The sequence below is a fragment of the Tepidibacillus sp. HK-1 genome (assembly GCF_001748485.2).
Lineage (GTDB): Bacteria > Bacillota > Bacilli > Tepidibacillales > Tepidibacillaceae > Tepidibacillus_B > Tepidibacillus_B infernus.
Map to the genome: position 1 here is coordinate 1 of NZ_BDGM02000017.1, position 57,671 is coordinate 57,671.

Here is a 57,671-nt window from a genome sequence, read left to right on the forward strand (position 1 = left end):
TAAGACCCCTTAAAGATGATAAGGTTGATAGGTCCGGTGTGGAAGTACCGTAAGGTATGGAGCTGACGGATACTAATCGGTCGAGGGCTTAACCTAATTGCTTTTCTTGCTGCTAGTTTTGAAGGTACAAAGATTCCTTCAAAATCTTAATATAAAGTAGGCATGTTTAAAGAAGTTCGACTAAAATCCGTCACGTCCATGTGACAACGTCGAACGACTTGCATCCTGCAAGCCTGGTGATGACGGCGGAGGGGATACACTCGTTCCCATCCCGAACACGACCGTTAAGCCCTCCAGCGCCGATGGTACTTGGACCGAAGGGTCCTGGGAGAGTAGGACGTTGCCAGGCATAATGTTCCTCGTTAGCTCAGTTGGTAGAGCACTCGGCTGTTAACCGAGTTGTCGCAGGTTCGAGTCCTGCACGAGGAGCCATGCTCCCATAGCTCAGTAGGTAGAGTGCTTCCATGGTAAGGAAGAGGTCACCAGTTCGATCCTGGTTGGGAGCTCCATTTTGATTAAAAGTGGCCCGTTGGTCAAGTGGTTAAGACACCGCCCTTTCACGGCGGTAACAGGGGTTCGAATCCCCTACGGGTCACCACAAAAAGAAGACAGAGGTAAGAGATCAGAGGTCAGAGAGAAAGAAAGGACTTCGAAGAAAAACATTAAATCTGACATCCGACTTCCGGCATCTGAAATCTGTATTTGGACGATTAGCTCAGCTGGGAGAGCACCTGCCTTACAAGCAGGGGGTCGGCGGTTCGATCCCGTCATCGTCCACCATTTAAAGTCAGAGTACCATTTTGAATTATCATCTGTATTCGATGAAAATCGTTGTACTCAAAGAGTGCACCATAGAATTTTGCCGGTGTAGCTCAATTGGTAGAGCAACTGACTTGTAATCAGTAGGTTGGGGGTTCAAGTCCTCTCGCCGGCACCATATAATATTTGAGAACAATCTCGAATTAACTTTGTTACTCGAAGGGTGCACCATTTGAATTTCCCCATTTAGCTTGGAGGGGTACCAAAGTGGCCAAATGGGGCGGACTGTAAATCCGTTGCGGAAGCTTCGTAGGTTCGAATCCTACCCCCTCCACCATTATAAAATATTGGGCTGTAGCCAAGCGGTAAGGCAACGGACTTTGACTCCGTCATTCGCAGGTTCGAACCCTGCCAGCCCAGCCATTTTATTTCTTTCTATGAGCCATTAGCTCAGCAGGTAGAGCACCTGACTTTTAATCAGGGTGTCACAGGTTCGAATCCTGTATGGCTCACCATTCAAATATGCGGGTGTGGCGGAATTGGCAGACGCACTAGACTTAGGATCTAGCGCCTATGGCGTGGGGGTTCGACTCCCTTCACCCGCACCATTATAATTTCGAGCAATACAGTGATATACATTTTTCTCGAGAAAAAACGTTGCACTCGAAGAGTGCACCATTTAATAAAGTTATTATGCGGACGTGGCTCAGTGGTAGAGCATCGCCTTGCCAAGGCGAGGGTCGCGAGTTCGAATCTCGTCGTCCGCTCCATATATTTAAGCACTGCTACGTCGAATATACTGCAGAATAAACAAAGAGTAATTCAAAATTTTTTATGTGCCCTTAGCTCAGCTGGATAGAGTGTCTGACTACGAATCAGAAGGTCGGGAGTTCGAATCTCTCAGGGCACGCCATTTACGGGGTGTGGCTCAGCTTGGTAGAGCACCTGGTTTGGGACCAGGGGGTCGCAGGTTCAAATCCTGTCACCCCGACCATATAAATTATAAAATATGCGGATGTAGTTCAATGGTAGAACTCCAGCCTTCCAAGCTGGTAGCGTGGGTTCGATTCCCATCATCCGCTCCATATTAATTCTGAGTACAACGTCGAGTTAACTTCTTTGCACGAAGAAAATCATTGTGCCCGTAGGGTACTCCATACATAGTTATATTCAAAGCGTTAGCTCCTTTTTTTAAAAAAGATAAGAAGTATAACTTTCTTCCACTTGTCATTTAAAGGTTTGTATATTCCATAAACTGCGACTTTCAGAAGTGCCCTTCTCTCTGTAATCTTTATTCATAGAAAGGCATGGATGACGGAGCGCGATGGAATATACAAACCTTTTCTTATAAGGATGGCGCTTTTTTTCATTTCACATAATGATTGTGTAAAGTTGGAATGCTATTGAATATAAATGAACTCATGGAGCGTGAATGTAATTGGAAACAATTCCATTGGGGTCTATAGCCTTATTAACGCTTTTATTGTTGTTATCAGCTTTTTTCTCTGGCTCTGAAACGGCATATTCAAGCTTAAATAAAATAAGAGTAAAAAATTATGCAGAAGAAAACCGTAAAGGTGCTAAAAACGCTTTATATATCTCAGATCATTTTGATAAAACCTTATCAACGATTTTAGTAGGAAATAATATCGTAAATATCGCTGCAGCAACGATTACAACAAAAATAACAACAGATTTATTTAAAGGGAATACAGCTTTAGTGATAAGTACTATTGTAATAACCGTTTTAATTTTAATATTTGGAGAAATTTTACCCAAATCGTTTGCAAAAGAATATGCGGAATCTTTTGCTTTAGCTGTTTCAGGGTTATTAAAGTTTCTTATTCTTTTATTCACTCCTGTCACTTGGTTATTCCTTCAATTAAAAAAAGGAATTTCACGAATGATGGGAGAAAAAGAAACCATTCCATCTGTAACAGAAGACGAAATAAAAACGATGATCGATATTGGAGAAGAAGAAGGAACCATTGACAAAAGTGAAAAAGAACTGGTTCATAGTGCTTTGGATTTTAATGATATTTTAGTAAGAGAAATCTTAAAGCCCCGAATAGATATTGTGGCTGTAGAAGTGAACAGCCCGATAGAAGTGATTAAACAAACATTTATGACAGAAAGATATTCAAGAATCCCTGTATATGATGGGAATATTGATCATGTTATTGGAATTTTGTCGGAACGGGACTTTTATTCTGCCTTATTGCAAGAAAAAAAGGTGAACATTCGAAGTTTATTAAGAAAACCCACTTTTGTTGTAGGAACGATGAAAATCTCTTCTCTACTCTCTGAACTTCAACGTAGTAAAACACATATGGCAATTGTTGTCGATGAATATGGGGGAACAGATGGACTCATTACAATGGAAGATATCCTAGAAGAAATTGTGGGTGAGATTTGGGATGAGCATGATGAAAAAGAAAGCATTATGGATAGATTAGATAACCATACCTATATCTTCTCAGCAGATTTTCCTATTGATGATTTTAGTCAAATCGTTAATATTCGTAAACCGGACACTATTGCACACTCTATTGGTGGCTGGATGGTAGAACAGTTACAACATATGCCAAAAGTAGGGGAAAAAATTGTTTATGAACATGTAGAGATCGTTATTGAAGAGATGGAACGTTTACGAATAAAAAAAGTAAAAGTTGATGTGAAAGAACATGTTAAAAACCATTAGAAGATGATATTCTAGTGGTTCTTTTTATTATCCAAACAAAAACTTTTTTTCTTAGCATTTTTCAGAATTGAATGTAAAATAGAAATATATAACTAATCTAAATGATGGAATATAAAAGGGGGTCGGTATCTCATGAATAAAGATATTACCATTATTGGAGTGCCTCTTGATTTAGGAGCTGGCCGAAGAGGGGTAGATATGGGACCCAGTGCTATAAGATATGCTAATGTCAAAGACCGTTTAGAAAAATCAGGTTACCATGTTCTAGATTTAGGTAATTTAAATGTTCCCACCCCTGAAACATACAAAATAGAAAACCAAAAATTAAAATATTTAAAAGAAGTAACTGCAATAAATAAAATCTTAGCTGAACAAGTATCCAAAATCATGCAAAAAGGTAGATTTCCTCTAGTCCTTGGTGGTGACCACAGTATTGCTATTGGAACGATAGCGGGGGTTTCAAAACATAAGAAAAATCTAGGTGTGATTTGGTTTGATGCTCATGGGGATATTAACACCCCAGAAACATCCCCATCTGGGAATATTCATGGGATGCCTTTGGCTGTTAGTCTAGGTGAAGGACATCCAGATTTAACACAGATATTAAATTTCTCCCCCAAGATTAAGTCAGAAAATATTGTTTTGATTGGTGCAAGAGATTTAGATAAAGGTGAACGGAACTTCATTAAAGAACGAGGGATTAGAGTATATACAATGCATGAAATCGATCGACTTGGAATGGCCCAAGTCGTAGAGGAAGCCATTTATTACGTGACTAAGAATACAGATGGAGTACATCTAAGTCTTGATTTAGATGGATTAGATCCTAATGATGCCCCTGGAGTGGGGACACCTGTCACAGGAGGTATTACCTATAGAGAAGGCCATTTAGCGATGGAAATGATTGCTGAAGCTAATATCTTAATCTCTGCAGAATTTGTTGAAGTGAATCCCATCCTAGATGAAAGGAATAAAACGGCTCATATCGCAGTAGGATTGATGGCATCCGCTTTAGGCGAGAAATTATTATAGTTTATAAGTTGACTTATAGTGAATTAGTGCTATCATAGGTTTAGATAAATAGGGAAAAATGGGGAGCTAGATGAGTCTGGCTGAGAGGGTATTCCGATCATAATACCGACCCACAACCTGATCTGGGTAATGCCAGCGGAGGGAGATATTTGTTATTCTTACGCATGTAAGCTGGCCTTTTGGGCTAGCTTCTTTGATTTTTAGCATAAGGTATTTGATAGGTCAAAATGTGGCAATTTAATAGAAAAGGGAGGGAAGAATATGCCAACCATCAATGTCAGTTTTCAAGTGATTCCAAAGGTTCCAGACCAAGATACATATCGTGTTGTTGATTTAGCCATCGATGTGGTGAAAAAGGCGGGAGTGAAATATGAAGTTGGACCAATGGAGACGACAATGGAAGGAGAGTTGGATCAACTTCTTGAGATCGTAAAAGAAGCTCAACAAGTCTGTGTCGAAGCAGGCGCTGAAAGGGTGATGACCATTATAAAGATCGATTATCATCCTCAAGGTGTGACAATGGAAGAAAAAGTAAGGAAATATCGGAGTTGATCAGATGGGTTTTATCAAAAAACATTATCCAGCCATTTTATTGATGTCCTTTTTAGTTGGTGTCTGGGAAGTGGCTGTAAAAGTTTCAAAGATTGAACCATGGATTTTGCCTCCCCCATCGCAAATAATCATGACCCTTTTTCGCGAAAGGGAAGTGATTATCGATCATACATGGGTTACTTTATATGAAGCATTAGTCGGTTTTCTATTTGCTATCGTCATCGCTTTCATATTAGCAATGATCATTGATCGGTTTCCTTTTTTCAGTAGGGGCTTTTATCCAATATTAGTGACTTCACAGACGATTCCGATTATCTCTATTGCTCCTTTACTATTTATCTGGTTTGGTTTTGGACTATTGCCTAAAATTGTAGTTGTTATTTTAGTAGGTTTTTTCCCTATTGTAATCAGTACCGTAGATGGCTTGAATAGTGCGGATCGAGACTTAATTTCCCTTTTACAAACCATGAAAGCGTCCAAATGGCAAATTTTTACCAAGGTGAAGTTCCCATCTGCATTGCCTTCTATTTTTTCAGGATTAAAAATTGCTGCTACTTACAGTGTAATGGGAGCGGTAATCGGTGAATGGTTAGGGGCTAGTAAAGGGCTTGGTCTTTATATGAGAACTACCTCCCATTCATTTTTAACGGATCAAGTTTTTGCAGCAATTATTGTCATTGTACTTACTAGTATTTTGTTATATGGTACGATATTGGCCTTGGAATATCTATTGATTCCTTGGAATCGTCAATATAAGCAAGAAGAATCCTTTTAATTCTATAAATGAGGTGAAAAGTAGTGAAAAAAGGAAAATTGTCTATCATTTTAATCTTTATATTTATCATTATGAGTTTAGTTATAGGGTGTACTAATGGGAATCAAGAACAATCTCAACCAAAAGAAGAACCGCAAAAACTGGAACCGATCAAAGTGATGTTAGACTGGGTTCCAAACACGAACCATACAGGATTATATGTTGCAAAAGAAAAGGGTTGGTACAAGGAACAGGGGCTAGATGTTGAAATCGTTCAACCCCCTGAAGGAGGTACTGCTCAATTGATCGGAGCTGGGCAAGCTCAGTTTGGTATAAGTTATCAAGAGGAAGTTACGTATGCTCGCTCAGAACCGAAGGAAAAACAACTTCCTGTCGTATCCATTGCAGCTATTATTCAGCATAATACTTCTGGATTTGCTTCACCAAAGGAAAAAAACATTACTACGCCTAAAGATTTTGAAGGGAAGAAATATGGTGGTTGGGGCTCCCCATCTGAAAAAGCGATTATTGAATCGATCATGGCGAAAGAAAACGCAGATGTAAATAAAGTCGAGTTTGTCAATGTGGGGGCCGCTGACTTTTTCACGGTCACAAAACGTGATGTAGACTTTGAATGGATTTATTATGGTTGGACAGGTGTAGAAGCAGAATTAAGAAATTTTCCAATCAACTATATTGAATTGCGGAAACTTGCACCAGAGCTAGACTTTTATACCCCTGTAATCATTACAAACGAAAAATATATCAAAGACCATCCAGATACGATTAAGAAGTTTATGGAAGCAACTACTAAGGGGTATGAATTTGCGATTCAAAACCCAGATGAAGCAGCAAATATCTTACTAAACCAAGTGTCTGGACTTAATGCCGATCTTGTAACGAAAAGTCAAGAATGGTTAAGTAAAAAATATCAGGAAGATGCTGAAAAATGGGGGATTCAAAAAGAATCCGTTTGGAATAATTATTCTAAATGGATGGTTGACCATCAATTAATTCCTGAGATGATTGAGGTTAATAAAGTATATACAAATGAATTTTTGCCAAAAAGATAGGAGTATTGCTGTTGAGTGAAATTCTTAAGTTGCTTATAGAACAGGTCTATAAAGAATATCCAATGAAAGATGGAGCATTTGAAACGCTTCGCGATGTTTCAATGGCGATTAGAAAGGGTGAATTTATTTCCATTATTGGACCAAGTGGTAGTGGAAAAAGTACCCTTTTTAAGCTGATTAGTGGGCTAGAAGTGCCGACTAGCGGCAAAATCTTATTAGATGGAGATCCAGTAGTAAGAGGAAATGTAGGCTACATGCCACAAAAAGATCACTTATTACCTTGGCGTACCGTATTAGATAATGTCATTTTGGGACTTGAAGTAAAAGGAATCCCAAAAAGAGAGGCACGTCAAAAAGCGATTCCATACCTTAAACTTTTTGGTTTGGAGTCCTTTGAAAATGAATTTCCTTCCTCTTTATCTGGGGGGATGAAACAAAGGGCAGCCCTCCTACGAACCATCCTTTTAGAAAAAGATGTATTATTATTAGATGAACCCTTTGGTGCATTAGATGAAATTACACGATTACAAATGCAGAATTGGCTGTTGTCGATCTGGGAAAAGTTAAATCACACGATTCTTTTTGTTACCCATAGTATTGATGAGGCGATTTTCCTTTCTGATCGAATCTATGTTTTCTCTCCAAGACCTGCAACAGTGAAGCATGTGGTAGAAATACCACTACCACGGCCAAGAAAACCAGTCATGATGACAGACGAAACCTTTATTCAATTAAAAAAGGAATTATTAAAACAATTAAGTGATATAAGTCAGGAATAGCCTGACTTTCTTTTTTTACAAAATTTTCATAATTTGCTAATGTTCTTATATTTTTTATGTGATACAATTGTGATAATGTAAGATTACGAATGTAAAAGAATCAAACGAAAATGTCAATGAATTTGAGCAAACGAGTAATACAACTTTCTAATTGTTTGGAGTTTGGCACCTCTTTTGGTGCCTTTTTAAATGAAACCTAATTTATTTTGAATCGTATGAAATTAAGCCCCCATGTGGAGGTATGTTATGAACTTTGTAGATAAAAGATTAGTCACTAAAGCAAAGGAAGGAGACACACAGGCCTTTGCAGAGCTTATCACTCAATATAAGGATAAGATTTTTAATTTAGCTTATCGAATGTTAGGCAATATTCAAGAAGCAGAGGATGTTAGTCAGGATACTTTCATTAGAGTCTATACCAATCTTGGTCGTTATGATGATCAACACAAATTTTCAACATGGATTTTCCGTATTGCCACCAACCTAGCAATCGATCGGATGCGAAAGAAGAAGGCAGATTTTTCTTTAGATGCCAACTGGGATCAGGAAGAAGGTACTGACTGGCATTCTAAATTAGCGGACCCAAAAAATGGGCCGGAAGAAGAGGTTGTCGCAAAGGAGATGGAAGATACCATTCAACAGGCGATTATGAGCTTGCCGCCAAAATACCGATCAATTATGGTTTTGCGTTATTTAGAAGATTTATCCATACAAGAAATTAGTCAAATTGTCCATTTATCAGAGTCTACGGTGAAAACGAGGTTGCACCGGGGTAGAGAAGCGTTACGTAAACAATTGATAGAAAAAGGAAGGAGTGGCCAAAATGAGATGTCGTGATGCCATCCCTTTGATGCACGCTTTTATTGATGATGATATCGATGAGTATTCGCATCAAGAATTATTCGAACACATTCAATCATGCTCAACTTGTGAACAACATTTTGCTGAACTAAAAGCAACAGACCAAGCACTAAGAAGGATAGCTAAATTAAAGACCTCACCCTCTTTTACAAGAGAAGTGTTAGCACATATCCCAGAAAAGAAAACAAACAAGATAAGTAAATCGCTTAGAAAATATCCTTTACTTGTTGCAGCGACCGTTTTCCTTCTATTATTTGCCACGAGTATGATCCCATATATGAACCAAAGTGATGAGTTATTGAAAATTGTTTCTGTTGATCAAACTGATTTGATTGTAGAAGGAAATCGAGTGATTGTTCCAGAGGGTAAAGAAGTTCAGGGCGACTTGGTTGTAGAAAATGGAACGTTAGAAATTAAAGGGGAAGTAAAAGGGAATGTAACGGTCGTAAACGGGAATTTACTTATGGCAAGTGCGAGCCAAGTAGATGGTCATACACAACAAATTGATCAGTTTTTCGAGTTGATTTGGTATCAGCTTAAAAAATGGATGAAGTAACAGGGTTTGTATATTCCATAAACTGCGACATAGCGTGACTAGCAGCTTTAGCTGTGTAGCACGACTTGTACACTTTGTGTGCCTTCAGAAGTTATTTATAGAAGGGCACGGATGACGGAGCGCGATGGAATATACAAACCTTTTCTTAATGGAAAGAAAGTAAAACTTCTTTGTATAAATAAAGCAGGAATGAACTTGTGAATTGCCGAAGAGAGGTTATACTAATAGTATTGAGTCATAATGGAGGAAAAACCATGGATATATTCGTTAATATGATTGATGATCTCGTTGATATATTATTGGTTGGTTTTGTCATATATCGACTACTTTTATTAGTAAGGGGAACTAGAGCGATCCAATTACTAAAAGGAATTATGATTATTGTATTCGCTTGGTTATTAAGCTCTTATTTTGAATTAAGAACCTTTCAATGGTTGATGAATCAAGCTTTCACATATGGAATTTTAGCAATTATTATCATTTTTCAACCAGAATTACGCCGAGCTTTAGAACAATTAGGTAGAGGAAGTTTTTTCTCGCGAACAGCTCATCCTGAGGAACAGGCCATTTCCCATACAATCGCTGAGATTGTAAAGGCAGCTAATTACTTATCAAAAAGAAGAATTGGTGCCCTTATCGTTCTTGAAAGAGATACTGGTTTGACAGATTATATTGAGACAGGTATTTCCCTAAATGCATCAATTAGTTCAGAGTTATTGATCAATATTTTTATTCCCAATACCCCTTTGCATGATGGTGCCGTTATTATCCGTAAAGAGCAAATCATGGCTGCGGGTTGCTATTTACCTTTATCAGAAAATCCATTTATTAGTAAAGAATTGGGAACTCGTCATCGGGCAGCGATTGGTATGGCTGAAATTTCTGATGCTGTATCTGTGGTTGTATCTGAGGAAACAGGGCAGATTTCAATTTCTATAAACGGTCAAATAGAAAGAGGATTAACAGAAGAAAAATTAATGAATCAGCTATTTACTGCACTACATCCTCCAGTCAAAAATTCAGGATCATTTTGGTCAAAAAGGGGGAATAAAGATGGACAACTGGCTAAAAAACAATAACGTCGTAAAAATTTTATCGATTATTCTAGCAGTGATGTTATGGAAAGTTGTAAGCTTGGATGCCCCTACAGCACCTAATGTAAGTATTCCTATCGATCAGATTCAAAATGCTTACTTTTATGAGGCAAAAGTAACTCCTAAATATAATGAGAATCTATTTGCTGTCAGGTTATTTTCTGAACAAGTTGATGTAACTTTAAGGGGAAATACTAATCTTATCAATCAAATTCGTTCCGGGCAAAACATTGACAAGGGGCAATTCTATATTGATTTAACAGAATATAAAGCTGGAACCTATGAAGTTCCTGTTAAATATACAGGTTTTTCCGAACAAATCGATGTCGAAATCAATCCTAGTACGATAAAAGTAACAATAGAAGACAAGAAGAGAAAAGAAATGGAGATTATTGTTGATAAGCTTGGCAAAGAAAAAGAAGGCTACCAAGCGGGAGAAGCGATTATAAAGCCAAGAAAAGTTCACATTTCTGGGACAAAGGAACAAATCGACCAAGTGGCTTTTGTAAAAGCATCGATAAGTATTGACCAAGCAACAAACATGATCACTCAAGAAGTTCCTCTTCGAGCTCTAGATAAAAACGGTAATCCTATCGAAGTTGAAATTAGTCCGCATACGGCTGAAGTACAGATTCCAGTGACAAGTCCATTTCATATTGTTCCATTAACCTATAAGATTGACCAATATCCTGGAGCAGGATATGCGATTAAATCTATCGTACAAAAGACAGAAGAGGTTACTTTATACGGTCCGAAAAATATTGTGAATACCTTTATGGTTTATCCTGGCCCTGCACTAAATTTGGCTAATATCGTAGGCAAAACGACGATTCAAGTAAAAGTTCCTTTAGTAGAAGGTCTAGCAAAAGTTGAACCTAGCATGATCGAATTTGAAGTACAAGTGGTTAAGGCTGAAACCAAAACCTTTAACCAAGTTCCAATCAAGATCAATGGAATAGGGGAAGGCCTAACTGCCACGATCAATTCCCCTGAATCGGGTATAAGCATAACACTAGAAGGTGCACCTGATGTATTAAAGGCAGTTCAGAAGGATGATCTTGAAGCATTTGTTGATCTTACAAATCTACCTCCTGGTGAACACGAGGTACCTGTTCAATTTAACGTTCCATTATTAACAGAACGAATCAATGCAGAACAAACAGTGATCGTTACCATTGAGAAGGAGTAAATTTATGGCAATTCGAATAAACAACATCAAGTTAAATATCGATCATAGTGAGGCAGACCTAATTGTAGCAATTGAGAAAAAGTTACGTCTACCTTTCAAAAAAGTAAAAGATTTTGAAATTCTAAAACGGTCTTTAGATGCTAGAAAAAAAGATAAAGTGATTTTTGTTTACCAGATTGAATTAAAACTTACAGTTGACGAGAAAAAAATCGTTGAAAGAATCAATCATCCAGATGTGCAAATGGCAAAACCCAAAAAGCCAGTACTAAAGCTATTACCTGGAAATCAGGGTTTACAATATCCCCCCATTATTATCGGGGCTGGGCCTTCAGGACTTTTTGCCGCTTTAGAACTAGCAAAGCATGGTTACAAACCGATTATTTTGGAACGTGGACGGGATGTAGAACGAAGAAATAAAGATATCCTCCATTTTTGGCGGACAGGTGAATTAAATACTAATTCTAATGTGCAATTTGGTGAAGGTGGAGCTGGTACTTTTTCCGATGGTAAATTGACTACACGGATTAGTGACTCCCGAATTGATCAGGTTTTTCATATCTTTGTGGAAGCAGGAGCTCCAAAGGAAATCCTATATGAGCATAAACCACATATTGGAACTGATAACTTAAAAAAAATCGTTTATAATTTACGAAGGAAACTAATTGAAATGGGAGCTGTGATTAAATTTGACTCCCTTGTTACCAAATTAGTCATAGAGCAAGGGAAAATTACTGCCGTAGAAGTGAATCATCAAGTACAAATCCCTGCACAAGTTGTAGTGATTGCCATTGGACATAGTTCAAGAGATACTTATGAAATGTTATATGAACAGGGAGTAAAAATTCAAGGTAAACCCTTAGCAATAGGTGCGAGAATTGAACATCCCCAACAACTAATCAATGAAGCACAATATGGTAAGTTTGCAAAAGCCCCTCAATTGGGAGCAGCTGACTATACCTTGGTCAAAAAAGCAGGTGAAGGAAACGATGACAGAGCAAGCTATTCATTCTGCATGTGTCCTGGTGGAGTGGTTGTTGCAGCTGCATCAGAAAAAGGAATGGTGGTAACAAACGGGATGAGCTATTTTAGTCGTGCTTCACGCGTTGCCAATAGTGCTCTCGTTGCAACCATATCAACCCAAGATTTTAAAGGAGAAGACCCACTAGCAGGAGTCAGATATTTAAGAAAATATGAAAAGAAAGCTTATCAACTGGGAGGTGGGGGATATAAAGCCCCTGCGCAAAAGGTTGGCGATTTTCTTGATGGGGTTGCTTCAAATGACCTTGAGAATATCCCCTTTCGTCCTACATATCGACCAGGGATCACTCCTACAGATTTGCATTTAACATTACCTGATTTTGTTAGTGAGTCTTTAGAAAAGGCAATCGTTGAATTTGGCAAAAAGCTCAAAGGATATGATACGAGAAATGCCTTGTTAACAGGGATTGAAACAAGAACATCTGCACCTGTAAGGATACCTAGGAAAGAAGATTTTCAATCAGAAAATATTGAAGGACTTTATCCAGCTGGAGAAGGTGCAGGTTATGCTGGGGGAATTGTCAGTGCAGCAGTTGACGGGATTCGCGTTGCTGAACATTTGATACAAACTTATCAACGTCCAAGAGAAGAAGTAGAGGAGGAACTCTTTAAATGGGAAAATATTTCGGAACAGACGGAGTAAGGGGTGTGGCTAATCAGGAGTTAACGCCTGAGTTTGCTTTTAAATTAGGGCGTACAGGAGCATATGTCCTAACAAAAGAGACTAAACAACCTACAATTGTTGTGGGAAGGGATACAAGAATATCTGGAGAAATGTTAGAAAGTGCTTTGGTTTCTGGAATGCTCTCCATTGGAGCCAATGTGATCCGTCTTGGTGTGATTACTACCCCAGGGGTTGCTTATTTAACAAGAAAGCTAAAGGCGGATGCAGGCGTGATGATCTCTGCCTCCCATAACCCTGTCGAAGATAATGGAATTAAGTTTTTTGGAGCTGATGGTTTTAAGTTGTTAGATGAAACAGAGTTGGAAATTGAAGCATTGCTTGATCAAAAAATAGACCAATTACCAAGACCCATCGGTGGCGATATCGGCAAAGTTGTAACGAATATTGAAGCGAAGAAGCAATATATGGAATATCTTAAAACAACGATCAACCACAGGTTTGATGGTCTTAAAATCGTACTAGATACAGCAAATGGTGCTGCTTATGAAATTGCCCCAACCCTTTTTCGAGAACTTGGAGCAGACGTCATTTCTTTATATTCTGAACCAAATGGGGTTAATATCAATAGACATTGTGGCTCCACTCATCCTGAATCCGTAGCAAAAGCAGTACTTGAACATCAGGCTGATCTAGGCCTTGCTTTCGATGGAGATGCAGACCGCTTAATTGCTGTTGATGAAAAAGGGAATATCATTGATGGCGATTTTATCATGATGATTTGTGGCCTTGCTTTCTCAGAAAATGGGAAATTAAAAGAAAAAACCGTCGTTAGTACAGTGATGAGTAACATTGGCTTTTATAAAGCGATTGAAAAGCATGGATTAAAAAGCATTCAAACCAAAGTTGGCGATCGCTATGTAATGGAAGAAATGAGAAAAGGCGGCTATAATCTTGGTGGTGAACAATCCGGTCATATTATCTTTTTAGACTATAATACAACAGGTGATGGTGTTTTAACTGCCTTACAATTAGTCAATGTGATGAAAGAAAGAGACTTACCATTATCTCGATTAGCTGGTCAAATGAAGAAATACCCACAAATCCTAGAAAACGTTCGTGTGGAAGACAAAAGTAACTATGAAAATAACCCAGCCATTGTAGAAGTGATTAAGCATATAGAAGCAAAGCTAGGAAATGATGGTCGTGTCCTTGTCCGTCCTTCTGGTACCGAACCTCTGATTCGTGTGATGGCAGAAGGACCGGATGAAGAATTACTTAAAGCATATGTAAAGGAAATAATAGATGTAGTCAAAAAAGAATTATCATGATATGATAAAATATGTTTTGTGGGGAGCAAAATGCTCCCTACAAAAATAAGATATATCAATCTTACTTTGTAAAGGAGGGTAGAGGTTTACAAGGAAATAAAAGCGCCTGAACTACTACTGAGTAAGTAGTTGACGAGGAGAAGGTTTATCGAGCTTTCGGCGGGTACCTTCCGGTAGACATGAATACCGTTAATATAAGTGTTGAAAAAGAAGGGGTGACCCTTCTGACAAAGCCTTATAGTCATGTTTATCTTGTAAGGAAAGACTTCTATAGAAGTGTGTTTTACAATCATGTATATGTAGTAATACGAAGGAATTACAATGGAATGTCGGGGGCAAATCCCCTGATATCAGTGTGTTTTGCCTCCGAACAACGAAGGAGGACTCAACAATGTGTGGTATTGTAGGATATATTGGAAATAGAGATGCACAACCTATTTTAATAAATGGTTTAAAAAAATTAGAGTATCGTGGTTATGATTCCGCTGGAATTGCGGTCTATGAAAATGGCGTGATTGATCTAAAGAAAACGGTTGGACGTCTAAGCAATTTAGAAGAACAAATAGAAAAAAGTCCACTTCATGGCCACTTAGGTATTGGCCATACAAGATGGGCTACACATGGCCGTCCATCAGATCTTAATTCCCATCCACATATGGATGAGAAGCATCAATTTGCGATTGTTCACAATGGAATCATTGAAAACTTCCAAGAAATCAAAGAAGAATTGATCAACAAGGGAGTTACCTTCATTTCGGAAACTGATACAGAAGTGATTGCCCATTTACTCGCAGATTTATATGATGGGGATTTAGTTACAACGGTACAAAAAGCAGTTGCTAAAATGGAAGGAGCCTATGCATTAGGCATTATCAATAAATATGAGCCAGACAAAATGGTTGCTGTTCGCCTTTCTAGTCCATTGATTGTAGGGCTAGGGGAAAATGAAAACTTTATTGCTTCAGATATTCCAGCTTTAATTGAGCATACACGTGATATTTATATTTTAAATGATGGCGAGATGGCTGTGATCACAAAGGATAAAGTTGAATTGATGACAACAAAAGGTGAAGTGATCGAACGCACACCATTCCGTGTTGAATGGGATATTGAAACAGCTGAAAAAGATGGTTTTGACCATTACATGTTAAAAGAAATCTATGAACAGCCACGTGCCTATCGTGAAACCTTGCAAAATCGCATTGATCATGAGAACAATAAAGTGGATTTAAGCAAAGAAATCAGTTTAACTCCTGAAGAAATCCGTTCTTTGGATAAAATCCATATTGTGGCTTGTGGTACAGCATACCATGCTGGATTAGTTGGTAAATATGTGATTGAAAACTTGGTACGAGTTCCTGTAGAAGTGGATGTGGCCTCTGAATATCGTTATCGCAATCCAATTATTACCGATAAGACATTAGTTATGGTCATCAGCCAATCTGGAGAAACTGCAGATACATTAGCAGCTTTAAGAGAAGCACAAAAACGAGATGCAAAGGTACTAGCGATTACCAACGTAAATGGTAGCTCTGTCGCTCGTGATGCTGATGAAGTACTACTTACCCATGCTGGTCCTGAGATTGCTGTGGCCTCAACTAAGGCTTATACTTCACAATTGATTGCAATTTATCTCTTGGGATTGTATCTTGCCCAAATTCGTGGTACACAAGAGGACACAGTGATTGCGAACTACCTTCAAGCGATCAAGGAACTCCCTGCTCAAGCGGATAAACTTTTAGAGTTCGCACCAACAATGAAACAATTTGCTGAGCGCTATGCTCATTATGAAGATCTGTTCTTCATTGGTAGAAGCCTTGACTATGCCGTATCTCTAGAAGGATCATTAAAGCTAAAAGAGATTTCCTATGTTCACTCTGAAGCATATCCTGCTGGAGAATTAAAGCATGGAACCCTTGCTTTGATTACCGATGGCGTTCCAGTCATCGCACTAGCTACCCAAGAAGATATCTATGACAAAATGGTAAGTAATATTAAAGAAGTAAAAGCACGTGATGCTTACGTCTTAGGAATTGGGTTAGAAGGAGATCAAGAACTTGCCAAATCCGTAGACGAAGTAATCGCTATTCCAAAAACATTACCATTATTAACACCCGCATTATCCGTCATTCCATTGCAACTATTAGCTTACTACGCAGCCCTAGCTAGAGGTAACGACGTGGATAAACCACGCAACCTTGCTAAGAGCGTGACTGTGGAGTAAGGGAGTAGAAGATTAAACTGTTATTGTGTAAAAAGCAATCAAAGTCATCTCAAAGCCTAAATAGTCGCACCAAAGCCTAAAAAGTCATGTTACGAGCCGAGCGAAATTCAGGGATCCACTCCTGTTTTTCCTCGGCTTTTTTCTCCGATTTTTTTACTCTGAGATCTTTTCCCAAGTCCCATTCTTTCCCTATATTTTCTCCTGCCTGCCACACGACTATAATTTCTGTGGAATTTTTTGGGAAATGGTGTAAAAAGGCTGAAAAGCTGTAAAAACCAATCAAAGTCATCTCAAAGCCTAAAAAGTCGTGTTAAAGCCTAAAAAGTCATGTTACGAGCCGAGCGAAATTCAGGGATCCACTCCTGTATTTCCTCGGTTCTTTTCTTAAATCAGGTGTAAAAACCAATCAAAGTCATCTCAAAGCCTAAAAAGTCGTGTTAAAGCCTAAAAAGTCGTGTTAAAGCCTAAAAAGTCATGTTACGAGCCGAGCGAAATTCAGGGATCCACTCCTGTATTTCCTCGGTTCTTTTCTTAAATCAGGGGAGAGGATTTATTGAGAGGGGAGAAGAAGAAAATCCTTGTGGTACAAAGGATTCAAACGTTTTTCTCCTGTTTTTTCTCGATCATTTCCTCCGATTATCTTTTGCCCTATCCCGAATCTTTTTCCCTGCCTTTCCCCCTGCTCTTAGTTCGACTTTAATTGCTTTTTGACCCCGTTTTTTCACGTCGTAATCCCTGTTTTTCCCAGAACCCTATGACGACTATAATTACTTTGGGGATTTTTGGGAGATGTTGTAAAGAGGCTGTGAAGCCTTGCGGCTGTAAGAGCGAGAGTGGATGGGGAAAGATGGGAGGGTGATACGACTTTAATTTTGAGGCACATAGTAGGGATTGCAAAAAGTGGTCTGCATTTTCTGGATAGTGAATCGCGTTGGGGAAAGGGGATAGGATTGTTGAGTGATCTTATCATGAGCTTAGATTTTTCGGTGGAAAGAATATAAGCCAACCATTGACCCTGTACTATGGTACAGGGTTTATAATTGAAATGGGTGATCACAGGATGTATCGAATCAGTCAATTGGCGAAAGCGTGCAATGTCAACAAAGAAACCATACGTTATTACGAAAGGTTGGGGTTGATTCCCGAACCGACTCGTACGTATTCTGGATACCGTATGTATCCAGAAGATATGGTGCAACGGATCGGTTTTATTAAACGGATGCAAGACTTGGGGTTTACACTTCAAGAAATTGATAAGTTATTGGGTGTTGTAGATCGGGATGAAGTCAAATGCAAGGATATGTACGATTTTACTGTTTTAAAACTTCGGGAGATTCAAAGTAAAATAGACGATCTCAAAAAAATTGAACGAATGCTCATTAGCTTAAAGGAAAAGTGTCCTGAAAACAAAGAGATGTTTGAATGTCCGATCATCGAAACGTTAATGGAAAAATAGAGGTGATGATGATGAGAAAGACAATGAAAGGTGTTGGCTGGTTTTTTGTAGCTTTGGTAACCTGTCCTTGTCATTTGGTTTTACTGATTCCATTGTTGGCAGGAACAGCAATTGGTTCATATATCGCACAATTTCGGACAGTTACTTTTATCATTCTGGCTATGTTATTCGCTTTATCTCTGTATATGGGATGGAGAAAAATGTTTCGGGAACAAACCGACCATTGTTGTGATGTAAAGGGGAAAGAATCATGAAGGAAAAAATATCACAACTTGCAACCATCTTCTCGGCGTTTGTCATGGCTGGTTGTTGTTTGGGACCGATCATTTTGATTCCGCTCGGTCTGACAGGGATTGCAGGAGGCCTGGCTATTTTTGCAACAAAATATCAGGTTGTCTTGATGATCGTTACAGTCGTTCTCCTCTGTTTTTCTTTTTACCTGGTTTATGGGAAAAAATGCCGAAAGAAAAGTGCAGAAATAGGATTGTGGTTTACAACCGCTTGGGTTTTCGGAATGTTGATCTACACCTTAAAAGCAAAAGGATATTTATAGGAAGGGGACTTTAAGGTGATTCGGCGTATCATCGGAGTCGTGTTTTTGTCCATGGTATTTCTGATTTCTGCGTGTAGCCAGGAAAAAGTGGTGCAAAATACCATGGAGAGCCATAATGAAGGCAATTATACGGCAACATTTACAGTGACCGAATTGTATTGTGCAAGTTGCCCGTTTGTGATTCAAAGTGCAATGGAACGGGTAGGGGGAGTCAAGCATGTAACCATTGAAACGAAAGGTAGTACGGGAAAAGTAACGGTTTCATTTGATCAATCCAAAACGGATTTGCAAACGATCGAAAAAGCGGTTTCGGATTTAGGCTATGGCGTGAAATAAAGGAGGAATTCACTTGAAAAAATATCGCGTAAACATTCAAGGCATGACGTGTACGGGATGCGAAGAACATATTGCCACCGCATTACAGAATATAGGAGCAGTCAATGTCAACGCAAGTTACCGACATGGAGAGGCAACATTTGAACTTCCAAATGACGTTGATGTAAGAAAAGCACAAGAAGCGATTCGTGAAGCAAAGTATCAGCCTGGAGAAGTACAAGAAATCCAGCCGCTACAAAAAGTGGTTTTAGGGGATGAAGGCGAATACGATTACCTGATTATCGGGTCAGGAGGAGCCGCTTTTGCTTCGGCGATTAAAGCGGTCGAATATGGTGCAAAAGTCGCCATGATTGAACGCGGAACCATTGGCGGAACCTGTGTCAATATTGGCTGTGTCCCATCGAAAACACTTTTGCGGGCGGGAGAGATTCATCATCTGGCGAAAACAAATCCGTTTATCGGATTACATACATCCGCAGGTGATGTCGATTTGGCTTCGTTAGTCAAGGAGAAAAATAAACTTGTCAGCCAACTTCGTGAGCAAAAATATGTAGATCTCATTGATGACTATGGTTTTGAGTTGATCCGTGGCGAGGCAAAGTTTATCGATGAGAAAACCGTAGAGGTCGGTGGTCGCCAACTGACCGCAAAACGCTTTCTGATTGCTACAGGAGCATCTCCTGACATACCTGATATCCCAGGATTAAAGGATGTTGACTATGTAACAAGCACCACATTGCTTGAACGAAAAAGGCTTCCGAAGCGTCTTGCGGTGATTGGTGCAGGTTTTATCGGGTTGGAGTTAGGAAACCTTTTTAACAACTTGGGAACGGAAGTAACCATTCTCCAAAGAGGAGATACCTTTTTACGCAATTATGATCCCGAAATTGCAGATGTAGTCAAGCAAGCATTAGCAGAACAAGGGATCAACCTTGTGACGGGGGCCACATATGAGCGTATTGAACAACATGGAGACATCAAACAAGTTTATGTTACGGTAAACGGAAAACAAAAGGTGATTGAAGCTGATGAATTACTCATTGCAACAGGGCGAAAGCCAAATACGGAAGCTCTCCATCTGGAAGCGGCGGGCATTCAGGTGGGTTCTCGTGGTGAAATTGTCGTTGACGAATATATGTGTACAAGCCATCCAAGGGTTTATGCCGCAGGAGATGTTACGTTAGGTTCACAATTTGTTTATGTCGCCGCTTATGAAGGCGGGATTGCGGCAGATAACGCCATTGGAGGAGCTAACCGAAAGGCAAACCTTGAAATTGTTCCAGGTGTAATATTTACAAATCCATCCATTGCAACCGTAGGTCTTACCGAAAAACAGGCAAAAGAAAAAGGATTTGAGGTAAGGACATCGGTTCTGCCTTTAAGTGCTGTGCCAAGAGCCATCGTGAATCGGGAAACCACTGGTATTTTTAAACTGGTTGCTGATGCCCGCACCTTTAAAGTTTTAGGGGTTCATGTGGTTGCTGAAAATGCTGGTGATGTCATTTACGCAGGCACATTGGCCGTGAAATTTGGATTAACCATAGAAGATTTAAGAGACAGTCTTGCCCCGTATTTGACCATGGCGGAAGGGTTAAAATTGGCGGTGTTAACTTTTGATAAAGACGTATCTAAATTATCCTGCTGTGCAGGGTGAACTTTATAGAATCATATTAAGCGTGAATGTACAGGAGAAGTGATGCGTTGTGTTTAATAGGGTTTGTTTGATGAGAGAAATGTTGATGACAATGTGTGCAAGATTAGCGAAATAGATTCATGGGGCGGAGTGTAAGCTTCCGCCTCATTTTTGTTTTCTGCCTCCACAAGTCTACTTGCTAACAATGGTTTTCACTGATCTTTCCAGTCCAGCAATAGATCCAGCAAGTTCAGGACGATTTTCTGATCTTTGATGTTTCGTGTTTGTAAGCGGGTGATGATTTGGGATAGTGTGTATTCTTGAGAATCTGGATTAGGGTGGATCGACCGAAAGAGGTCTTCTAATGAAATCTCCAGAGCGTTGGCCACCTTTTCGATGCTTTCCAGTGTCGCATTTTTCTCGCCTCTTTCCAATTGTCCAATGTATGTAGTGTGGAGATTGGCTATATCTGCTAATTCTTCTTGGCTCAATCCCTTTTCTTTACGGAAATTTCGAATCCGCTCTCCGATAACTTTTGGCAAATCACTCATTTAACCACCTCTTATGTAACTTTAGCTTTAATCTTTAAGCTTCCCCAAGAGACAATAGATATTCAAAATCATTAATGATATACTATAAGTATTATTTTTCAAGAAGTGACGAGATGTTGTCTTATGTGCAAACCATGTTGAAACAATCGAATCTCGTTATGTTATAGAAATAAATACCCATGTTACTTGTTCTGAAGACCTAGAAAATGATGGGTGGTTTAAGGGAGAAGATAGGGAGTTTTTTAATGTATATCCTTCCACCATAGTTCATCCTTCTTTTCCTGATTTTTTGGGAAAACTCAAGAGTATTCGCTTCTCTAATCGAAACATTGTGTTTGAAATCAACGAAGCAGAAAAAATATCGGACATGGGTTTGTTCAAAAGAGCGGTTCATTATTTGAAAGATAAAGGGTATGCCATTGCACTGGATGATTACGGAAAGGGGGCTGGAATTGTGAAAATTTGTCGAATACTTCCATTTAAGGCGAAAGCTACAATCACTGGACAAAAGGAAAAAATACGAATGATGAACCGAAAGCTGATGTATGTATTTATCCTGGCGTCTTTAGCAATGGTGGTAGTTGTTAATTATTATTCGCCTTTAGAATCACTATGGATGCTTCTCTTGATACCTGCTATTGCAACAGTGGTCTTATTCCCAACGTGGAAAGCAACAATCACTGTTGGATTGTCAGGCTTCATTCTTATGGTTATTACGGAATTTGTGTTTCGTCAGGAACAAATTCAATATCAGGATGGGATTCATCTAATTATTACAGGAGCAGTGGAATGGGTCGTATTCACAATGATTTCTTCTTTTCGAATCAAGGTTGCAAGGTTAATAACGGAATTAGAACATCTTGCTTTGACTGACCCGCTCACTAAAATCTATAACCGTAGATACCTGGATTTGTATATGGAAAAAGCCATTCCTTTATCTCAAAGAAGAGAACATCCGATGACACTGATCATGTTTGATATTGACCATTTCAAAACCATCAACGATACATATGGTCACAACGCTGGGGATATGGTCTTGAAAAAAGTAACCAGAGTTATAGAGGGGATCATTCGTGATTCTGATGTATTCGTTAGAACAGGAGGAGAAGAATTTATGATTGTTTTGCCGAATGGTTCTTTAGAACAAGGAATTAAATTTGCTGAACGAATCCGAAAGACAGTGGAAGGAACCAAGTTTGTTTATAAAGGGAAACGGATATTGGTCACCATAAGTTTAGGGATAACAGAATATATCAAAGGGCAAGATCTGAGCCAGTTTATTGAGAAAGCAGATCAAGGATTGTATCGGGCAAAAGAAACGGGACGTAACAGAATTGTTGCTATATAACCATCAATATGTCATAAGTAAAATGGAAGTGTAAGTTATGCTTGACAGCATACACCAAGATTATATTTTTTTGCCAGGTACGCTTAAAATAATTAATCTTGTTTCTTCATTTCAATGATCAAAAAATGTGAAGTTTTTTTTGCCTTCACTAAAATATCTTCCTCTACAATTTCTAGTCCGTCCCGATCAGATAGTTCAACCGTATTAATCGTAGAATTACATTCACATACAGTTAAAAATATTTTGCTTTCTCTTAAATTTATTTTATTCACATCATAAGTGTTTGCTTATATATTTTATAATATCATATTATTTTACTTATGTAAAAACAAGTTTTAAAATGTTATTAAAATGTTATATGGAAGAGATGTTTTATATGTTATTTAACGAAGGTAAAATAGGAGATATTAAATTGAAAAACAGGTTCGTTTAATTTAAGAGGTGAATATTATGACTATATATGATGAATATATCGACATAAAAAATAGCAGAATCCATTATTTAAAAGCAAAAAATGATAATAGCGATGGTACTATAATTCTATTGCATGGTAAAAAGTATAATGCTTATGATTGGGTAAACTCAGGAATAATTGATAGATTGAATAATGAAGGGTTCGAGGTGATAGCACTTGAACTTCCAGGATATGGTTTATCAGAGGATTTGAATTTAGAAAAAGAAGATTTTTTACATGAATTTGTAGTTCAATTAAATATTGAAGCATTTCATCTTGTAGGTGCATCTTTCAGTGGAGAAATATCTATAAAATTTGCACTTAAATATGGAACTATGCTTAAAACTTTAACAATTATAGATAGTATAAATGTAGACAAATACGGGGAATTGTTAAAAAATATAAGAGCCAAAACGCTGATTGTATGGGGTAAAAAAGATGATATTGCGCCATATGAATTTGCAGGTATATTGAAAGATAATATTATTAATAGTACCTTATTCACATTTGATAATTTAGGACATACATGTTACTTTGATGAGCCTGAAATATTTTCAGATGTATTGATGAAATTCATAAAAACTTTTTAAAAATAATAGCGGTTTTGGCCGCTATTATTTTTGTATGAGTAAAGTTTGGTGCATCGGCTTGTCATTAATGGAGATGGAGCAGGGAACCCGACTTCTCATTACATTGGAATTGTTATGATGTCATGTGGTACATTATAGTTAAGGAACATATGATAAAACAAAGAGGTTTACATTTCACTGAAAGGGAGAGTAAAAAGATGCGTAGTATCACCTACGGGGAAGTCTCCTTTGAAAGAATGTGCCAAATCATAAGCAACTATATTTCTAAGGATAAAGGTCAACAGTATAAAATTTCGGTTGGAACTGATTCACAAAATTTTGATTTGACAAAGACTGTGATTGTCGTTGCCGTGTGGAACGTTGGGAATGGTGGGATCTTTTTTTATGACATTAAAAGAGTCCGTAAAATAACCAATATAAGGCAGAAAATATTTTATGAGACAAGTCTAAGCCTAGAAATGGCAAGTAAATTAGCCATGTATCTAGAACAAGAAGGTCAATTACATGATATTGGGATTCATGTGGATGCAGGAGAGGATGGCCCAACTTCAAAAATGATCCCCGAAATCGTTAGCTGGGTAAATGCTTGCGGTTTTCAATGTAAGACAAAACCGTATTCCTATGCAGCATCTTCGATCGCTAACAAACTTTCAAAATAGAGCCATTATTATGATATCTAACATAATGAGTTGATTGAGAATAGGTTATTAAACTTATTTTCCGAATACTCTTAACTGTAGAAATATAAAGTAAAAGGTTGTAAATAATCCTAAAAATCTTTATAATAATACATGTTTTGTCAAAAGGATCAGTTCAAATTGTGGCCGCAATTTTCAAACAAATTAGAATCCTTTTGGAATTAACATTTTATATATAGGAGAGAAGGCAGAATGGCGAAAAGCGACAGCAGTACAAAGGAATTTAAACCTTTTATTTCTGCAGATAGAGTATTACCTGAGTTTACCAAAACTTCATTTATTCTAGGTATTTTATTGGCTGTTATATTTGGGGCTGCAAATGCTTATCTAGGTCTAAAAGTCGGAATGACAATTAGTGCATCAATTCCTGCAGCTGTTATTTCTATGGGTATTATTCGTGGATTATTCAAAAAAGAATCTATTTTAGAAAACAACTTGGTACAAACGATTGGTTCTGCAGGAGAATCGGTTGCAGCTGGGGCAATCTTTACATTACCTGCCCTTTACATTTGGTCTACCGAGTGGAATATGGGGGCTCCAAGTTTATTTACAATTACGGTTATCGCCATTATTGGGGGAACATTAGGTGTTCTATTTATGATTCCGTTAAGAAAGGCACTAATCGTAAAAGAACATGGTATTTTACCATATCCAGAGGGTACTGCATGTGCCGAAGTATTGTTAGCAGGTGAAGAAGGTGGCCAAAAAGCGAAGACAACCTTCTTAGGTTTAGGTATTGGAGCGATCTACAAATTTATTGCTGATGGGTTCAAGCTATTCCCTAGTGAAATCGAAACAGCCATTCCTGGTTATAAGGGAGCTGCTATTGGAGCCGATGTTCTACCAGCGCTTTTAGGTGTAGGCTTTATCATCGGGCCTCAGATCTCTGCATATATGTTAGCAGGTGCAGTAATTGGTTGGTTTGGACTTATTCCTTTAATCGACTATATTGGTAATATGGGTGAAATTATTATGTACCCAGCAACTGTTCCAATTAGTGAATTAGGATATTGGGGAATTTGGGATAGCTATATCCGTTATGTGGGTGCTGGAGCCGTTGCATTTGGTGGTATTTTTAGCTTAATTAAATCACTTCCATTGATCATTCAAACCTTTAAGGATGCGATGAAAGACTATTCTGGTGGTGTGGGTGAGCAAACGAATAAAAGAACAGATCAAGACCTTTCCTTGAAACTTGTTTTAATCGCGGTACTTGTAATTGTCCTTGCGATGATGATGTTACCCATCATTCCTGTAGGTTTTGTTGGAGCATTATTAATTGCGATTTTTGGTTTCTTCTTTGCAACAGTATCTTCAAGAATCGTTGGTCTTGTAGGGAGTTCATCTAACCCTGTTTCTGGTATGACCATTGCTACTTTAATCATCACAGCGATCATCTTTAAAGCAACAGGTAATGATGGACAAGCAGGCATGATTGCAACCTTAACTGTAGGTTCGATAATAGCAATTATCGCAGCGATTTCAGGAGATACTTCTCAAGACTTAAAAACAGGTTTTCTTGTTGGAGCAACACCAAAGAAACAGCAAATTGGCGAAATTGTTGGTGTAGTTGCTTCTGCATTAGTAATTGGGTTAGTTCTAACTTTACTAAATGAAGCATGGGGATTTGGTTCTAATGAACTACCTGCACCTCAGGCAACCTTGATGAGATTAGTTATTGAAGGTGTAATGGGTGGTAACTTACCATGGACATTGATTTTTGTAGGAATTGGAGTTGGGGTGGCCATTGAATTATTAGGTTTACCTGTATTACCAATTGCGATTGGTTTATATTTGCCTATCCACTTAAGTACACCAATTATGGTGGGTGGAATTGTTCGAGGAATCTTAAATAGAAAACTAAACAAAAATGGTGAAGAAGATCAAAAAGTGAGCCAAAAAATCGACTCTGGTATTTTATTTGCTTCAGGATTAATTGCTGGAGAAGGTCTAATTGGGATCTTGTTAGCCGTTTTTGCAGTTCTTGGTGTAGACCTTGTCCTTGGTATTGATTTAGGGCAAATCGGTTCCTTGATTTTCTTTGGAATATTAACTTATTTGTTAATGAAATTCTCCGTATTTAAAAAGGTAGATTAACCAAGCTAGAAAAAGAGGATATATTCTATCCTCTTTTTCACTTTTGTGAAACATTTTAATAGCAAAGAAAGGATATTAGAGGTAAAATAATGGCGAATAAAATTTCAAAAAAGGATAATTTTTTAGAATTGATTCCTCTAAAAACAAATAAATATCAATCGATCATGACTGAAAAGGGAATCATTCAGATTATTATTCCCAGAAACAGTATGTTAGATCGAATCGTTAGAGTCTTTAAGAAAACACCTAAATTAATGAGAATAGATTTAGATACATATGGAACTTATATTTGGAATTTAATTGATGGGAAAAGAAATGTTAGTGAAATCGGAAGGCTATTGAAATTAGAGTTTGGAGAAGAGATTGAGCCTCTCTATGAAAGGCTAATTACATATATCAATGTTTTAAGGAATAATCAATTTATCACGCTTAAGAAGAATGAAAAAACTGAGAACATGTATGATAATCATTAGAAAGGGGCTAAATATATGAACAATCGTTTAGAAGGCCTTCAACCAGAATCCGTATTTAAACATTTTGAAGCGATTAGTAGAATTCCTAGAGAGTCAGGAAATGAGAAACAAATTAGTGATTATTTGGTCCAATTCGGGGAAAACCTTGGGCTTGAGGTTATTCAAGAGGAATCTGGAAATGTAATTATCAAAAAACCGGGAACAAAAGGCTATGAACAGTCTCCTACTGTAATCCTTCAAGGCCACATGGATATGGTTTGTGTTAAAAAAGAAGATTATCCTTTTGATTTTTCGAAAGATCCGATACCTTTAGTTGTCGAGGGGGACTTCGTCAAAACAGAGGGAACGACACTGGGGGCAGATAACGGAATTGCAGTAGCTATGATGATGGCCATTTTAGAATCAAAGGAATTAGAACACCCGCCAATTGAATGTTTGTTTACTGTAGCAGAAGAAACCGGGATGGATGGAGTACTCAATCTTCAACCTGAACACTTGACCGGAAAGATTCTGATCAATATTGATTCTGAAGAAGAGGGTATTATGCTTGCTTCTTGCGCTGGTGGGGTGAGAAATGTTGTTTCGATTCCAATTGAGTGGACAGAGGTCGATTCAGAGAAACAAGCTTATACTCTGACGATTAAGGGACTACGTGGTGGACATTCAGGCATTGAAATTGATAAAAATCGAGCTAGTGCGATCAAGTTATTAGGTAGAGTATTGAGGGGTATCGAAAAATCTATAGAGCTTGATATTGCAGCAGTAAGTGGTGGAGAAAAAATGAACGCCATCCCTAAAATGGCTTCTGCCACAATTTTGCTTGATGAAGCGTATATTAAAGAATTAGAAAAAATTGTTGATCAATATCAAAACTTTTTCCAAAAGGAATTTGAGGCATCAGATCCTAATATTCAGGTTCAATTGAATCAAGTAGAACAAGTGAAACAGGTATTCCAAGATAAAACTAAAAAGCACCTCATTCATGCTCTCCGTTTAATTCCTGCAGGAGTACAAACGATGAGTGCAAATATTAAAGGTTTAGTGGAAAGTTCCAATAATATAGGAACACTGGAAACAAAAGAAGAAGAAATCATTTTAAGTAGTGCAGTAAGAAGTTCGGTGAAATCCTTAAAAGATGAGATCAATGACCGAATTGCAAGTATTTGCGATTTGATTGGTGCGAAGATGGAGTTGTTCTCCGATTATCCTGCATGGGAATATGAACCGAATTCAAGGATTAGAGATATCATGAATGAGGTATATAAAGAATTGAATCATAATGAAATGAAAGTGGATGCGATTCATGCAGGACTAGAGTGTGGATTCCTACAGGAAAAGCTTGGTAAAATCGATATGGTATCGATTGGACCAAATATCTATCATGCTCATACCCCTGAAGAATCTTTAAGCATTTCTTCTACCCAAAGGGTTTATGAGTTCTTAACTGAGGTATTAAAGAACATAAAATAAACAATATCCAAAAAATGGGGGATCTTTTATGTCAAATGTGGTTGAACGCTTTTTAAAGTATGTGAAGTATGATACTCGTTCAGATGATGAATCTAATACTGTCCCAACTACACCAGGGCAAATGGTATTAGCTAAAGCGATTGCAGAAGAACTAAAAGAGATTGGTTTAGAAGAGGTCACCCTCAATGAAAAAGGCTATATTTATGCAACTTTACCTGCAAATATAGATAGAGAGGTGCCAACGATCGGCTTTATTGCTCACATGGATACAAGCCCAGATATGACAGGTACCAATGTCAATCCAAAGATTGTGAAAAATTATGATGGAGAAGACATTGTTTTAAATGAAGAAAAAAATATTATTTTATCAGTAAAACAATTTCCTGAACTGAAAAATTACATAGGAAAAACATTGATCACAACCGATGGGACAACGCTTTTAGGAGCAGACGATAAGGCAGGTGTGGCCGAAATTATCACTGCTGTAGAATATCTCAAGAATCATCCGGAAATTCCCCATGGCAAAATCCGAATTGGTTTTACCCCTGATGAAGAAGTAGGAAGAGGGGCAGATCATTTTGATGTCAAATTTTTTGGTGCAGATTTTGCCTATACGATGGATGGTGGTCCTATAGGTGAACTAGAATATGAAAACTTTAATGCTGCAGGGGCCAAGATTATCATAAAAGGACGAAATGTCCATCCAGGGACAGCAAAAGATAAAATGATCAACTCGATTTTAATTGCAAATGAATATATCGCTTTATTACCTAAAGAAGAAACCCCTGCCCATACAGAAGGATATGAAGGATTTTATCATCTAAACAATATAAAAGGTGACGTAGAGACAACGATTCTTTCTTACATTATCCGTGACTTTGATAAAACAACTTTTGAAAAAAGAAAAGAAACCATGCAAGAATTTGCTCAACAGCTTAACCAAAAATATGGAGAAGGCACAGTCACGGCTGAAATCAAAGATCAATACTATAACATGAAAGAAAAGGTTGAACCTGTAAAACATATTGTTGACACAGCGTTTAAGGCAATGGAAGAAGTAGGTGTCACACCGATCGTCAAGCCGATTCGTGGTGGAACAGATGGAGCAAGACTCTCTTACATGGGCTTGCCGACCCCAAATATTTTTGGCGGTGGTCATAACTTCCATGGAAGATATGAATTCATCCCTACTTATGCAATGGAGAAAGCAGTGGATGTGATTTTAAAAATTGTAGAGCTTTACACAAAAAGATAATATACGCAAAATTTAACTATCCATCTATATGAGGATTTTGTCGAAAGAAGATGTTTTAAGGAAGAACCTTAATTTCTTTGCCGAATCAAAACTAGTTTTGTCAACCGTGCAGGTGCTTAAAGAGAAATGAAGAATAGTAATAGCAAAGGAAGGAATGGAGGAATTAAGGTGGAGCATTTAATAAAAGAAGATCATGCAAATTTAAATCATCTCTTTCGCAAGATGGATGAGCTAGAACGGAAATTAGAACAAAAGGCAGACCGAGTAGTTTCAGTTCAAGTATTACATCATCGAAATGAAATTGATGAATTGATAGAAAAAATCAATACATTAGAACAAAAGCTTGAATCCTTAAAAGGATTGATGACAACGATTGAAAAGAGTGAAACAGAAGCGGAAATAAAGGAGATAGACAAATCTAGAGTAAAGAAGAGCTGGCTTGTAAGCATGCTTAGTATGTTTGGCATGTAAAAGAAATGTGGAAAACGCCCCCGAACCGGAGTCAAGATGAAGGGATGAAAGATATGACAAACGCTCAATCTCTTACAAAAAGTAGGCGATTTCAGATTCTTAGCGCCGTTGCGATTGGCACCTTTATGGGACCATTAGATTCAAGCGTGGTCAATATAGCCTTACCTAACATTCGAGAATATTTTCAGACGTCTCTTGGTACGGTCGAATGGGTGGTCATGTCTTATTTGTTGGTGATTAGCAGCCTCTTACTGACTTATGGCCGGTTAGGGGATATGTTTGGGCATAAGAAAATCTATATGATTGGCTTCATTTTATTTACAATTGGTTCACTCCTTAGTGCAATCTCTCCATCGATTTTGACCTTGATCCTTTTTCGAGCTTTTCAAGCGATTGGAGCAGGGATGATGATGGCGATGGGGCCTGCGATCGTAACAGATATTGCACCTCCAAAAGAACGGGGGAAATTTATGGGAATCATTGCGATCTCTGTTTCCATTGCATTAACGACAGGACCTGTTTTAGGGGGCTTTTTAACTACTCATTTTGGCTGGCAAAGTATCTTTTATATCAATTTACCGATTGGAATCATTGGCTATTGGTGGGCAAAAAAAGTGATACCAGAATCAAATCACTCTGGTGAACAGCATTTTGATATTAAAGGAGCAGTCGTACTCTTCTTATCTTTAACCAGTCTCTTATTCTCTTTAAGTTATACGGAGAAGGTCGGCTGGAGTAATCCATACATTATAGGTTTATTGGTTGCTGGGCTATTCCTTTTAGTACTTTTTATCTACATAGAAAAAAGAGTAGATCATCCTATGGTCGATCTTTCGATTTTTAATAATCGGTTATTTTCCATGGGGAACTTATCTTCATTATTAAGCTTTGTTGCCCAGTTTTCTGTCATTCTTCTCATGCCTTTTTACTTGCAGCAATTATTAAAGCTACAACCTTCTGAAGCAGGCTTGTTGTTTATTCCCATGCCATTAACCATGTTGTTGGTTGCACCGATTAGTGGTGTCATTTCTGATCGAATCGATTCTCGTTATATTAGCTCATTTGGAATGGTGATTACAGCATTGGGGATGTGGCAATTAAGTTTGTTACATATAGAGTCAACACGTTTGTCCATGATCTTAGGAATGATTACAGTTGGTTTAGGTATAGGAATGTTCCAGACGCCAAATAATAGTGCTGTAATGGGAAGTGTTCCCAAAAATAGATTGGGTATTGCTTCAAGTATGTTGGCTACGATGCGTAATATGGGGATGGTGTTAGGAGTAGCTATTTCTGGAGCCATTTTTACTAGTCGGCAAAATCATCTTACAAACGTATTATCTGCAAAAGGTCTAACAGGAGCTGAATTAAAAATAGAGGCCTTTACAGGAGCCTTTCACCTTACTTTTCTTGTAGCAGCTCTATTAGCAGTCATTGCGGTATTCACTTCTTTGGTACGTGGACCATTACACAAAAAATAGGTTGGCCTAAAACCAACCTTTATGTTTAAACCAGAAATACATGCTTAACGCAATGATGCCCATGAATCCTAAGGTAATAAAATAACCATAATGCCAGTTTAATTCAGGCATATATTTAAAATTCATTCCATAGACTCCTGCAATAAATGTAAGAGGCATAAAGATCGTTGTGATGACGGTAAGAGTCATCATGATCGTATTCATTCGGTTTGAACTTAAGGAAAGATAACTATCGCGAATATCTGAGGTAACCTCTCGATTTGATTCAATCATCTCGGTCAATTTTAGAAGATGATCATAGATATCGGTAAAATAAATATGTTGTTCTTTTACGATTTCAAGGCGTTCAGAGTTGATGATTCGATAAAGGAGATCTCGCATCGGGAAAATCGTATGACGAATGGTTAGTAATTGGCTTCTTAAATCGAAAACTTCATCCATTAACATATGAATCGGTCTTATGCTATTATCGATTTCATTAATTCGATCTTCAATTTTATAGATGGTTGGAAAATAATAATCTACAATTTTATCAATAATTCGGTACATGATATGAAAAGGACCTTTTTCTAAAGAAAGTGGATCAGAAATCAATTCTTGACGAACCAGTTCAATTTCACTGGATTGGAACAACTGAAAAGAGACAATAAATTGACTACTTACAAATAGGTCTACTTCTTCAGCTAGTAAAGTATCTTGATTAAGAGAATGAAGCACAAAAAAGTTATAACCATCGTAATAATCAAGTTTGGGCCTTTGTAAGAATTGCAAACAATCCTCAATCGCTAAGGGATGAAAATGAAAATAGCTTTCCAGTAACTTTTTTTCCTCTTCTGTGGGGGATTCAAAGTCTACCCAGTACCAGTCAATTTGGGAGGTTTTTAACTCCTCAAGTGGCAATCCTTCGATTAGTTGACGATTTTTTGTCACAGCAATGGTTCGAATCATGATTGGGCTGCTCCTTTTAGTTTTTACTTTTATTTTTGAATTTAATATACCATTTTTTCCAGCTTACACAAAATGCTCGGTTTAATCCGGGCATATTTTAATTAGAAAGTTTAATTTTCTTTTCTTAAAAAGATGAACTTTTTTAATTGAATAAAAGTCTTTTTTAATAAAACGATAAAAGAGAGATATATATTCTTTTCTTCTAGGGTTCCAGGTAATGAATTGGGGTTGATATCGTTTGGAGCAAGATCTTTATCAAATCATACGGGATGCAAAGCGAGGGAAAAAAGAAGCATTTGAACAACTTGTTTCGAGATTTAAGGGCCAAGTCATAAGACAAGCCTATGCAATGCTAGGTGACCAGATGGAAGCAGAAGACGTTGCACAGGAAGCCTTCCTTAAAGCTTATTATGCATTTAATCAATTAGAGAGTGAATATGCTTTTTCTTCTTGGCTTGCACGAATTGTCGCGAATTTATGTTATGACCGGATGCAGAAGAAAAAGAGGGAAAAAGAGCTCTTTCAAGAGGGAATGGAGAATCGAGCAAATCAACAAATAAACAGAAATAACAATATTGAAGGAATCGATCTGAAAATGACAATTCAAGATGCGATGCAGCAACTTTCATTAGAGCATCGGGCAGTCTTAATTTATAGAGATATTCAAGGTTTTTCCTATGATGAAATTGCAGAGATCATGAAGATTCCTGAGGGAACAGTTAAATCTCGTATTCATATTGCACGGAACGCCTTGAAAAAGGCACTAACGAGTCAAGAGGAAGGGGTGTAAAAATGGAAAAACATCTAGATGAATTGCTTTCCGCTTATCTAGATCACGAGTTAACTTATGATGAACAGTTAGCTGTAGAGGATCATTTATCTACTTGTATCCATTGTCAAACATTATTAGAAGAATTATCTTCGATAAAACAACAATTATTTAGCGCGTATCAGACATTGGAGATCCCAAATGATTTCGAGGAAAAGCTCATGTTAACGATTGAGAAAAGGGAAGTAGCAAAAATAGTGTCTGAGAAAAAAATCTGGATAGGCATTGTTATTGGAATATTATTAGGATCAATGTTACTCATCCTATTGCCTTATACTTCATTTAGCTTTAATTTACTAACTTCGATTATTAAAGTACTATTTAGCGTGATTCAAACACTACCAACGATCTTTAGTTTCATTCCGTTCTTAGTTGAAGGATTCTTAGTATTTGCCACAATATTAGTAGCAATCTCTATATGGTCATTAAGAAAACTTTTACAAACAAAAGCGTTAGGATAAAGAAGGTGAACCAGATGAAAAATCAATGGAAAAGAAGATTCATCCTTTTTAGTTTAATTTTTATTTTTATTTTTATTCTCAATATAAGCACACCTGTTTCTGCAGAGAATTTGTATTCGCAAAAGGATACGGTTATTCCAAAAGGACAAACCGTGGAAAATGTTTTCGTTTTAGGCGGGGATGCTACGATTTCGGGTACAGTTAAGGACGCGGTCGTGATCGTTAATGGTGATCTTAATATTAAGGGATCTGCTCGAATAGAGGGATTAGTCCTTGTCATTGGTGGGCAGATCAATCAAGAACAAGGGGCTCACATTTCAGAGCATGTACTTAATCTCTCGTTTAATTCAATGACAGCAAATAGTTTTCTACTTGGAGGAGCACTATTACTTGGAATTTGGTTCCTTCGCCTAATAACTAGTCTGTTACTTATTATCCTCTCTACCGCTACTGTCGCAATAGCCAAAGAACGATTACAGCCCTTTAAAGAGATGATAATAGAAAACCCATTACGACTCGTGACAGTAGGGATTGTTACAAGCTTATTGTTTTTAGCCTTAAGTGGTCTATTATCCATTACGATCGTCGGAATTCCAATTGTCCTTGTCTTATTAGTTGTTTTGTTTATTTTCTTATTGATTACTTTTTCATCTATTAGCTTGATCATTGGTGAGTGGTTACCTGGAAGTATCAACAGAGCACGATGGATGATAGCACTTGGTGGGGCCATCCTCGTTACAGCTGGAATCAATCTTCCGCTATTAGGATGGCTTTTATTTTTAGGCGTAATATGGATGACTTTTGGATTAATGACAATGTGGCTATGGCAGAAAAGAATGCAAAGAAAAGTGTGATTAGAAAATTTTTGAACACTTTATGAAATTCAATGATTTAAGGAGATATGTAAAATGTCGGGGAAACGCATTTTAATTTTATCTGAATCATTTGGTGCTGGTCATACAAGAGCTGCTGAGGCCATAAAAGAGGGAATATTATCCTACCATCCTGACTGGCAAATTCATGTTCTTGAACTTGGAACCTGGTTACGCCCTACACTTAGTCATTGGATAACAGAAATATACCTAAAAACATTACGTTTTTCTCCAAAAATATGGGGGATGATTTATCGAAGGGTACAAAATCGTACAGTGAAGCCCCAATTTGAATTCTTCTTACATCGAATGATCTATGCTCATATTTTGCAGTTGTTTCATGAATATAAGCCGGATTTGATCGTGACAACTCATCCTTTTCCTAGTGCTGTCGTCTCTAGATTAAAACGAATGGGCTTAAATATTCCCTTGCATACGGTGATAACCGATTATCATGTTCATGGATCATGGATCAATACGGGTGTAGATTATTACTATTTACCTAATCATGAAGCTAAACTACAAATGCAACAGCTTGGAGTATCAGAGAAGCGCCTTTATATTACAGGAATTCCTACCCACCCGAATTTTTGGAACAAAACGGATAAAAGAAAGATAAGAAAAAAATTAGGACTTTCTGATCGGCCAACACTATTATATATGGGAGGAGGACTAGGAATCGGTTTGTCTCCAGATATGCTAAGTACCATTCATCAATATCGGGATGAGATGCAAATATTGATTGTAACAGGAAGGAATCGTACTCTATATCGTTCTTTAAAACTTGATCCTTCATTTAATCATCCGCATATTCATATCTATCCTTTTGTAAAAAATATTGATGAGTTAATGGATGCAGCAGATTTGCTTCTTACTAAACCAGGGGGTGTGACCGTTGCAGAAGCGATGGCGAAGGGAGTACCAATGATTATGTTAAATCCAATACCAGGACAGGAAGAAGAAAACTATGAATACATTCTTCAGAATCAACTTGGTATTTCTGTAAAAGATATGGAAGAGCTGAATAACCTTCTTGAGCAATTTATTAAAGAGCCATACATGATCTCAAAATATTTTAAAAGTCTTTCAAAAACATATAATGGACGAAACGCAGTAGAACAAATCATCAAAAATGCCTAGTATTCGCTAGGCATTTTTTTAAATGGTGAGCTCTGAATAAGAGGAAGTGTGACATTTACGACGAAAAGGAAGGGTTTCCTGCGAAAATATATGTATAGAACTGGAAATAGCCTTATATCTGAGCCAAAAAGCAAAATTTGTTACTTGAAAACTTAATTTATTTATTATACTGTTCTATTGTTACAGAAATATTACAATGAGATTACAAAAAGACAAAGGGAGAAACCAGGAGGGTTTTCATTGATTGTGAATATAGGATTGGCTATGGTTGTTTATTCGCCTTATTTAGCCTTTTTACCAATGATCTATCTCCTCTATTATTTAATACGCAAGGGGGAGTTGTCACTTAAAAATCCATGGAATATCGGAATAGCCCTTTTATTCTTTTGGTCATTCATTGTTGGGATCATCAATGAGAATGAAATGTCTACTCTAGCATCTCTTGTCATTTTAGGACTATTATTAGTAAGTGTCTACTTTCAAGATAAATATCAAACAGTCACTGATGTAGAACGACTATTTTTTTCAATCTTTTTGTTTTCTATTGGGTCTGCTTTGATGGGAATTTTGGAACATTTTAATATCATTACCTATTCCCCAACGTGGTGGAAATACTTACTTGGTACTCGTTCTATTGACGATATTACCGAAAGCTATAGAATATCTGGGACTTTTAACAATCCAAACTTAGCAGGGACTTGGTATGCGATCATGATCCTTTTTGGGGTTTATTTCTTTAAAAAGTCAGAGGGGATACATAAAGTTTGGTTTGCAGTTGGTACAGCGTTATTTGTCACTGTTTTAATGATGACAGGTTCAAGAGGAGCTGTAATTGGACTTTTCTTTGGCTTTGTTATTTATAGTTATTTTTCTGGCCATAAGAAAAAGATGCTTTTCTTAATGTTCACTTTATTATCAGGTATTACCTTGATGCTTAATTTTCCAGAGTGGTTCCCACGAGGGGAAATCCTATTTTCCTCTATTCGTGATCGACAAGCAATTTGGGAAAATGCATTATATATGTTTATGATGAAGCCAGTGACAGGGTGGGGTTTACTGGGAATTTATTATGCGGATAGTTCAATTTATCATTATTTAAGAGTCTTTCATGCCCATAACACCCTTCTAACTATAGCAACTACGCTTGGTGTTGTTGGCTTATCGATTTTTCTTTGGATGGAGTGGTCATTATTACAAGAAATTCGCTTACTTTATCAAAAAAAATGTAGAATTACTCCATTACTAGGTGGAATTCAGGCGATTGTTTTAGGCCAAGGGTTATTTGATTTTACCATAATGAGTCCACAAGTGGCTCTCCTGTTTGTTGTCAGTTCAACCTTAATTGGGAGCTTAGCTTATTCTTATATTCCACAAACCATCCCAACCTATCCTCTTACTTTGCGTTATAAAAAGTCTTGGAAAAAAGCATAATTAGAACAAAAAATGCACCCATATGATTGGGTGCATTCTAACCTAATTTTTCATTCAAAGAAATTCACGGACAACGGAGTGCGTTAGAATATACAAACATCTTTTATTGATGCCGTTCAAGGAAATCTAAGATCAATCGATTCACTTTGATTTCATTTTCCTTTTTAGAGAATCCATGTCCTTCATCTTCTAAAACAAGATACTCCACTTCTACTCCTTTTTCCCTCAAGGATGCAACAATTTGATCAGATTCAGCTTTAACGACTCGAGGATCATTTGCACCTTGGATAACAAGCATGGGTTTGGTCATTTGGTTAAGATAGGTGATCGGGGAATCCTTTGTTAATCGTTCTTTATCAACTTCAGGATCTCCTAACCAACGAGTCATAATTGGTTTCCAATGCTCAGGAACAGAATCAATAAAGGTAAATAAATTATTTGGCCCAAAGATATCGACTGCCGCTCTGAAATATTCTGGATGACGCCCTGCTAATAGTAAGGTCATATAACCACCATAGCTACCACCAACAACAAATAACTTATCTCGTGCTGAGATACCCTGATCAAATAACCACTCAATACCAGCAACGCAATCTAAACGAGGGCCTTCCCCCCAATCGCCTTCTACTAGCTTTGTAAAGCTTGCTCCATAACCGGTACTTCCTCTAAAGTTGGGGGCAAATATCGTGTAGCCTCGGCCTAATAGGAATTGAAATAATCCTCGGAAAAATTTACGTTCAGCAGCTTGTGGACCTCCATGTGGCCAAAAGATCGTATATCCATTTGCAACCTCTGGCTTTGCTTTAAATAATAAGGCCTCGATTTCCAATCCATCAAAGGAAGGATAACGTACAACTTCAGGATCAACCATGTCTGATTCAGGAACACCTAAAACTCGATTGTCAGTAAGAGGATGCCATTCTCCATTTTCTTCTCTTTTAAAAATATTAAATGGTCTTGTTGCACTACGCCCTAATAGATAAAGGTTGCCGCTATCAGCCACAGTAAACTGCTGGATATTGTCTACAGGCGTGTTAATCGGCGTTAGAATTTTATTGTCGATCTGATAAGCATAGAATTGGTCTGTAACACCTTTTTCCGTTACGATGTATAAAGTTCTGGTTTTTTCATGCCATTTGATTCCGGTAACATCCTCTTTCTTCAACTTCAAAATAGTGGCAAATTCTTTCGTTTCTAGATTAAAGGACGCTACATAAGAAAACTCTTCTTCAAAATTTGTTACGAAATAAATGGTTGACTCATCGATATAAAGAGCATCTGTTGCTGTATGAACTTTTTCTGGGGATGGAGTTAAACAAAAGACTTCATCACCAACTTTTACATATGCAACAACATAAGTGTTTGCATACATTTTGATATAAACATAGCTTTTCTCCTCAGGACTGGTTGTCACTAAATAAGTTGTTGTTTCATCCCCTTGAAATAATAATTGATCCTCTTTTGTTACTAGGTTGTAAAGCCGAGCATCAAGGAAGTTCGGGTTTTCCTTGCTTGTCATATAATAGAGCCGTTCTCCATCTTTAGATAGTTCAGCAAAGAAATATTTTTCCTTCCTATCACCTGTTAGTATTGGGAAAGGTTTTCCTCCCTCTATAGGTAAGGCATAAATTTGATAATTTTCATCGCCATCATGGTCAAAACCCGTAAGGAAAAAACGATTTTTTGGATCGATCTTAATAAAGCTGCTATTTTGATCATGATAAGTAAGTGGATATGGATAGGTTTGAGGCAAATCCATTGCCCATAAATTAAATTTCCCATTCATGTTGGTACTAAAGATCAATTTACTTTCATCTTTACTTATTGCAAACTGAGAAATGACATAAGTTCGAAAGAATTGTTCTACATCTGGTTTAGGAAATGAAATCATTTATAATCCCCTTTCAGAAATTAGATATTTTTGTGAAAAACCTTAAACAATATATTCTTCATTAGGCGAATTATTCCTCTATTTCGTGGAGCATCATAGGATGAATAAATCTAGAGATAAAAGGAAAAATTTATCTATGTGACATGAACAAGTAAATGAGGAGGATAAAAAAGTGAGCGAATATCATTACACAGTTACAACAAATAAGACTGTAGAGCAAACCATACAGGATTTAGAAAACGTCTTAAAAGAAGATAAGTTCGGTATCCTATGGAAGTTCGAAATCCATAAAAAATTAGCTGAGAAGGGGTTAAATGCCTCTAAAAATATTACTGTTCTTGAAGTATGCAACCCTGAAGAGGCACATGGGATGTTAGAAAAAGACCCAATGACTAGTTATTTTCTCCCTTGTAAAATGGTAGTTACTGAAGAAGGGGATCACACGAAGGTGGGTTTAGTACGGCCAACCACGTTAATTGGCCTCATGGAGCAAGAAGGATTAAATCAAGTCGCCAAAAATATAGAAGATCGTTTAATTCACTCGATCGATAAAGCAATTTAAAGATTTTGAAAACAACAACAATTAAAATAGATAAAAAGAATGGCGTGTGATGAACTGATTGCACGTCATTTTTGTTTATCAAGGGATAAACTGCTATAATATGTTTGTTACTTAGTTTGAAAGGAGACAAAACAATGAATATCAAACAATACGCAAATGCACCTGAGATGCAAATCGATCCTGATAAGGAATATGTAGCAACCATACATACAAATAAAGGAGATATTAAGATCAAGTTATTTGCAAATGGAGTCCCAAAAACAGTAAATAATTTTGTTTTTTTGGCGAAAGATGGTTATTATGATGGGGTAAAATTTCACCGTGTCATTGAAACCTTTATGATTCAAACTGGAGATCCACTTGGTAATGGAATGGGAGGTCCGGGGTATTCCTTTGAAGACGAATTACCACCAGTTAAAGCCTATGAGCCAGGAATCGTTGCGATGGCAAATGCCGGCCCTAACACCAATGGCAGTCAATTCTTTATTTGTAGTGGTCCAGATAGTACCTTTCTTAATCAGCATCCTAACTACACCGTTTTTGGTGAAGTGATTGAAGGAATGGATACGGTAAATGCCATCGCTAGTGTACCAGTTGGGCCTTCTTTTGGTGGTGAAATGAGTAGCCCTAAAGAAGCGGTATATATGAAAAATGTAAAAATAGAGGAAATGTAAATAAACTTATAAGCTTAACAAAAAGATAAACATCCATTATGCTTATGTAAAAGAGAAAAAAACAACAATCGAGGTGACTGTCATGTCATTGTCAGATGAATTATTAAATATTGCACCTATTGAATTTTCAGGGATAGAAGATGAGAATCTTAAACAACAGATCATTGAAGCATTGATGGAGGTTAATGACCCTGAAATTCATATTGATATTGTAAATCTTGGTTTAGTTTATGGTGTTCATTTGGATGAAGAAAAAAATGTTGTCGTTAGAATGACACTTACAGCAATGGGCTGCCCATTAGCGGGTTCTATTTCAATAGATGTCCAAAATGCATTAGCCGGGATTGAAGGAATAAATAAGATCGCTGTAGATATCGTTTGGAATCCTCCTTGGGATAAAGATCGTATGTCAAAATATGCAAAGATGGCATTAGGTATCAGATAAAATGTGGAATCAATGAAAACCTAGTAGGCCATGGTACTAATTGACAAATCCCTATATCCGTGTTATTTTTACTATAAAGGGGAGTAGCTAATAAGCAACAAAGTCGTCAAGACAGGAAATTTTTCCTCGGCTTTGTTCACAACTTCATTTATGTTGTTAGCAAGACCTTTATCTAAGAAGATAGAGGTCTTTTTACATGTTTTTATCTTTTTAGGTAATGATAAAAAGTGGGGGTGTACAGATAGATGGACGTAACAGGGATACAGTTCTTAAGTAGCTTACTTAGTATTATTATGATTGATATCGTTTTAGGAGGAGACAATGCAATATTAATTGCCTTAGCCACCCGAAAGTTACCTAAAGGTCAACGAAAAAAAGCTATTTTTTGGGGAGTTATTGGGGCAATCGCCATCCGTGCAGGGTTAACTGCCATAGCAGTTTATATACTAGAGGTTCCCTTTATTAAATTAATCGGTGGGGTTTTACTTATCTGGATTGCATACAAATTATTGGTTGATGAAGATCAACATGAAGATGTTCAATCAGGAAATAATGTTTGGGAAGCAGTAAAAACCATTATTATTGCAGACTTATTGATGGGGATCGATAATGTATTAGCGGTTGCTGGAGCTGCACATGGCCATCCAGTGTTAGTGGTTCTAGGTTTATTAATTAGTGTTCCTATTATCGTTTGGGGAAGCACTATAATCTTACATTTTATTGAAAAGTATCCTATTATCGTTTTCATTGGGTCTGCAGTCATTGCTTGGACATCCGGTACAATGATTGTTGAAGATCGGTTGGTTCATGAAAACCTGATTCAAAAGCTTCCATATCTTGAATATATTATTCCGATTCTGATTATCTCATTCGTTATTGGAATGGGATATTGGAAAAGAAAAAAGGATGAATCCTACAATCGTGTATAAATGATGATCGTTAAGACTGTTTATTTGATAAACGGTCTTTTTTTCTTTATTTCACTCAGGTATGATATGGAAAAAGACAAAAGGTAAAAGGTGATAAGGAATGATCATTGGCATCGGAATTGACTTGGTTGAAATACCTAGAATCAAAGGAATCATTGAAAATAAAGAAAGTCACTTTCTTCAAAAGGTTTTTACCCAAAAAGAATTAGCAGGAGCCCCTTTAAATCCACAAAGAAAAATAGAGTATTTAGCAGGAAGATTTGCAGGAAAAGAGGCAGTAGCCAAAGCCTTTGGTACGGGGATTGGAAAACAATTAAATTGGAAGGATATTGAAATCAGTTCATTAGATTCAGGAAAACCAATCGTAGTGATCAAATCGACGGAAGTAGAGAAAGAAAATCTTACCATACATATCAGTATTTCTCATACAAAAACAATAGCAATCGCAAAAGTTATTATAGAACAAATATAGACAACCTGCATATCTGTCCAAATTCGGACATACATATATAACGCAGTGAAAAAAGGAGGAGGAAAAGTGTTTCTGGTAACTGCAGAAGAAATGCGTGAAATTGACAGGAAGACGATTGAAGAAATTGGTATTCCAAGTATTGTTTTAATGGAAAACGCCGGAAGTCAAGTAGCGAGAGAAATGATGCAATTTATTTTCAAACCGGCAAAGATTGTGATTCTTTCCGGTCATGGGAATAATGGAGGGGACGGTTTTGTTACAGCTAGGCATTTGGGGAATCATGGTTATGACGTTCAAACTTGGTTAATTGGCAGTCCTGAAAAATTCACACCTGAAACGACGATTCATTTTAATGCACTTATTCAATCTGGATATAAAGTAAACATATTTAGCCAAGACAATGAACTGGAATTAAAGGAAAGTTTGATCAAAGCAGACATCATTGTAGATGCCTTATTGGGGACAGGTGCAACAGGAGGACTCAGGGAGCCATATAAATCAATCATCCAATTTGTAAATCAGACGAATGCAACGAAAGTGGCCATTGATATTCCCACGGGAGTGAATAGCAATACAGGAGAAGTGGTTGAACTTGCCTTAATTGCTGATTATACCATTACCTTTACCTTACCTAAGATTGGGCAATATCTCTATCCGGGTACAGAGTATATAGGGAAACTAAAGGTAGTAGATATTTCAATCCCTTCTATTGTGATTAAGGAAGTTGACCCAAGAATCAGCCTTTTATCTCAGAACGACCTTCGTACACGTTTACCCATCCGCAAAAGAAATAGTCATAAAGGGACTTATGGTCATGCTTTTATCATAGGTGGCTCTAAAAATATGCCAGGTGCTATTACACTTGCAACAATGGCCGCTTTACGTACTGGTGCTGGGTTAACTACCTCAGCTGTACCGGCTTCAATCCAACCTATGGTGTTCTCTAGAGTCCCTGAAGCCATTTGTATTGCAATGGATGAAGATTCGACAGGACATTTTGCACTAAATAGTATAGAAGCTCTCCGATTAGAAGAAAAAAATTATACAGCGATCGGCATTGGCCCAGGAATTGGCCAATGGGAATTAGGGCTGGAATGGTTTAAAAAACTCCTTTTATCCATCAATCTTCCAATGATCATCGATGCAGATGGATTAAACCTCCTATCAAAGGAGATAGGTCTACTCGATCAACGAAAAAGTGAAACGATTCTTACCCCCCATCCAGGAGAGATGGCACGACTTATCAAACGAGATGTTGCCTATGTAGAAAAAAATCGAATCAAGGTTGCTAAAGAATTCGCATCTGAATATGGGGTTTATCTGCTGTTGAAAGGGGCGCATTCCCTTATCGCAACTCCAAATGGAGATTTGTATCTCAATCCAACTGGGGGGCCTGAACTAGCCAAGGGTGGTTCAGGTGATGTTCTAACAGGAATGATAACAGGATTCGTTGCTCAAAAATTACCGATCCTAGATGCAGTGATGTTAGCCGTCTATCTTCATGGGATAGCTGGAAATCTTGCTAGTAAACCTTCTAATTATAGTACAATCGCTACAGATGTAATCGACAAAATAGGTTTTGCCATGTCTACTTTGTCAAATCACGTCGATGCGTTACCGACACATTTCCCAGGAAATTGACAAGTTATTTGAATTTGTCGAATTAGAGGGGGAATATATAAAATGCGTCGAGCTAAATGGTTATTTGCTTTAGTTATCATTTTGCTTCTCTTCTCATCTGGTTGTGGACAAAAAAGTGCTGATGATATCGTTGGAGATTTAGAAGACACCTTAGATTCTTTAAATAGCTATAAGGCGATTGGAACAATGAATATAAAAACAGGCGAAACGACTCAAGAATACTCGGTAGAGGTTTGGTATAAACAGCCTAATTATTACCGAATTGCACTAAGTAATGCCAATTCTCAAGTAACACAAATCGTTCTAAAAAATGATGAAGGTGTCTTTGTCTTAGATCCTTCTTTAAACAAAAGCTTTCGCTTTAAAAGTGATTGGCCAGAATCAAATGGTCAAGTTTACTTATTTCAATCTCTTGCTAAAAGTGTAATTGAGGATGGAGAGCGTGTTTTTTCTGAAGAAGAAGATCATTATGTTTTCCAAATAAAAGGGAACTATCAAAATCAAACACTAAGTCAACAAAAGGTTTGGTTTGATAAAGATCTTCGCCCAATTAAAGTTGAAATTTTTGATCCTAATCAGACACAACTTGTGACCATGGAATTTACAAACTTTGAATTCGATGTTGAATTTGAAGATGATGCGTTTGATATGCAACGTAATTTGACAGGATGGGATCTAAGCTCTATGCCAACATTAGCCAATACAGACAATAGTAAGAGTTTTGGTATTATTGAACCAAGTTATATACCTTCTGGGGTAACAAAACAGGCTCCTCAAGTCATCAATCAAGGCGAAGATAGAAAAGTGGTTATTAAATATAAAGGTGAATTTAATTACAATCTCACAGAGTCAAGACCAAAAGCAATCAGTGCTTCAGCACCAGATTCTGCAAAAGCAGATATTATCGATCTTGGATATGGATTAGGTATCCTAACAGACATGGATGAAATAAGAACCCTTTCCTGGACATACGATGGTGTTGAATTTAAATTAACAGGTGATTTGCCTGCAGAAGAAATGGTTTCTGTTGCACAATCAGTATTTGAGCAATCAGGTAAATAATCAAAGTTCATAAAAAATATTTTTGGGCGGAAGAACCGCCCTTATTTTTTTCCAATTTTCCCATTTAAAAGAGATGCACGAACAACGGAGCACGTTGGAATATACAAATCTTAAGAAGACGAATGTTGACAAAAGAGCAAAGAAAAGACTAAGATTGGCGATAGAAGTAAATGAGATGGGTGTGAAGATTGTGGAAGAGATTCGACAAGAAAAACCAAGTTATCTGACATTATTTTTACGAAAGTCTCCAAGAGTAAAAATTGTAGAATCTTTAGTTTTTGTTTTTTATATATTGGCTTTAATTGTAATCGTAGGATATAATCATCCTTCATTTAAAATCTACGCTGTTATCGGTGCCATCTTTATTCTGCTGATCCAGCCATTTTTTTATCAATTGCTTTATCGACCACTATATATTTTAACGAATGTTGACTTAAGAATTAGAAAGGGGAATCATCAAACCATCATTCCTTTGGTGCAAATTGAACCAGCTTATGATTTACGTCATTTTTACAAAATCAAAGGGAAAAAAACAGCGTTAGCCGTTTCTGATGAGTTTTTAAAAACGTTAGAAGAGCAAATTGCAAAAGCTAAAAGATAGAAGGTGCATAAGGTGGAACACTCTTTTTATCGTCCAACTATTGCTGAGATTGATTTAGATGCTGTAACCCATAATGTCCATTTTTTCAAAGAACGAATTCCTCATTCAATGACAATACTTGCAATCGTTAAGGCTGATGCTTATGGCCATGGTGCGGTACCTATTGTTAAGCATTTGCAATCGATTGGAATACATTATTTTGCGGTTGCTTTTATAGATGAAGCCATCGAATTAAGAAAGGCAGGCATCATGGATCCCATTCTTATCTTAGGACATACCTCGATATCTGCTGTTGAAAAAGCCTTTGAATATGATATAACCCTTACAGTTTTTACTAAAGAAATAATCAAGCAGATCCATCTTGTGGGAGAAAAACAAAAAAAGAAATTGAAAGTTCATATAAAGGTAGATACCGGAATGGGGAGAATTGGGGTTTTCCCTGAAGAAGCACTAACCTTTTTTCATGAATTAAGAAAATCTCCTTGGATTGAGATTGAAGGGGTCTTTACTCATTTTGCCACAGCAGATGAGGAAGATAAAACATTTACGCAAAAGCAATATAAGACATTTATGGCTGTTGCAGAAAAAATGAAATCAATCCAAGATATACGTTTTGTCCATGCTTCTAATAGTGCTGCGATGATTGATATGCCTGATCTACAACAAACAATGACACGGTTAGGCATTAGCTTGTATGGATTACTTCCTTCAAAGAATGTAAAGATTTCAAATCATCATTTAAAGCCAGTGATGTCGATCAAATCGAAAGTAGTGTATTTAAAAAAGATTTTTAAAGGACAATCGGTTAGTTATGGTGCTACATTTGTAGCTCCAAGAGATACAATGGTTGCAACGATTCCAATCGGATATGCAGATGGCTTTTCAAGGGGGTTATCCAATAAAGGATTTGTTCTAATTCGTGGAGAAAAAGCTCCTGTGATTGGCCGTGTTTGTATGGATCAAATCATGATTGATGTAACCGATATTCCATTGGTTCAAGTGGATGATGAAGTAGTCATTTATGGCACGCAAAATGGACTGTCGATTCAAATGGATGATCATGCAGAACAATTAGGTACGATTAACTATGAGTTAGCTACACTCGTAGGAAAGAGGATCCCACGAATTTATTTAAAGGATGGCCAAATTGATGCTGTGATCAACAACTTATGGAGATAGGTGATGTAATGAAGGCCAAGATCCCATATTTTGTTGCTTTAATACCGATTGTATTAACTGTTGCCTTTCTCATGATCACTGTATTTCTTTTAGATATTCCCTTATTTATTCCATTACTATTTGGCTATTTTTTAACGGTTCTTATTGCCATGATTTATCACATAAAGGTTCAATCTCTATGGATAGCTTCAATTAGCGGAATTCGCTCTATCTCGATGATAATTGTCATCCTTGTTTTAATTGGTATCTTAATTGCTATCTGGTCTAGTAGTGGTACGATCGATGCTCTTGTCTACTATGGTTTAGCTCTAATTCATCCAAACTATTTGGTCTTCATTAGTTTTATTGTGAGCTCTTTGATCTCCATGCTTTTAGGAACTTCTGTGGGAACCTCTAGTACAGTAGGCGTTGCTTTTATGGGGATGGCACACCATTTGGGGATTTCTCCTTCTCTTGTTGCAGGGGCTTTGGTGTCCGGAGCATTTGTTGGGGATCGGACCTCCCCCTTATCTTCAGCAGCACAAATGAACTCACTAGTTACGGATACCAACTACTATGAAAATATCAAGGAATTGCTAAAAACACTGATTCCAGCAATGATGATTACCTCAATTTTCTATTTATTTATAGAAAGTGGGATAGATAGCATTGGTGGAGGGGCAGATTTTGTTGTTGGACAAGCAAGGAGAGAAATAGTTAGTTTATATGGCACATTATCTCTTTGGTTACTTTTGCCCCCTTTAGTTATCATGATTTTAGCTTTTTTTAAAATTTCAACACGATTAAATTTGTTAGCAGGTATTCTGATTGGGGCTGTCTTAGCATATATATTTCAAGGAAGGGATGTCTTAGAATTAGGCCAATATGCTCTCTTCGGATTTAATCATCCAAATGGGAAATTATTTGGCGGAGGATGGAATATGTTTAACCAAATCCTTCTTATTGTTGTTGCTGGTGCCTTTTACGGGGTTTTAGATTCATCAGGCATTTTATCAATCATTTTAGATAAAATGACAAAATCGATGAAAAATGAATTATCAGTTGTTCAAAAAACAATGGGAATCAGTATTGCATCAGCTGCCCTATCTTCTACCCAGGTGATGGGTATCATTATTCCTGGAAAAGTCATGTCAAATATCTATAAAAAAATGGATATGAAGCTTACCTTATTAAATCGGATGATTTCAGATTCTGGAATGATGGTTGCAGGATTAATTCCTTGGAATTTGAATGCGATTCTTTTAGGAATAGCGTTAAATATATCTGTATTAGATTATTTACCCTATGCCTTCCTTTTAGTTGTATTGCCAATCTATAGCTATTTGCACTATTGGTGGGGTTTTGCTAAAAAGGAAAAAACTACTGGCAGGAAAATTGCAAAAAATATCGAATAATAGTGTATAATAGTATTTTGTATAGTATTGTTTTCCTACTGCTTTTTATCAAGTATATTTTTGCATGAAATTCGACATAATGGTATTATTAAAAAGAAATGATTATTGTTATCTTGTTCTCGTGATATTTGTTGGGGGTGCTTAGACTGTGGCCAGTACAAAACGTATTATGATCACCTTACCTCAAAATCTTTTACAAGAGGTAGATGGAGTAGTGAGAAAGGAAAATTTAAATCGTAGCGAATTGATACGGGAAGCTATGAAATTGTATCTCCAAGAGAGAAGAAAAAGATCCATTCGTGAAAGTATGCAAAAAGGTTATATGGAAATGGCTAATATTAACCTTAACCTTGCCTCTGAATCTTTTGTTTTAGAGGATGAGGCTGATACAGCTTTGGACCGCTTAGTAAGCGGGGTGTAAGTCTTGATTGTTAAACGTGGCGATGTTTTTTTTGCGGATCTTTCCCCTGTGGTTGGATCAGAACAAGGGGGAATTCGCCCTGTTTTAATCATACAAAATGATATAGGGAATCGCTTCAGTCCGACCGTCATCGTCGCAGCTATTACAGCACAGATTCAAAAGGCAAAATTACCTACACATGTCGAGATTGATGCGAAGACATATGGGTTTGATCGTGATTCTGTTATTTTATTAGAACAGATTCGAACCATTGATAAGCAAAGATTAACAGATAAGATCACACATCTAGATGAAGAAATGATGTTAAAAATCAATGATGCTTTGCAAATTAGTTTAGGAATGATAGACTTTTAAAGAGGGTTAAACCCTCTTTTTTTATGAGAATAAAGGGAGAAATGTAAATGGAATCATTACAATTTATGACACGTCAAATTGGGGAAGAAATGCATTTAAAAGAAGAACAAATAAAGCAGGTCATATCTTTATTGGATGATGGCAATACCATTCCTTTTATTGCGAGATATCGAAAAGAAATAACTGGGCAATTGGATGAAACCCAATTAAGGGAAATTGCTGAGAGAATTACTTATTTAAGGACATTATATGATCGAAAACTAGAGGTTATACGTCTTATTGATGAACAAGGGAAGTTAACGGAAGAATTGCGAATACAGATTGAACAAGCCACCAAATTACAACAAATAGAGGACCTATATCGCCCTTATAAGCCTAAACGAAGAACGAGAGCGAGTATTGCTAAAGAAAAAGGATTGGAACCATTTGCTTCTATTTTGTTGGATCCAAGCAAAGTGGACCAAATTGAAGAGATAGCACTTCAGTTTATCAATCCAAATCAAGAAGTAGGCTCAGTCGAAGACGTGATACAAGGTGGACAAGATATTATTGCAGAAATGATTTCAGACGATCCTTCAGTTAGACAATGGATCAGAGAAGAAACTTTAAAACATGGGGTACTCATCGTACAAGCAAAAGATCAACAACAAGAAAGCGTCTACGAAATGTATTACGATTATCAAGAACCAGTAAAAAGCATCAGAAGTCACCGAATATTAGCCATCAATCGTGGAGAAAAAGAGGATTTTATAAAAGTTAAAATACATATGGAAGAAGAGTCTATTTACAAACACATACAAAAAAAGTTTACTCCACTAACAAATTTTAAGAAGTTACCTGAAAGACTTCTTCTGGTTATTGAAGATAGCTATAAACGATTGATTGCACCTTCAATAGAGAGGGAAGTTAGACAAATTTTAACGGAAAAAGCAGAGGAACAAGCAATACATATTTTTTCAGCTAACCTTAGACAGCTTTTATTACAACCTCCGATTAAAGGGAAAATGGTTCTTGGGGTGGATCCAGCTTATCGAACTGGTTGTAAGCTTGCAGTCATCGATCCAACCGGTAAAGTAGAGGATATAAGAGTGATTTATCCAACTCCACCACAAAATAAAATAGAGGAGTCTAAAAAGCAACTAAAGGAGTTGGTCGATCGATTTGAGATCGAATTAATTGTAATTGGCAATGGGACGGCTTCGAGAGAAACAGAACAATTTATTGCTGATTTTATTCGAGAAATGGAGCAAGATATCTTTTATTTGATTGTCAATGAAGCTGGAGCAAGTGTATATTCAGCTTCTGAATTAGCAAGAGAAGAATTCCCTGAGTTGGATGTATCAGAGCGTAGCGCGATCTCGATTGCTAGAAGAATACAAGATCCATTAGCAGAGCTTGTAAAAATCGATCCCAAATCAGTTGGTGTTGGTCAATATCAGCATGATGTATCTCAAAAGAGATTAGAAGAAAGTTTGAAACAAGTGGTCGAATCCGTAGTAAACTACGTGGGAGTAGATGCAAATACCGCTTCAGTTTCTCTCTTACAATATATCTCAGGTATGAATAAGACAGTAGCCAAAAATTTGGTAGCCTACCGTGAAGAATATGGGAAATTTAATTCTCGTGAGGAATTGAAAAATATCCCTAGATTCGGAGCCAAAACGTATGAGCAAGCAATTGGGTTTTTAAGAATTGATGGAGACAATCCATTAGATAAAACCTCTATTCATCCTGAATCTTATCAAGTTGCCTACGATTTACTTAACTATATAGGGTATCCTGTTCATGACATCGGTAGCGAAAAAATAAAAGAAAAACTAAAGGAAATACAAGTAGATGTATTAAGTCAACATTTACAAATTGGAATACCCACTTTGAAGGATATCATAGAGAGTTTAATTCGCCCTTTTAGAGATCCGCGAGACGAATTACCAAAACCGATCCTGCTAAAAGATATTTTAAAAATTGAAGATTTAAAACCAGGAATGCATTTACAAGGTACTGTTCGTAATGTTGTCGATTTTGGGGCATTTATAGATATTGGTGTGAAAGAAGATGGGCTAGTTCATATTTCAGAATTAAGCGATCATTATGTGAAACACCCATTAGATGTTGTTTCTGTTGGAGATATCGTCGATGTTTGGGTTCTTCAAACCGATGTTTCGAAAAAGAGAATCAGCCTTACGATGAAAAATCAAGGGAAATAGTAGCTGATATGGGAAATGAAAGAAGCGGCCTATGAAGGTCGCTTCTGTTCCAATTGTTCTTTTTTTATATAGGAGAGCCAAAATTCATTCAAAAGTTTGATCCTGTACTTATCTTTATAATAAAAAGCTTGGGTAAATTGACGACGCAACCAATCTGGCACAGAATCGCCCCTTTCCATTTTCGAATTATATGTTATCCTATGTAGATGAATGAAAATTGGTTCGAAACTCAATCTATGTAGGTGATTTGAATGGAAAATGATGAGCTACAACGATTAGTCGAGGAAATATCCTTACACTTCTTTTCAATGCCATTCCTACACAAGGCTATCTTTAATTCTCGTTTAAAAACAACTGGTGGAAGATATCTGACCAAAACACATCATCTTGAATTTAACCCAAAGTCTTATGAACAGTATGGTTTGGATGAACTAATTGGCATCATCAAACATGAATTATGTCATTACCATATGCATCTTCAGGGGAAAGGATATAAACATAAAGACCAAGATTTTAAACAGTGTTTGAAAAAAATAGGTGGTAGCCGTTTTGCGAAACAGCTAAGCAAGCAAAAAGAACAACCTTATCGGTTTCTTCTTGAATGTAGAACATGTGAACAACAATATTTTAGAAAAAAGAAAATGAATCCTGATCGTTATCGTTGTGGAAAATGTGGCGGAAAATTAAAAGGAATTGAGATCGATTATCAAAAATAATGTTGACAAAGGATAGGCTAGTATGATAAATTATAAAAGTCACTGTTAGATGATCCTCGTTAGCTCAGTTGGTAGAGCACTCGGCTGTTAACCGAGTTGTCGCAGGTTCGAGTCCTGCACGAGGAGCCATATGGAGAGATACTCAAGAGGCCGAAGAGGACGGTTTGCTAAACCGTTAGATCGAGCAATCGGTGCGAGGGTTCGAATCCCTCTCTCTCCGCCATTCTATGAAGTAATAAATATGGCCCGTTGGTCAAGTGGTTAAGACACCGCCCTTTCACGGCGGTAACAGGGGTTCGAATCCCCTACGGGTCACCAAAACAGATGTCAGTTTTCAGAAGTCAGAGGTCGGAAATAAATACATTAAAAAAATTTAAGTTCTAGTACCCGTTTAGTTTGCGAAAGCAAGCTATTTTAATTTTAATGAAAATATAACTTTCTTCTATCTTAATTTTTATTATGGCGGCCATGGCGAAGTGGTTAACGCACCGGATTGTGGCTCCGGCATCCGTGGGTTCGATTCCCACTGGTCGCCCCATTAGATTAGGCTTTAATTAGTCTCTTATGAGCCATTAGCTCAGCAGGTAGAGCACCTGACTTTTAATCAGGGTGTCACAGGTTCGAATCCTGTATGGCTCACCAGCTTCGTTTGACGATTTGTCGTTTTCATGATAAAATATTATATGTTTAAATTTATTTTATATGCGGTCGTGGTGGAATCGGCAGACACGCTATCTTGAGGGGGTAGTGGTCCTTGACCGTGCGAGTTCAAGTCTCGCCGACCGCACCATTAAACTTCTGAGCATTACGTCGGATATTCTTCCTTTTATTTTTATTTTGCTTATTCCGATCATATATAAGATCATGCGGGTGTAGTTCAATGGTAGAACTCCAGCCTTCCAAGCTGGTAGCGTGGGTTCGATTCCCATCACCCGCTCCATTAAAAATGAGCGTGACAACGTTGATTAATCTTCTGAGTAAGCGAAGATTGTTGTGCCTGAAGGGTACTCCATTAAACTACATAAGATAAAAAAGTGTACCCATAGGGTACTTTTTTTGTACAAACATTTCTACTTTTGTATAATAGATATTAACAAGGAGTGATCAAATTGAAAAACTTTACATTTTTAAATCCTACGAAGCTTTTATTTGGAGAAGGCCAAGTTGCAAATGTAGATAGAGAAGCTGCAGTATTTGGTAAAAAGGTTTTAATTGTTACTGGTGGGGGTAGTGTAAAGAGATCAGGATTATTTGATCAAGTGATGGATCATTTAAAAAGTGAGGGTTTAGCTGTATATGAACTAGCTGGCGTCGAGCCAAATCCACGTTTAACAACGATACATAAAGGGATTGAAATTTGTAAGACTGAAGGAATTGATTTAGTATTAGCTGTGGGTGGAGGAAGTGTAATTGATGCTTCAAAGGCAATCTGCGCTGGAGCAAAGTATGATGGAGACGTCTGGGATTTCTATTTAGGAAAGGCTGTTGTTGAAAAGGCATTACCTCTAGGTGTGATTTTGACATTAGCTGCAACTGGATCAGAAATGAATGGTGGATCTGTTGTAACCAATTGGGAAACACAACAAAAATTATCAACTGGAAGCATTCATTTGTATCCCAAATTCTCCATTTTGGACCCTACATTAACTTACACTGTACCTAAAGATCAAACTGTTTATGGAATTGTGGATATGATGGCTCATGTATTTGAACAATACTTTAGCCATACTGAAAATACACCCTTACAAGATCGATTATGTGAATCTGTATTAAATACGGTTATAGAAAATGCTGAACCTGTTCTTAAAAACCCTGAGGATTATGAAGCTCGTTCAAATCTTTTGTTAGGTGGGACAATGGCTTTAAATGGAATGATCAGTATGGGTATGGAAGGCGATTGGGCCACTCATGGAATTGAACATGAAGTAAGTGCAATCTATGATATCCCTCATGGTGGTGGTCTAGCGATTCTCTTCCCAAACTGGATGAAATATGTCGTAGATGAACGAGTAGAAAAATTTAAGCAGTTTGCGATACGCGTATGGAATGTGGACCCTTCAGGAAAAACTGATAAAGAAATCGCTCTTGAAGGAATTGAGAAAGTAAGGGAATTTTTCAACCAAATCGGTGCCCCATCCCGATTAAAAGATTATGATATCGACGATCGAAATCTTGATCTGATGGCAGAGAAGGCAGTTGAACGGGAAGGAACGATTGGTCGCTTTAAAAAATTAACTAAGGAAGACGTAAAAAATATTCTTACCATGAGTCTATAATGATCCCAAATAAAACAACTCGTAGCTGTGTAGCTACGAGTTGTTGCTCTTTTAAACCACTTTCAATTATGATAATGTATAATGATGGATCATTCATGCAGTTTGTAAGTAGAAAATATATGAAAATAGGAAAAGCTAAACATAGATGATAAATGTTAAGGAGATTTTTATGTCCAAACCCTATGTTTTTTTTACTAATGATGTTTTTGAAACACAACAATTGGCTAGTAAATTGGCTAAATATTTACATTCTGGAGATGTTATCACCTTAGAAGGCGATTTAGGAGCGGGTAAAACTAGCTTTACTCAAGGTATTGCGAAAGGCTTAGAGATTTCACAGGTTGTCAATAGCCCAACCTTTACGATTATAAAGGAGTATTACGGCCGTATTCCATTGTATCACATGGACGTATACCGATTAGAAGATGGTGCTGAAGATCTGGGTTTTGAGGAGTATTTCTATGGTGAAGGGGTTACCATGATTGAATGGGCTTCGATGATCCATGAGTTCTTACCGGAGGAGTTACTTAACATTAAGATAGAAAAAATAAGTAATGATCAGCGAAAGATTACTTTTGAACCTAAAGGAGAAAGGTATATCCAATTATGTGAGGAGTTTTCAAGGAATGAAGATTTTAGCGATTGATACATCTACAGCGGTTATGGGGGTTGCTTTATTAGATGAAAAAAAGATCTATGCAGAGATGACAACGAACCTCAGAAAAAATCATTCTATTCGTTTAATGCCAACTGTCGCCCAACTTTTTGATGAGGTAAAATGGAGTCCTAATGAAATTGATCTTGTTGCAGTAGCAAAAGGACCTGGGTCCTATACCGGTGTTCGTATTGGTGTAACAACTGCAAAAACCTTTGCTTGGGCTCAAAATATACCGATTGTAGGTGTGTCTACATTAGAAACCATGGCGTATCAACAACATTCATTTCCAGGAGTGATTTCACCTCTTATCGATGCTCGTAGGGGACAAGCTTATGTTGGCCTTTACCAACAAAGAAATGACAGCTGGAGTAACCTTGAATATGACCGGATTATTTTACTTTCTGACTGGCTACAAATTCTTAAAAAAAGAGAAGAGCAAGTCCTATTTGTCGGAGATGATGTTTGCCTACATCAAACACAAATCGATGAATTTTTAGGCGAATATGCAACATATTCATCTTCTCCTTTTAATCTACCTCGGCCTAGTGTGATAGGGTGGCTTGCCTATCAGCAGTATCTGACAGGTACGGTAGACAACACCTTTGATTTCGCCCCAGCGTACTTACAGTTAGCTGAAGCAGAAGTAAAATGGTTAGAAAAACAAAAACTTACTAAAGGTTAGGTGTTTTGTTTGGGGAAAAAACAACTTAATATTAGAAAAGCAAATATTGAAGATGTAGAGCAAATGTGGAATGTGGAGCAAGCCTCATTTTCCAAACCATGGTCGAAGGAAGCCTTTGTTAGTGAGATGACGACGAATCGATTTGCCCAATATTATGTTCTAGAAATAGAAGGGGATATTGTTGGCTATGCAGGAATGTGGATTATTCTAGACGAAGCACATGTAACAAATATTGCGATTCATCCCCATGCTAGAGGACAAAAATTAGGAGAATTGATGATGAGGCATTTAATAGCCATAGCGAAAATGTTTGGGGCCAAAAGCATGACGTTAGAGGTTCGGGTTTCTAATCAGATTGCTCAAAATTTATACCGGAAACTAGGCTTTAAAGAAGAAGGATTACGTAAAAATTATTATGCAGATACAATGGAAGATGCAATAATCATGTGGGTGAATTTGGAATGACTTATATTTTAGCGATTGAGACAAGTTGTGATGAAACTTCTGTGGCTGTGGTTAAAGATGGCCAAACCATTTTATCCAATATCGTTTCCTCCCAGATTGACGTTCATAAGAGGTTTGGTGGGGTTGTTCCCGAAGTAGCATCAAGGAAACATGTAGAAGGGATTAATTTTATTTTAGATGAGGCACTAAGAGAAGCGAATCTAACCTTAGATGATATTTCTGCAATAGCTGTAACTTACGGGCCAGGTCTGATTGGAGCATTATTGGTGGGAATTGCTGCAGCCAAAGCTATTGCTTTCGCCAAAGAAATACCTCTAATTGGTGTTCATCATATTGCTGGTCACATCTATGCAAACCATTTAGTTAAACCTCTTCAATTCCCATTGATTGCATTGGTGGTCTCTGGAGGACATACTGAATTGGTCTATATGAAGGATCATCTTCAATTTGAAATCCTTGGTCAAACAAGAGATGATGCGGCTGGTGAAGCTTACGATAAAGTTGCAAGGGTATTAAAGTTACCTTATCCAGGCGGTCCCCATATTGATCGTCTAGCTAAAGAGGGAAAGCCTGTAATTCCACTACCAAGGGCATTAATGGATGATAGTTATGATTTTAGCTTTAGTGGTTTGAAATCAGCAGTGATAAACACAATGCATCATGCTGAACAAAAAGGCACCAAGATTTCACAAGAAGATATGGCAGCTAGTTTCCAAGAGGCTGTAGTAGAGGTATTAGTTGAAAAAACAATGAGAGCGATTAAGGAAAAACAGGTAAAACACCTTATTTTAGCTGGAGGAGTTGCAGCAAACCAAGGTTTACGTTCAAACTTGCAACATGTCTGCAAGCAACTTGATGTTGAGTTAACCATTCCTCCATTAGCTTTATGTACAGATAATGCGGCGATGATTGCAAGTGCTGGATACTTCTATCATATTAAAAGGAAATGGAGTACATTAGACTTAAATGGTGTGGCTGGATTGCCATTAACTACAGTTTAATAGTTACATGCAAAAAAAGATTTACTTCACAAATAAGTCTTTTTTAAAGATAATAAAGTATAACTTTCTTCCACTTGTCATTTAGGGGTTTGTATATTCCATAAGCTGCTACATAGCGTGACTAGCAGCTTTAGCTGTGTAGCACGACTTGTACACTTTGTGTGCCTTCAGAAGTGCCCTTCTCTCCTTAATCTTTATTCATAGAAGGGCACGGATGACGGAGCGCGATGGAATATACAAACCTTTTCTTAATGTATTGTGGATAGAATTTATCCACAGTATTGTGGATATGTGGATAGATATTGGTATGCAAGGTACCATCAGGGATGAAAAATTAATGGGTTATGGACAATTTTTTAACCAGAAATTGTGAATTATGTTGATAAGTAGGGTAAAAATAGAATTAAAGCAGGATCAGAATGTGAATAATATTGTGGATATGTGGATATTTGAAAATTTCACAATTTTTCAGACAGGATTTCTAGCAAAAATATAGAAATGATGGAGGGAATAGTGAGGTAGCTATTTGAAAGGGGTTCATCATTTGTGAAAGATTGGTCTAGTCATCATTATTTAAAAGTTTTTATCTTTATTTTAGTCCCTATGCTCCTGTTAATCGATAAAAATGAATCTTATGATTTACAGAATCAATTAAGTCCTTATCTATTTTGGGGAATGCTGTTATTCTCTATATTATTAGCGGTTATGGTTGCAAAGTCGGTAGAAAAAAGAACACAAATGCGCTTACGACAATTAAAAGAAGAGTTAGATTCTTTACGAAATACAGGAAAACCATTATCAGTGGCTGATGATCATTTTGGTGAAATCGCCCAATCAGTAAATGATATAAACGAAAATTTATCAAACAAACAAAGGATAAATAAAGCAATTTTAGATAGTATTCCATTAGGCATTATATTCTACGATGA

57 protein-coding genes, 20 tRNA genes, 2 rRNA genes, 1 pseudogene and 1 riboswitch (1 of these 81 running past the window's edge) are annotated in these 57,671 nt (G+C 37.2%); of the genes and pseudogenes, 75 read left to right on the top strand and 5 right to left on the bottom strand.

Annotated elements, in window-relative coordinates:
- From BEN26_RS09580 to merA, 33 genes are all read left to right on the top strand, one after another.
- Window positions 1–96, top strand: a 23S ribosomal RNA gene (locus tag BEN26_RS09580); the annotation flags it as partial.
- 136 nt (window positions 97–232) lie between these two features.
- Window positions 233–349: ribosomal RNA gene (rrf, locus tag BEN26_RS09585) — 5S ribosomal RNA — on the top strand.
- A 7-nt stretch (window positions 350–356) separates the two neighbouring features.
- Window positions 357–432: transfer RNA gene (locus BEN26_RS09590), tRNA-Asn, on the top strand.
- 1 nt (window position 433) lies between these two features.
- Window positions 434–509, top strand: a tRNA-Thr gene (locus BEN26_RS09595).
- A 14-nt stretch (window positions 510–523) separates the two neighbouring features.
- Window positions 524–598, top strand: a tRNA-Glu gene (locus tag BEN26_RS09600).
- Window positions 599–704: 106 nt separating this feature from the next.
- Window positions 705–780 (top strand) — tRNA-Val (locus tag BEN26_RS09605).
- Between the two features lie 81 nt (window positions 781–861).
- Window positions 862–937 (top strand) — tRNA-Thr (locus BEN26_RS09610).
- A gap of 75 nt (window positions 938–1,012) precedes the next feature.
- A tRNA-Tyr gene (locus tag BEN26_RS09615) sits at window positions 1,013–1,096 on the top strand.
- 11 nt (window positions 1,097–1,107) lie between these two features.
- Window positions 1,108–1,182 (top strand) — tRNA-Gln (locus BEN26_RS09620).
- A 16-nt stretch (window positions 1,183–1,198) separates the two neighbouring features.
- Window positions 1,199–1,274 (top strand) — tRNA-Lys (locus BEN26_RS09625).
- A 9-nt stretch (window positions 1,275–1,283) separates the two neighbouring features.
- Window positions 1,284–1,367 (top strand) — tRNA-Leu (locus BEN26_RS09630).
- An 87-nt stretch (window positions 1,368–1,454) separates the two neighbouring features.
- A tRNA-Gly gene (locus BEN26_RS09635) sits at window positions 1,455–1,529 on the top strand.
- Window positions 1,530–1,595: 66 nt separating this feature from the next.
- Window positions 1,596–1,672 (top strand) — tRNA-Arg (locus BEN26_RS09640).
- A 4-nt stretch (window positions 1,673–1,676) separates the two neighbouring features.
- A tRNA-Pro gene (locus tag BEN26_RS09645) sits at window positions 1,677–1,753 on the top strand.
- Window positions 1,754–1,770: 17 nt separating this feature from the next.
- A tRNA-Gly gene (locus BEN26_RS09650) sits at window positions 1,771–1,844 on the top strand.
- A 353-nt stretch (window positions 1,845–2,197) separates the two neighbouring features.
- Window positions 2,198–3,460 carry a hemolysin family protein gene (locus BEN26_RS09655; protein ID WP_069799805.1) on the top strand — a complete coding sequence of 421 codons (1,263 nt, stop codon included), beginning with the start codon at window positions 2,198–2,200 and terminating at the stop codon, window positions 3,458–3,460.
- A gap of 132 nt (window positions 3,461–3,592) precedes the next feature.
- Complete coding sequence (rocF, locus tag BEN26_RS09660) at window positions 3,593–4,492, top strand: arginase (RefSeq protein WP_068727727.1); 900 nt, start codon at window positions 3,593–3,595, stop codon at window positions 4,490–4,492.
- Window positions 4,493–4,541: 49 nt separating this feature from the next.
- Window positions 4,542–4,654: riboswitch (TPP riboswitch) on the top strand.
- Between the two features lie 99 nt (window positions 4,655–4,753).
- Window positions 4,754–5,044, top strand: a complete 291-nt coding sequence (locus BEN26_RS09665) for a thiamine-binding protein (RefSeq protein WP_068727729.1) — start codon at window positions 4,754–4,756, stop codon at window positions 5,042–5,044.
- Window positions 5,045–5,048: 4 nt separating this feature from the next.
- Complete coding sequence (locus BEN26_RS09670) at window positions 5,049–5,819, top strand: ABC transporter permease (protein WP_069799807.1); 771 nt, start codon at window positions 5,049–5,051, stop codon at window positions 5,817–5,819.
- Between the two features lie 71 nt (window positions 5,820–5,890).
- Entirely contained in the window at window positions 5,891–6,871 is a 981-nt protein-coding gene (locus tag BEN26_RS09675; RefSeq protein WP_069799929.1) for an ABC transporter substrate-binding protein, read from the top strand.
- 20 nt (window positions 6,872–6,891) lie between these two features.
- Entirely contained in the window at window positions 6,892–7,650 is a 759-nt protein-coding gene (locus BEN26_RS09680) for an ABC transporter ATP-binding protein (RefSeq protein ID WP_399168322.1), read from the top strand.
- A gap of 246 nt (window positions 7,651–7,896) precedes the next feature.
- The gene (sigW, locus tag BEN26_RS09685) at window positions 7,897–8,487 is read left to right on the top strand and encodes an RNA polymerase sigma factor SigW (protein WP_069799809.1); all 591 of its coding nucleotides are present in this window, start codon (window positions 7,897–7,899) and stop codon (window positions 8,485–8,487) included.
- A complete protein-coding gene (locus tag BEN26_RS09690; RefSeq protein ID WP_069799811.1) occupies window positions 8,474–9,067 on the top strand; it encodes a zf-HC2 domain-containing protein in 594 nt (197 codons plus the stop codon). The genes sigW and BEN26_RS09690 overlap by 14 nt, the downstream gene beginning before the upstream one ends.
- 254 nt (window positions 9,068–9,321) lie before the next feature.
- On the top strand, window positions 9,322–10,146 hold the full coding sequence (cdaA, locus tag BEN26_RS09695) for a diadenylate cyclase CdaA (RefSeq protein ID WP_069799813.1): 825 nt from the start codon (window positions 9,322–9,324) through the stop codon (window positions 10,144–10,146).
- Window positions 10,121–11,350, top strand: a complete 1,230-nt coding sequence (locus BEN26_RS09700) for a CdaR family protein (protein ID WP_069799815.1) — start codon at window positions 10,121–10,123, stop codon at window positions 11,348–11,350. Before cdaA ends, BEN26_RS09700 begins: the two co-directional genes overlap by 26 nt.
- Window positions 11,351–11,354: 4 nt before the next feature.
- Entirely contained in the window at window positions 11,355–13,031 is a 1,677-nt protein-coding gene (locus BEN26_RS09705; protein ID WP_069799817.1) for an NAD(P)/FAD-dependent oxidoreductase, read from the top strand.
- Window positions 13,001–14,341, top strand: a complete 1,341-nt coding sequence (gene glmM, locus BEN26_RS09710) for a phosphoglucosamine mutase (RefSeq protein WP_069799819.1) — start codon at window positions 13,001–13,003, stop codon at window positions 14,339–14,341. Before BEN26_RS09705 ends, glmM begins: the two co-directional genes overlap by 31 nt.
- 391 nt (window positions 14,342–14,732) lie before the next feature.
- Complete coding sequence (gene glmS / locus BEN26_RS09715) at window positions 14,733–16,565, top strand: glutamine--fructose-6-phosphate transaminase (isomerizing) (protein WP_069799821.1); 1,833 nt, start codon at window positions 14,733–14,735, stop codon at window positions 16,563–16,565.
- Window positions 16,566–17,625: 1,060 nt separating this feature from the next.
- On the top strand, window positions 17,626–18,021 hold the full coding sequence (gene merR / locus BEN26_RS09720; RefSeq protein ID WP_069799825.1) for a mercury resistance transcriptional regulator MerR: 396 nt from the start codon (window positions 17,626–17,628) through the stop codon (window positions 18,019–18,021).
- Window positions 17,988–18,275: a hypothetical protein gene (locus BEN26_RS09725; RefSeq protein ID WP_084818841.1), complete on the top strand. Its 288-nt coding sequence runs from the start codon at window positions 17,988–17,990 to the stop codon at window positions 18,273–18,275. Before merR ends, BEN26_RS09725 begins: the two co-directional genes overlap by 34 nt.
- On the top strand, window positions 18,272–18,574 hold the full coding sequence (gene merT / locus BEN26_RS09730) for a mercuric transport protein MerT (protein WP_069799827.1): 303 nt from the start codon (window positions 18,272–18,274) through the stop codon (window positions 18,572–18,574). The genes BEN26_RS09725 and merT overlap by 4 nt, the downstream gene beginning before the upstream one ends.
- Window positions 18,575–18,589: 15 nt before the next feature.
- Window positions 18,590–18,910, top strand: a complete 321-nt coding sequence (locus BEN26_RS09735) for a heavy-metal-associated domain-containing protein (protein ID WP_084818842.1) — start codon at window positions 18,590–18,592, stop codon at window positions 18,908–18,910.
- 13 nt (window positions 18,911–18,923) lie between these two features.
- On the top strand, window positions 18,924–20,564 hold the full coding sequence (merA, locus tag BEN26_RS09740; protein WP_069799829.1) for a mercury(II) reductase: 1,641 nt from the start codon (window positions 18,924–18,926) through the stop codon (window positions 20,562–20,564).
- 191 nt (window positions 20,565–20,755) lie between these two features.
- Here merA and BEN26_RS09745 read toward each other — a convergent pair whose 3' ends face one another.
- Window positions 20,756–21,094: a helix-turn-helix domain-containing protein gene (locus tag BEN26_RS09745; RefSeq protein ID WP_068727754.1), complete on the bottom strand. Its 339-nt coding sequence runs from the start codon at window positions 21,092–21,094 to the stop codon at window positions 20,756–20,758.
- A gap of 169 nt (window positions 21,095–21,263) precedes the next feature.
- Here BEN26_RS09745 and BEN26_RS14305 point away from each other — a divergent pair.
- Window positions 21,264–21,533: pseudogene (locus BEN26_RS14305) on the top strand (EAL domain-containing protein); the annotation flags it as partial.
- Between the two features lie 15 nt (window positions 21,534–21,548).
- Complete coding sequence (locus tag BEN26_RS09755) at window positions 21,549–22,442, top strand: GGDEF domain-containing protein (RefSeq protein ID WP_399168305.1); 894 nt, start codon at window positions 21,549–21,551, stop codon at window positions 22,440–22,442.
- A gap of 92 nt (window positions 22,443–22,534) precedes the next feature.
- On the opposite strand, the gene BEN26_RS09760 is transcribed toward BEN26_RS09755, so the two are convergent.
- Window positions 22,535–22,714 (bottom strand): pirin family protein, encoded by a 180-nt coding sequence (locus tag BEN26_RS09760; RefSeq protein ID WP_181482263.1) that lies wholly within the window; start codon window positions 22,712–22,714, stop codon window positions 22,535–22,537.
- Window positions 22,715–22,892: 178 nt separating this feature from the next.
- Here BEN26_RS09760 and BEN26_RS09765 point away from each other — a divergent pair, with 178 nt between their 5' ends.
- The 8 genes from BEN26_RS09765 (at window position 22,893) to BEN26_RS09800 (ending at window position 31,431) form a co-directional block, all read left to right on the top strand.
- Window positions 22,893–23,486 (top strand): alpha/beta fold hydrolase, encoded by a 594-nt coding sequence (locus BEN26_RS09765; RefSeq protein ID WP_069799832.1) that lies wholly within the window; start codon window positions 22,893–22,895, stop codon window positions 23,484–23,486.
- A 197-nt stretch (window positions 23,487–23,683) separates the two neighbouring features.
- A complete protein-coding gene (locus tag BEN26_RS09770; protein ID WP_069799834.1) occupies window positions 23,684–24,145 on the top strand; it encodes a ribonuclease H-like YkuK family protein in 462 nt (153 codons plus the stop codon).
- 231 nt (window positions 24,146–24,376) lie between these two features.
- Window positions 24,377–26,281: an OPT family oligopeptide transporter gene (locus tag BEN26_RS09775; protein WP_069799836.1), complete on the top strand. Its 1,905-nt coding sequence runs from the start codon at window positions 24,377–24,379 to the stop codon at window positions 26,279–26,281.
- A gap of 89 nt (window positions 26,282–26,370) precedes the next feature.
- Entirely contained in the window at window positions 26,371–26,754 is a 384-nt protein-coding gene (locus BEN26_RS09780) for a PqqD family protein (RefSeq protein ID WP_068727764.1), read from the top strand.
- 15 nt (window positions 26,755–26,769) lie between these two features.
- Window positions 26,770–28,224, top strand: coding sequence for an aminoacyl-histidine dipeptidase (locus BEN26_RS09785; protein WP_069799838.1), 1,455 nt, complete (start codon window positions 26,770–26,772; stop codon window positions 28,222–28,224).
- Between the two features lie 28 nt (window positions 28,225–28,252).
- Window positions 28,253–29,479 carry a peptidase T gene (gene pepT / locus BEN26_RS09790; RefSeq protein ID WP_069799840.1) on the top strand — a complete coding sequence of 409 codons (1,227 nt, stop codon included), beginning with the start codon at window positions 28,253–28,255 and terminating at the stop codon, window positions 29,477–29,479.
- 168 nt (window positions 29,480–29,647) lie between these two features.
- Window positions 29,648–29,950, top strand: a complete 303-nt coding sequence (locus tag BEN26_RS09795; protein WP_068727770.1) for a DUF1515 family protein — start codon at window positions 29,648–29,650, stop codon at window positions 29,948–29,950.
- 53 nt (window positions 29,951–30,003) lie between these two features.
- Entirely contained in the window at window positions 30,004–31,431 is a 1,428-nt protein-coding gene (locus BEN26_RS09800) for an MFS transporter (RefSeq protein ID WP_069799842.1), read from the top strand.
- A gap of 6 nt (window positions 31,432–31,437) precedes the next feature.
- Here the strand turns inward: BEN26_RS09800 and corA are convergent, their stop codons facing one another.
- On the bottom strand, window positions 31,438–32,379 hold the full coding sequence (gene corA / locus BEN26_RS09805) for a magnesium/cobalt transporter CorA (protein WP_068727774.1): 942 nt from the start codon (window positions 32,377–32,379) through the stop codon (window positions 31,438–31,440).
- 238 nt (window positions 32,380–32,617) lie between these two features.
- On the opposite strand from corA, the gene BEN26_RS09810 reads away from it, so the two are divergent.
- The 5 genes from BEN26_RS09810 to BEN26_RS09830 all read left to right on the top strand — a co-directional run bounded on the left by BEN26_RS09810 (window position 32,618) and on the right by BEN26_RS09830 (window position 37,112).
- Window positions 32,618–33,169, top strand: a complete 552-nt coding sequence (locus BEN26_RS09810) for an RNA polymerase sigma factor (RefSeq protein ID WP_068727776.1) — start codon at window positions 32,618–32,620, stop codon at window positions 33,167–33,169.
- Between the two features lie 2 nt (window positions 33,170–33,171).
- Window positions 33,172–33,669, top strand: coding sequence for an anti-sigma factor family protein (locus tag BEN26_RS09815; RefSeq protein ID WP_069799844.1), 498 nt, complete (start codon window positions 33,172–33,174; stop codon window positions 33,667–33,669).
- A gap of 14 nt (window positions 33,670–33,683) precedes the next feature.
- A complete protein-coding gene (locus tag BEN26_RS09820; RefSeq protein ID WP_069799846.1) occupies window positions 33,684–34,523 on the top strand; it encodes a hypothetical protein in 840 nt (279 codons plus the stop codon).
- A 54-nt stretch (window positions 34,524–34,577) separates the two neighbouring features.
- Window positions 34,578–35,681 carry an MGDG synthase family glycosyltransferase gene (locus BEN26_RS09825; RefSeq protein WP_069799848.1) on the top strand — a complete coding sequence of 368 codons (1,104 nt, stop codon included), beginning with the start codon at window positions 34,578–34,580 and terminating at the stop codon, window positions 35,679–35,681.
- A 246-nt stretch (window positions 35,682–35,927) separates the two neighbouring features.
- Window positions 35,928–37,112 carry an O-antigen ligase family protein gene (locus tag BEN26_RS09830; RefSeq protein WP_255421886.1) on the top strand — a complete coding sequence of 395 codons (1,185 nt, stop codon included), beginning with the start codon at window positions 35,928–35,930 and terminating at the stop codon, window positions 37,110–37,112.
- Window positions 37,113–37,215: 103 nt separating this feature from the next.
- On the opposite strand, the gene BEN26_RS09835 is transcribed toward BEN26_RS09830, so the two are convergent.
- Window positions 37,216–39,003 (bottom strand): S9 family peptidase, encoded by a 1,788-nt coding sequence (locus tag BEN26_RS09835; protein ID WP_069799852.1) that lies wholly within the window; start codon window positions 39,001–39,003, stop codon window positions 37,216–37,218.
- A 172-nt stretch (window positions 39,004–39,175) separates the two neighbouring features.
- On the opposite strand from BEN26_RS09835, the gene BEN26_RS09840 reads away from it, so the two are divergent.
- From BEN26_RS09840 to BEN26_RS09900, 13 genes are all read left to right on the top strand, one after another.
- Window positions 39,176–39,565: a DUF302 domain-containing protein gene (locus BEN26_RS09840; protein ID WP_069799854.1), complete on the top strand. Its 390-nt coding sequence runs from the start codon at window positions 39,176–39,178 to the stop codon at window positions 39,563–39,565.
- Window positions 39,566–39,699: 134 nt separating this feature from the next.
- The gene (locus BEN26_RS09845; RefSeq protein WP_201024228.1) at window positions 39,700–40,239 is read left to right on the top strand and encodes a peptidylprolyl isomerase; all 540 of its coding nucleotides are present in this window, start codon (window positions 39,700–39,702) and stop codon (window positions 40,237–40,239) included.
- Between the two features lie 82 nt (window positions 40,240–40,321).
- On the top strand, window positions 40,322–40,684 hold the full coding sequence (locus BEN26_RS09850; RefSeq protein WP_068727790.1) for a metal-sulfur cluster assembly factor: 363 nt from the start codon (window positions 40,322–40,324) through the stop codon (window positions 40,682–40,684).
- A 245-nt stretch (window positions 40,685–40,929) separates the two neighbouring features.
- Window positions 40,930–41,613 carry a TerC family protein gene (locus BEN26_RS09855; RefSeq protein ID WP_068727792.1) on the top strand — a complete coding sequence of 228 codons (684 nt, stop codon included), beginning with the start codon at window positions 40,930–40,932 and terminating at the stop codon, window positions 41,611–41,613.
- 100 nt (window positions 41,614–41,713) lie between these two features.
- Window positions 41,714–42,085 (top strand): holo-ACP synthase, encoded by a 372-nt coding sequence (gene acpS / locus BEN26_RS09860; protein WP_069799856.1) that lies wholly within the window; start codon window positions 41,714–41,716, stop codon window positions 42,083–42,085.
- A 66-nt stretch (window positions 42,086–42,151) separates the two neighbouring features.
- On the top strand, window positions 42,152–43,726 hold the full coding sequence (locus BEN26_RS09865) for a bifunctional ADP-dependent NAD(P)H-hydrate dehydratase/NAD(P)H-hydrate epimerase (RefSeq protein WP_069799858.1): 1,575 nt from the start codon (window positions 42,152–42,154) through the stop codon (window positions 43,724–43,726).
- Window positions 43,727–43,768: 42 nt separating this feature from the next.
- Window positions 43,769–44,788 carry an outer membrane lipoprotein-sorting protein gene (locus BEN26_RS09870; protein WP_068727797.1) on the top strand — a complete coding sequence of 340 codons (1,020 nt, stop codon included), beginning with the start codon at window positions 43,769–43,771 and terminating at the stop codon, window positions 44,786–44,788.
- A gap of 94 nt (window positions 44,789–44,882) precedes the next feature.
- Window positions 44,883–45,389, top strand: coding sequence for a hypothetical protein (locus BEN26_RS09875; protein WP_084818845.1), 507 nt, complete (start codon window positions 44,883–44,885; stop codon window positions 45,387–45,389).
- A gap of 12 nt (window positions 45,390–45,401) precedes the next feature.
- Window positions 45,402–46,568, top strand: a complete 1,167-nt coding sequence (gene alr / locus BEN26_RS09880) for an alanine racemase (RefSeq protein WP_069799860.1) — start codon at window positions 45,402–45,404, stop codon at window positions 46,566–46,568.
- 8 nt (window positions 46,569–46,576) lie between these two features.
- Window positions 46,577–47,962: a Na+/H+ antiporter NhaC family protein gene (locus tag BEN26_RS09885; RefSeq protein ID WP_161937338.1), complete on the top strand. Its 1,386-nt coding sequence runs from the start codon at window positions 46,577–46,579 to the stop codon at window positions 47,960–47,962.
- 169 nt (window positions 47,963–48,131) lie between these two features.
- Window positions 48,132–48,383 carry a CopG family ribbon-helix-helix protein gene (locus tag BEN26_RS09890; protein ID WP_068727888.1) on the top strand — a complete coding sequence of 84 codons (252 nt, stop codon included), beginning with the start codon at window positions 48,132–48,134 and terminating at the stop codon, window positions 48,381–48,383.
- 3 nt (window positions 48,384–48,386) lie between these two features.
- Window positions 48,387–48,737: a type II toxin-antitoxin system PemK/MazF family toxin gene (locus tag BEN26_RS09895; RefSeq protein ID WP_069799862.1), complete on the top strand. Its 351-nt coding sequence runs from the start codon at window positions 48,387–48,389 to the stop codon at window positions 48,735–48,737.
- A gap of 47 nt (window positions 48,738–48,784) precedes the next feature.
- Complete coding sequence (locus BEN26_RS09900) at window positions 48,785–50,944, top strand: Tex family protein (RefSeq protein WP_069799863.1); 2,160 nt, start codon at window positions 48,785–48,787, stop codon at window positions 50,942–50,944.
- Window positions 50,945–50,973: 29 nt separating this feature from the next.
- Here BEN26_RS09900 and cmpA read toward each other — a convergent pair whose 3' ends face one another.
- Window positions 50,974–51,123: a cortex morphogenetic protein CmpA gene (cmpA, locus tag BEN26_RS09905; RefSeq protein WP_399168315.1), complete on the bottom strand. Its 150-nt coding sequence runs from the start codon at window positions 51,121–51,123 to the stop codon at window positions 50,974–50,976.
- Between the two features lie 72 nt (window positions 51,124–51,195).
- Here cmpA and BEN26_RS09910 point away from each other — a divergent pair, with 72 nt between their 5' ends.
- From BEN26_RS09910 to BEN26_RS09975, 14 genes are all read left to right on the top strand, one after another.
- A complete protein-coding gene (locus BEN26_RS09910) occupies window positions 51,196–51,660 on the top strand; it encodes a SprT family protein (protein ID WP_069799865.1) in 465 nt (154 codons plus the stop codon).
- Between the two features lie 53 nt (window positions 51,661–51,713).
- Window positions 51,714–51,789: transfer RNA gene (locus tag BEN26_RS09915), tRNA-Asn, on the top strand.
- A 3-nt stretch (window positions 51,790–51,792) separates the two neighbouring features.
- Window positions 51,793–51,883 (top strand) — tRNA-Ser (locus BEN26_RS09920).
- 20 nt (window positions 51,884–51,903) lie between these two features.
- Window positions 51,904–51,978 (top strand) — tRNA-Glu (locus BEN26_RS09925).
- Window positions 51,979–52,122: 144 nt separating this feature from the next.
- A tRNA-His gene (locus BEN26_RS09930) sits at window positions 52,123–52,198 on the top strand.
- A gap of 28 nt (window positions 52,199–52,226) precedes the next feature.
- Window positions 52,227–52,302 (top strand) — tRNA-Lys (locus BEN26_RS09935).
- A gap of 62 nt (window positions 52,303–52,364) precedes the next feature.
- A tRNA-Leu gene (locus BEN26_RS09940) sits at window positions 52,365–52,450 on the top strand.
- Window positions 52,451–52,526: 76 nt separating this feature from the next.
- Window positions 52,527–52,600, top strand: a tRNA-Gly gene (locus tag BEN26_RS09945).
- Window positions 52,601–52,769: 169 nt separating this feature from the next.
- Window positions 52,770–53,936, top strand: coding sequence for an iron-containing alcohol dehydrogenase (locus BEN26_RS09950; RefSeq protein ID WP_069799867.1), 1,167 nt, complete (start codon window positions 52,770–52,772; stop codon window positions 53,934–53,936).
- 169 nt (window positions 53,937–54,105) lie between these two features.
- On the top strand, window positions 54,106–54,582 hold the full coding sequence (gene tsaE / locus BEN26_RS09955) for a tRNA (adenosine(37)-N6)-threonylcarbamoyltransferase complex ATPase subunit type 1 TsaE (protein ID WP_069799869.1): 477 nt from the start codon (window positions 54,106–54,108) through the stop codon (window positions 54,580–54,582).
- Entirely contained in the window at window positions 54,563–55,276 is a 714-nt protein-coding gene (tsaB, locus tag BEN26_RS09960) for a tRNA (adenosine(37)-N6)-threonylcarbamoyltransferase complex dimerization subunit type 1 TsaB (RefSeq protein ID WP_069799871.1), read from the top strand. Before tsaE ends, tsaB begins: the two co-directional genes overlap by 20 nt.
- A 9-nt stretch (window positions 55,277–55,285) precedes the next feature.
- Window positions 55,286–55,741 carry a ribosomal protein S18-alanine N-acetyltransferase gene (rimI, locus tag BEN26_RS09965; protein WP_084818847.1) on the top strand — a complete coding sequence of 152 codons (456 nt, stop codon included), beginning with the start codon at window positions 55,286–55,288 and terminating at the stop codon, window positions 55,739–55,741.
- Window positions 55,738–56,742, top strand: coding sequence for a tRNA (adenosine(37)-N6)-threonylcarbamoyltransferase complex transferase subunit TsaD (gene tsaD / locus BEN26_RS09970; protein WP_084818848.1), 1,005 nt, complete (start codon window positions 55,738–55,740; stop codon window positions 56,740–56,742). The genes rimI and tsaD overlap by 4 nt, the downstream gene beginning before the upstream one ends.
- Before the next feature lie 546 nt (window positions 56,743–57,288).
- On the top strand, window positions 57,289–57,671 hold the start of the coding sequence (locus BEN26_RS09975) for a PAS domain S-box protein (RefSeq protein WP_069799875.1). Its footprint extends 1,366 nt past the window's final position; 383 of the gene's 1,749 nt are visible here — the first part of the coding sequence; its start codon is at window positions 57,289–57,291; the stop codon falls past the right edge of the window.

Bases quoted from the DNA above. Each gene is read 5' to 3' on its own strand.
- BEN26_RS09890 (WP_068727888.1), top strand. From the start codon at position 48,132: ATGATCACCTTACCTCAAAATCTTTTACAAGAGGTAGATGGAGTAGTG.
- BEN26_RS09870 (WP_068727797.1), top strand. From the start codon at position 43,769: ATGCGTCGAGCTAAATGGTTATTTGCTTTAGTTATCATTTTGCTTCTC.
- BEN26_RS09785 (WP_069799838.1), top strand. From the start codon at position 26,770: ATGAACAATCGTTTAGAAGGCCTTCAACCAGAATCCGTATTTAAACAT.
- tsaB (WP_069799871.1), top strand. From the start codon at position 54,563: ATGAAGATTTTAGCGATTGATACATCTACAGCGGTTATGGGGGTTGCT.
- BEN26_RS09665 (WP_068727729.1), top strand. From the start codon at position 4,754: ATGCCAACCATCAATGTCAGTTTTCAAGTGATTCCAAAGGTTCCAGAC.
- BEN26_RS09700 (WP_069799815.1), top strand. From the start codon at position 10,121: ATGGACAACTGGCTAAAAAACAATAACGTCGTAAAAATTTTATCGATT.
- BEN26_RS09765 (WP_069799832.1), top strand. From the start codon at position 22,893: ATGACTATATATGATGAATATATCGACATAAAAAATAGCAGAATCCAT.
- BEN26_RS09770 (WP_069799834.1), top strand. From the start codon at position 23,684: ATGCGTAGTATCACCTACGGGGAAGTCTCCTTTGAAAGAATGTGCCAA.
- BEN26_RS09775 (WP_069799836.1), top strand. From the start codon at position 24,377: ATGGCGAAAAGCGACAGCAGTACAAAGGAATTTAAACCTTTTATTTCT.
- corA (WP_068727774.1), bottom strand. From the start codon at position 32,379: ATGATTCGAACCATTGCTGTGACAAAAAATCGTCAACTAATCGAAGGA.
- BEN26_RS09800 (WP_069799842.1), top strand. From the start codon at position 30,004: ATGACAAACGCTCAATCTCTTACAAAAAGTAGGCGATTTCAGATTCTT.
- BEN26_RS09820 (WP_069799846.1), top strand. From the start codon at position 33,684: ATGAAAAATCAATGGAAAAGAAGATTCATCCTTTTTAGTTTAATTTTT.
- BEN26_RS09690 (WP_069799811.1), top strand. From the start codon at position 8,474: ATGAGATGTCGTGATGCCATCCCTTTGATGCACGCTTTTATTGATGAT.
- glmS (WP_069799821.1), top strand. From the start codon at position 14,733: ATGTGTGGTATTGTAGGATATATTGGAAATAGAGATGCACAACCTATT.
- BEN26_RS09705 (WP_069799817.1), top strand. From the start codon at position 11,355: ATGGCAATTCGAATAAACAACATCAAGTTAAATATCGATCATAGTGAG.
- glmM (WP_069799819.1), top strand. From the start codon at position 13,001: ATGGGAAAATATTTCGGAACAGACGGAGTAAGGGGTGTGGCTAATCAG.
- acpS (WP_069799856.1), top strand. From the start codon at position 41,714: ATGATCATTGGCATCGGAATTGACTTGGTTGAAATACCTAGAATCAAA.
- BEN26_RS09725 (WP_084818841.1), top strand. From the start codon at position 17,988: ATGTCCGATCATCGAAACGTTAATGGAAAAATAGAGGTGATGATGATG.
- pepT (WP_069799840.1), top strand. From the start codon at position 28,253: ATGTCAAATGTGGTTGAACGCTTTTTAAAGTATGTGAAGTATGATACT.
- BEN26_RS09815 (WP_069799844.1), top strand. From the start codon at position 33,172: ATGGAAAAACATCTAGATGAATTGCTTTCCGCTTATCTAGATCACGAG.
- tsaE (WP_069799869.1), top strand. From the start codon at position 54,106: ATGTCCAAACCCTATGTTTTTTTTACTAATGATGTTTTTGAAACACAA.
- merT (WP_069799827.1), top strand. From the start codon at position 18,272: ATGAAGGAAAAAATATCACAACTTGCAACCATCTTCTCGGCGTTTGTC.
- BEN26_RS09675 (WP_069799929.1), top strand. From the start codon at position 5,891: ATGAGTTTAGTTATAGGGTGTACTAATGGGAATCAAGAACAATCTCAA.
- cdaA (WP_069799813.1), top strand. From the start codon at position 9,322: ATGGATATATTCGTTAATATGATTGATGATCTCGTTGATATATTATTG.
- BEN26_RS09745 (WP_068727754.1), bottom strand. From the start codon at position 21,094: ATGAGTGATTTGCCAAAAGTTATCGGAGAGCGGATTCGAAATTTCCGT.
- BEN26_RS09855 (WP_068727792.1), top strand. From the start codon at position 40,930: ATGGACGTAACAGGGATACAGTTCTTAAGTAGCTTACTTAGTATTATT.
- BEN26_RS09835 (WP_069799852.1), bottom strand. From the start codon at position 39,003: ATGATTTCATTTCCTAAACCAGATGTAGAACAATTCTTTCGAACTTAT.
- BEN26_RS09885 (WP_161937338.1), top strand. From the start codon at position 46,577: ATGAAGGCCAAGATCCCATATTTTGTTGCTTTAATACCGATTGTATTA.
- BEN26_RS09825 (WP_069799848.1), top strand. From the start codon at position 34,578: ATGTCGGGGAAACGCATTTTAATTTTATCTGAATCATTTGGTGCTGGT.
- BEN26_RS09670 (WP_069799807.1), top strand. From the start codon at position 5,049: ATGGGTTTTATCAAAAAACATTATCCAGCCATTTTATTGATGTCCTTT.
- merR (WP_069799825.1), top strand. From the start codon at position 17,626: ATGTATCGAATCAGTCAATTGGCGAAAGCGTGCAATGTCAACAAAGAA.
- rocF (WP_068727727.1), top strand. From the start codon at position 3,593: ATGAATAAAGATATTACCATTATTGGAGTGCCTCTTGATTTAGGAGCT.
- BEN26_RS09850 (WP_068727790.1), top strand. From the start codon at position 40,322: ATGTCATTGTCAGATGAATTATTAAATATTGCACCTATTGAATTTTCA.
- tsaD (WP_084818848.1), top strand. From the start codon at position 55,738: ATGACTTATATTTTAGCGATTGAGACAAGTTGTGATGAAACTTCTGTG.
- sigW (WP_069799809.1), top strand. From the start codon at position 7,897: ATGAACTTTGTAGATAAAAGATTAGTCACTAAAGCAAAGGAAGGAGAC.
- BEN26_RS09900 (WP_069799863.1), top strand. From the start codon at position 48,785: ATGGAATCATTACAATTTATGACACGTCAAATTGGGGAAGAAATGCAT.
- BEN26_RS09910 (WP_069799865.1), top strand. From the start codon at position 51,196: ATGGAAAATGATGAGCTACAACGATTAGTCGAGGAAATATCCTTACAC.
- BEN26_RS09780 (WP_068727764.1), top strand. From the start codon at position 26,371: ATGGCGAATAAAATTTCAAAAAAGGATAATTTTTTAGAATTGATTCCT.
- cmpA (WP_399168315.1), bottom strand. From the start codon at position 51,123: ATGGAAAGGGGCGATTCTGTGCCAGATTGGTTGCGTCGTCAATTTACC.
- BEN26_RS09845 (WP_201024228.1), top strand. From the start codon at position 39,700: ATGAATATCAAACAATACGCAAATGCACCTGAGATGCAAATCGATCCT.